This window comes from Pedobacter sp. AJM (assembly GCF_002197755.1).
Lineage (GTDB): Bacteria > Bacteroidota > Bacteroidia > Sphingobacteriales > Sphingobacteriaceae > Pedobacter.
Genome location: NZ_NHOT01000005.1, coordinates 230,686 through 288,356, shown reverse-complemented (window position 1 = coordinate 288,356; position 57,671 = coordinate 230,686). Strand labels below are relative to the sequence as shown.

At 39.8% G+C, this 57,671-nt stretch carries 58 protein-coding genes and 1 riboswitch (1 of these 59 running past the window's edge); of the genes, 36 read left to right on the top strand and 22 right to left on the bottom strand.

Annotated elements, in window-relative coordinates; genetic code table 11:
* The first annotated feature begins 55 nt into the window (after nucleotides 1–55).
* Complete coding sequence (gene prmC / locus CBW18_RS13280; protein ID WP_088301812.1) at nucleotides 56–919, top strand: peptide chain release factor N(5)-glutamine methyltransferase; 864 nt, start codon at nucleotides 56–58, stop codon at nucleotides 917–919.
* Here the strand turns inward: prmC and xerD are convergent.
* Complete coding sequence (xerD, locus tag CBW18_RS13275; RefSeq protein ID WP_088301811.1) at nucleotides 894–1,790, bottom strand: site-specific tyrosine recombinase XerD; 897 nt, start codon at nucleotides 1,788–1,790, stop codon at nucleotides 894–896. The genes prmC and xerD overlap by 26 nt on opposite strands.
* Before the next feature lie 195 nt (nucleotides 1,791–1,985).
* Between xerD and aroQ the strand changes: the two genes are divergently transcribed.
* Nucleotides 1,986–2,405 (top strand): type II 3-dehydroquinate dehydratase, encoded by a 420-nt coding sequence (gene aroQ, locus CBW18_RS13270; protein ID WP_088301810.1) that lies wholly within the window; start codon nucleotides 1,986–1,988, stop codon nucleotides 2,403–2,405.
* Nucleotides 2,406–2,505: 100 nt separating this feature from the next.
* On the opposite strand, the gene CBW18_RS13265 is transcribed toward aroQ, so the two are convergent.
* Nucleotides 2,506–3,519, bottom strand: a complete 1,014-nt coding sequence (locus tag CBW18_RS13265; protein WP_088301842.1) for a glycosyltransferase family 2 protein — start codon at nucleotides 3,517–3,519, stop codon at nucleotides 2,506–2,508.
* A 5-nt stretch (nucleotides 3,520–3,524) separates the two neighbouring features.
* Nucleotides 3,525–4,397, bottom strand: a complete 873-nt coding sequence (locus tag CBW18_RS13260; protein ID WP_088301809.1) for a lysophospholipid acyltransferase family protein — start codon at nucleotides 4,395–4,397, stop codon at nucleotides 3,525–3,527.
* 39 nt (nucleotides 4,398–4,436) lie between these two features.
* Between CBW18_RS13260 and CBW18_RS13255 the strand changes: the two genes are divergently transcribed.
* The 4 genes from CBW18_RS13255 (at nucleotide 4,437) to CBW18_RS13240 (ending at nucleotide 8,066) form a co-directional block, all read left to right on the top strand.
* The gene (locus CBW18_RS13255) at nucleotides 4,437–5,048 is read left to right on the top strand and encodes a WbqC family protein (RefSeq protein WP_088301808.1); all 612 of its coding nucleotides are present in this window, start codon (nucleotides 4,437–4,439) and stop codon (nucleotides 5,046–5,048) included.
* On the top strand, nucleotides 5,048–6,169 hold the full coding sequence (gene corA, locus CBW18_RS13250) for a magnesium/cobalt transporter CorA (protein ID WP_172406524.1): 1,122 nt from the start codon (nucleotides 5,048–5,050) through the stop codon (nucleotides 6,167–6,169). Before CBW18_RS13255 ends, corA begins: the two co-directional genes overlap by 1 nt.
* A gap of 201 nt (nucleotides 6,170–6,370) precedes the next feature.
* A complete protein-coding gene (gene mgtE / locus CBW18_RS13245) occupies nucleotides 6,371–7,720 on the top strand; it encodes a magnesium transporter (RefSeq protein ID WP_088301807.1) in 1,350 nt (449 codons plus the stop codon).
* Between the two features lie 181 nt (nucleotides 7,721–7,901).
* Nucleotides 7,902–8,066: a hypothetical protein gene (locus CBW18_RS13240; RefSeq protein WP_253249031.1), complete on the top strand. Its 165-nt coding sequence runs from the start codon at nucleotides 7,902–7,904 to the stop codon at nucleotides 8,064–8,066.
* A gap of 141 nt (nucleotides 8,067–8,207) precedes the next feature.
* Here CBW18_RS13240 and CBW18_RS13235 read toward each other — a convergent pair whose 3' ends face one another.
* The 10 genes from CBW18_RS13235 to thiS form a co-directional block, all read right to left on the bottom strand.
* The gene (locus CBW18_RS13235) at nucleotides 8,208–8,618 is read right to left on the bottom strand and encodes an organic hydroperoxide resistance protein (RefSeq protein WP_029285029.1); all 411 of its coding nucleotides are present in this window, start codon (nucleotides 8,616–8,618) and stop codon (nucleotides 8,208–8,210) included.
* A gap of 138 nt (nucleotides 8,619–8,756) precedes the next feature.
* Nucleotides 8,757–10,916, bottom strand: a complete 2,160-nt coding sequence (locus tag CBW18_RS13230) for an FUSC family membrane protein (protein ID WP_088301806.1) — start codon at nucleotides 10,914–10,916, stop codon at nucleotides 8,757–8,759.
* 181 nt (nucleotides 10,917–11,097) lie between these two features.
* The gene (gene thiD / locus CBW18_RS13225; RefSeq protein ID WP_088301805.1) at nucleotides 11,098–11,934 is read right to left on the bottom strand and encodes a bifunctional hydroxymethylpyrimidine kinase/phosphomethylpyrimidine kinase; all 837 of its coding nucleotides are present in this window, start codon (nucleotides 11,932–11,934) and stop codon (nucleotides 11,098–11,100) included.
* Nucleotides 11,918–12,982: a HesA/MoeB/ThiF family protein gene (gene moeB, locus CBW18_RS13220; protein WP_088301804.1), complete on the bottom strand. Its 1,065-nt coding sequence runs from the start codon at nucleotides 12,980–12,982 to the stop codon at nucleotides 11,918–11,920. The genes thiD and moeB overlap by 17 nt, the downstream gene beginning before the upstream one ends.
* Nucleotides 12,983–12,991: 9 nt before the next feature.
* A complete protein-coding gene (thiH, locus tag CBW18_RS13215; protein WP_088301803.1) occupies nucleotides 12,992–14,104 on the bottom strand; it encodes a 2-iminoacetate synthase ThiH in 1,113 nt (370 codons plus the stop codon).
* Entirely contained in the window at nucleotides 14,097–14,864 is a 768-nt protein-coding gene (locus CBW18_RS13210; protein WP_088301802.1) for a thiazole synthase, read from the bottom strand. Before CBW18_RS13210 ends, thiH begins: the two co-directional genes overlap by 8 nt.
* A gap of 10 nt (nucleotides 14,865–14,874) precedes the next feature.
* Nucleotides 14,875–15,519 (bottom strand): thiamine phosphate synthase, encoded by a 645-nt coding sequence (locus CBW18_RS13205; protein WP_088301801.1) that lies wholly within the window; start codon nucleotides 15,517–15,519, stop codon nucleotides 14,875–14,877.
* 6 nt (nucleotides 15,520–15,525) lie between these two features.
* Entirely contained in the window at nucleotides 15,526–16,125 is a 600-nt protein-coding gene (locus tag CBW18_RS13200; protein ID WP_088301800.1) for a thiamine phosphate synthase, read from the bottom strand.
* Nucleotides 16,125–18,008 carry a phosphomethylpyrimidine synthase ThiC gene (gene thiC, locus CBW18_RS13195; RefSeq protein ID WP_088301840.1) on the bottom strand — a complete coding sequence of 628 codons (1,884 nt, stop codon included), beginning with the start codon at nucleotides 18,006–18,008 and terminating at the stop codon, nucleotides 16,125–16,127. The genes CBW18_RS13200 and thiC overlap by 1 nt, the downstream gene beginning before the upstream one ends.
* Nucleotides 18,009–18,024: 16 nt before the next feature.
* Nucleotides 18,025–18,309 (bottom strand): sulfur carrier protein ThiS, encoded by a 285-nt coding sequence (thiS, locus tag CBW18_RS13190; protein WP_088301799.1) that lies wholly within the window; start codon nucleotides 18,307–18,309, stop codon nucleotides 18,025–18,027.
* Nucleotides 18,299–18,391, bottom strand: a riboswitch (TPP riboswitch). (Overlaps the previous gene by 11 nt.)
* Nucleotides 18,392–18,638: 247 nt before the next feature.
* On the opposite strand from thiS, the gene CBW18_RS13185 reads away from it, so the two are divergent.
* On the top strand, nucleotides 18,639–19,205 hold the full coding sequence (locus CBW18_RS13185) for a sugar O-acetyltransferase (protein WP_216359238.1): 567 nt from the start codon (nucleotides 18,639–18,641) through the stop codon (nucleotides 19,203–19,205).
* Between the two features lie 88 nt (nucleotides 19,206–19,293).
* On the opposite strand, the gene CBW18_RS13180 is transcribed toward CBW18_RS13185, so the two are convergent.
* Nucleotides 19,294–19,773, bottom strand: coding sequence for a DUF1203 domain-containing protein (locus tag CBW18_RS13180; RefSeq protein WP_088301798.1), 480 nt, complete (start codon nucleotides 19,771–19,773; stop codon nucleotides 19,294–19,296).
* A gap of 224 nt (nucleotides 19,774–19,997) precedes the next feature.
* Between CBW18_RS13180 and CBW18_RS21415 the strand changes: the two genes are divergently transcribed.
* From CBW18_RS21415 to CBW18_RS13160, 4 genes are read left to right on the top strand one after another with little or no spacing between them, the layout of a single operon-like run.
* Nucleotides 19,998–21,356, top strand: coding sequence for a hypothetical protein (locus tag CBW18_RS21415; RefSeq protein ID WP_216359237.1), 1,359 nt, complete (start codon nucleotides 19,998–20,000; stop codon nucleotides 21,354–21,356).
* Nucleotides 21,357–21,375: 19 nt separating this feature from the next.
* Nucleotides 21,376–21,849, top strand: a complete 474-nt coding sequence (locus CBW18_RS13170) for a hypothetical protein (RefSeq protein ID WP_088301797.1) — start codon at nucleotides 21,376–21,378, stop codon at nucleotides 21,847–21,849.
* A gap of 31 nt (nucleotides 21,850–21,880) precedes the next feature.
* Nucleotides 21,881–23,695, top strand: a complete 1,815-nt coding sequence (locus CBW18_RS13165) for a GMC family oxidoreductase (RefSeq protein ID WP_088301796.1) — start codon at nucleotides 21,881–21,883, stop codon at nucleotides 23,693–23,695.
* Nucleotides 23,695–24,711 carry a hypothetical protein gene (locus tag CBW18_RS13160; protein WP_088301795.1) on the top strand — a complete coding sequence of 339 codons (1,017 nt, stop codon included), beginning with the start codon at nucleotides 23,695–23,697 and terminating at the stop codon, nucleotides 24,709–24,711. The genes CBW18_RS13165 and CBW18_RS13160 overlap by 1 nt, the downstream gene beginning before the upstream one ends.
* A gap of 116 nt (nucleotides 24,712–24,827) precedes the next feature.
* Here the strand turns inward: CBW18_RS13160 and CBW18_RS13155 are convergent, their stop codons facing one another.
* The 3 genes from CBW18_RS13155 to CBW18_RS13145 form a co-directional block, all read right to left on the bottom strand.
* Nucleotides 24,828–25,436, bottom strand: coding sequence for a Crp/Fnr family transcriptional regulator (locus CBW18_RS13155; protein ID WP_088301794.1), 609 nt, complete (start codon nucleotides 25,434–25,436; stop codon nucleotides 24,828–24,830).
* A gap of 258 nt (nucleotides 25,437–25,694) precedes the next feature.
* Nucleotides 25,695–26,114 carry a DUF1810 domain-containing protein gene (locus CBW18_RS13150; protein WP_088301793.1) on the bottom strand — a complete coding sequence of 140 codons (420 nt, stop codon included), beginning with the start codon at nucleotides 26,112–26,114 and terminating at the stop codon, nucleotides 25,695–25,697.
* Between the two features lie 135 nt (nucleotides 26,115–26,249).
* Entirely contained in the window at nucleotides 26,250–26,594 is a 345-nt protein-coding gene (locus tag CBW18_RS13145; protein ID WP_088301792.1) for a hypothetical protein, read from the bottom strand.
* A gap of 164 nt (nucleotides 26,595–26,758) precedes the next feature.
* Here CBW18_RS13145 and CBW18_RS13140 point away from each other — a divergent pair, with 164 nt between their 5' ends.
* Both CBW18_RS13140 and CBW18_RS13135 read left to right on the top strand, forming a co-directional pair.
* Entirely contained in the window at nucleotides 26,759–28,294 is a 1,536-nt protein-coding gene (locus tag CBW18_RS13140; RefSeq protein ID WP_172406523.1) for a DEAD/DEAH box helicase, read from the top strand.
* Between the two features lie 9 nt (nucleotides 28,295–28,303).
* Nucleotides 28,304–29,020 carry a DUF3891 family protein gene (locus CBW18_RS13135; protein ID WP_088301791.1) on the top strand — a complete coding sequence of 239 codons (717 nt, stop codon included), beginning with the start codon at nucleotides 28,304–28,306 and terminating at the stop codon, nucleotides 29,018–29,020.
* 75 nt (nucleotides 29,021–29,095) lie between these two features.
* On the opposite strand, the gene CBW18_RS13130 is transcribed toward CBW18_RS13135, so the two are convergent.
* Complete coding sequence (locus CBW18_RS13130; protein WP_088301790.1) at nucleotides 29,096–29,281, bottom strand: hypothetical protein; 186 nt, start codon at nucleotides 29,279–29,281, stop codon at nucleotides 29,096–29,098.
* 168 nt (nucleotides 29,282–29,449) lie between these two features.
* On the opposite strand from CBW18_RS13130, the gene CBW18_RS13125 reads away from it, so the two are divergent.
* The 5 genes from CBW18_RS13125 to CBW18_RS13105 all read left to right on the top strand — a co-directional run bounded on the left by CBW18_RS13125 (nucleotide 29,450) and on the right by CBW18_RS13105 (nucleotide 31,863).
* The gene (locus CBW18_RS13125; protein WP_088301789.1) at nucleotides 29,450–29,755 is read left to right on the top strand and encodes a GNAT family N-acetyltransferase; all 306 of its coding nucleotides are present in this window, start codon (nucleotides 29,450–29,452) and stop codon (nucleotides 29,753–29,755) included.
* A 36-nt stretch (nucleotides 29,756–29,791) separates the two neighbouring features.
* A complete protein-coding gene (locus tag CBW18_RS21410; protein ID WP_172406522.1) occupies nucleotides 29,792–29,959 on the top strand; it encodes a hypothetical protein in 168 nt (55 codons plus the stop codon).
* A gap of 68 nt (nucleotides 29,960–30,027) precedes the next feature.
* A complete protein-coding gene (locus CBW18_RS13115; RefSeq protein ID WP_088301787.1) occupies nucleotides 30,028–30,624 on the top strand; it encodes a hypothetical protein in 597 nt (198 codons plus the stop codon).
* A 34-nt stretch (nucleotides 30,625–30,658) separates the two neighbouring features.
* On the top strand, nucleotides 30,659–31,153 hold the full coding sequence (locus CBW18_RS13110) for a hypothetical protein (RefSeq protein WP_088301786.1): 495 nt from the start codon (nucleotides 30,659–30,661) through the stop codon (nucleotides 31,151–31,153).
* A 554-nt stretch (nucleotides 31,154–31,707) separates the two neighbouring features.
* Entirely contained in the window at nucleotides 31,708–31,863 is a 156-nt protein-coding gene (locus CBW18_RS13105; RefSeq protein ID WP_253249029.1) for a DUF2256 domain-containing protein, read from the top strand.
* A gap of 183 nt (nucleotides 31,864–32,046) precedes the next feature.
* On the opposite strand, the gene CBW18_RS13100 is transcribed toward CBW18_RS13105, so the two are convergent.
* Nucleotides 32,047–32,232 (bottom strand): CsbD family protein, encoded by a 186-nt coding sequence (locus CBW18_RS13100; RefSeq protein ID WP_029286197.1) that lies wholly within the window; start codon nucleotides 32,230–32,232, stop codon nucleotides 32,047–32,049.
* Between the two features lie 279 nt (nucleotides 32,233–32,511).
* Here CBW18_RS13100 and CBW18_RS13090 point away from each other — a divergent pair, with 279 nt between their 5' ends.
* The 7 genes from CBW18_RS13090 to CBW18_RS13060 all read left to right on the top strand — a co-directional run bounded on the left by CBW18_RS13090 (nucleotide 32,512) and on the right by CBW18_RS13060 (nucleotide 43,140).
* On the top strand, nucleotides 32,512–34,071 hold the full coding sequence (locus CBW18_RS13090; protein WP_088301783.1) for an ATP-binding protein: 1,560 nt from the start codon (nucleotides 32,512–32,514) through the stop codon (nucleotides 34,069–34,071).
* Entirely contained in the window at nucleotides 34,064–34,429 is a 366-nt protein-coding gene (locus tag CBW18_RS13085) for a two-component system response regulator (RefSeq protein ID WP_088301836.1), read from the top strand. Before CBW18_RS13090 ends, CBW18_RS13085 begins: the two co-directional genes overlap by 8 nt.
* A gap of 56 nt (nucleotides 34,430–34,485) precedes the next feature.
* The gene (locus CBW18_RS13080; protein WP_088301782.1) at nucleotides 34,486–35,934 is read left to right on the top strand and encodes a PAS domain-containing sensor histidine kinase; all 1,449 of its coding nucleotides are present in this window, start codon (nucleotides 34,486–34,488) and stop codon (nucleotides 35,932–35,934) included.
* Between the two features lie 101 nt (nucleotides 35,935–36,035).
* Complete coding sequence (locus CBW18_RS13075) at nucleotides 36,036–36,929, top strand: bestrophin family protein (protein WP_088301781.1); 894 nt, start codon at nucleotides 36,036–36,038, stop codon at nucleotides 36,927–36,929.
* A 589-nt stretch (nucleotides 36,930–37,518) separates the two neighbouring features.
* The gene (locus tag CBW18_RS13070) at nucleotides 37,519–40,596 is read left to right on the top strand and encodes a TonB-dependent receptor (RefSeq protein ID WP_216359236.1); all 3,078 of its coding nucleotides are present in this window, start codon (nucleotides 37,519–37,521) and stop codon (nucleotides 40,594–40,596) included.
* Between the two features lie 9 nt (nucleotides 40,597–40,605).
* Nucleotides 40,606–42,459: a RagB/SusD family nutrient uptake outer membrane protein gene (locus tag CBW18_RS13065; protein ID WP_088301779.1), complete on the top strand. Its 1,854-nt coding sequence runs from the start codon at nucleotides 40,606–40,608 to the stop codon at nucleotides 42,457–42,459.
* Nucleotides 42,460–42,468: 9 nt separating this feature from the next.
* Complete coding sequence (locus tag CBW18_RS13060) at nucleotides 42,469–43,140, top strand: DUF3823 domain-containing protein (RefSeq protein ID WP_088301778.1); 672 nt, start codon at nucleotides 42,469–42,471, stop codon at nucleotides 43,138–43,140.
* A 234-nt stretch (nucleotides 43,141–43,374) separates the two neighbouring features.
* Here CBW18_RS13060 and CBW18_RS13055 read toward each other — a convergent pair whose 3' ends face one another.
* Together CBW18_RS13055 and CBW18_RS13050 are read right to left on the bottom strand one after the other, a co-directional pair.
* Entirely contained in the window at nucleotides 43,375–44,127 is a 753-nt protein-coding gene (locus CBW18_RS13055; protein ID WP_088301777.1) for a hypothetical protein, read from the bottom strand.
* Nucleotides 44,128–44,223: 96 nt separating this feature from the next.
* Nucleotides 44,224–45,132 carry a helix-turn-helix domain-containing protein gene (locus CBW18_RS13050; protein WP_088301776.1) on the bottom strand — a complete coding sequence of 303 codons (909 nt, stop codon included), beginning with the start codon at nucleotides 45,130–45,132 and terminating at the stop codon, nucleotides 44,224–44,226.
* Between the two features lie 537 nt (nucleotides 45,133–45,669).
* On the opposite strand from CBW18_RS13050, the gene CBW18_RS13045 reads away from it, so the two are divergent.
* The 10 genes from CBW18_RS13045 to CBW18_RS13000 are packed head-to-tail and all read left to right on the top strand — an operon-like array spanning nucleotide 45,670 to nucleotide 56,560.
* The gene (locus tag CBW18_RS13045) at nucleotides 45,670–46,875 is read left to right on the top strand and encodes a pyridoxal phosphate-dependent aminotransferase family protein (RefSeq protein ID WP_088301775.1); all 1,206 of its coding nucleotides are present in this window, start codon (nucleotides 45,670–45,672) and stop codon (nucleotides 46,873–46,875) included.
* Nucleotides 46,872–47,993, top strand: a complete 1,122-nt coding sequence (locus CBW18_RS13040) for a hypothetical protein (protein WP_088301774.1) — start codon at nucleotides 46,872–46,874, stop codon at nucleotides 47,991–47,993. Before CBW18_RS13045 ends, CBW18_RS13040 begins: the two co-directional genes overlap by 4 nt.
* Nucleotides 47,990–48,964 carry an NAD(P)-dependent oxidoreductase gene (locus CBW18_RS13035; RefSeq protein WP_088301773.1) on the top strand — a complete coding sequence of 325 codons (975 nt, stop codon included), beginning with the start codon at nucleotides 47,990–47,992 and terminating at the stop codon, nucleotides 48,962–48,964. Before CBW18_RS13040 ends, CBW18_RS13035 begins: the two co-directional genes overlap by 4 nt.
* Nucleotides 48,965–48,988: 24 nt before the next feature.
* Nucleotides 48,989–50,314, top strand: a complete 1,326-nt coding sequence (locus CBW18_RS13030; RefSeq protein ID WP_088301772.1) for an inositol-3-phosphate synthase — start codon at nucleotides 48,989–48,991, stop codon at nucleotides 50,312–50,314.
* Between the two features lie 14 nt (nucleotides 50,315–50,328).
* Nucleotides 50,329–50,769: a phosphatidylglycerophosphatase A gene (locus CBW18_RS13025; RefSeq protein ID WP_172406521.1), complete on the top strand. Its 441-nt coding sequence runs from the start codon at nucleotides 50,329–50,331 to the stop codon at nucleotides 50,767–50,769.
* 3 nt (nucleotides 50,770–50,772) lie between these two features.
* The gene (locus CBW18_RS13020) at nucleotides 50,773–51,150 is read left to right on the top strand and encodes a GtrA family protein (protein WP_088301770.1); all 378 of its coding nucleotides are present in this window, start codon (nucleotides 50,773–50,775) and stop codon (nucleotides 51,148–51,150) included.
* A complete protein-coding gene (locus CBW18_RS13015) occupies nucleotides 51,147–53,702 on the top strand; it encodes a DUF5686 and carboxypeptidase-like regulatory domain-containing protein (protein WP_088301769.1) in 2,556 nt (851 codons plus the stop codon). Before CBW18_RS13020 ends, CBW18_RS13015 begins: the two co-directional genes overlap by 4 nt.
* 9 nt (nucleotides 53,703–53,711) lie before the next feature.
* Nucleotides 53,712–54,995 (top strand): DUF4833 domain-containing protein, encoded by a 1,284-nt coding sequence (locus CBW18_RS13010; RefSeq protein WP_088301768.1) that lies wholly within the window; start codon nucleotides 53,712–53,714, stop codon nucleotides 54,993–54,995.
* A 1-nt stretch (nucleotide 54,996) separates the two neighbouring features.
* A complete protein-coding gene (locus tag CBW18_RS13005; RefSeq protein ID WP_322974924.1) occupies nucleotides 54,997–55,620 on the top strand; it encodes a sterol desaturase family protein in 624 nt (207 codons plus the stop codon).
* A gap of 1 nt (nucleotide 55,621) precedes the next feature.
* The gene (locus CBW18_RS13000) at nucleotides 55,622–56,560 is read left to right on the top strand and encodes a phosphatase PAP2 family protein (protein ID WP_088301767.1); all 939 of its coding nucleotides are present in this window, start codon (nucleotides 55,622–55,624) and stop codon (nucleotides 56,558–56,560) included.
* A 55-nt stretch (nucleotides 56,561–56,615) separates the two neighbouring features.
* Here CBW18_RS13000 and CBW18_RS12995 read toward each other — a convergent pair whose 3' ends face one another.
* Nucleotides 56,616–57,056: an Hsp20/alpha crystallin family protein gene (locus CBW18_RS12995; RefSeq protein WP_088301766.1), complete on the bottom strand. Its 441-nt coding sequence runs from the start codon at nucleotides 57,054–57,056 to the stop codon at nucleotides 56,616–56,618.
* Nucleotides 57,057–57,614: 558 nt separating this feature from the next.
* Here CBW18_RS12995 and CBW18_RS12990 point away from each other — a divergent pair.
* Nucleotides 57,615–57,671, top strand: partial view of a MarR family winged helix-turn-helix transcriptional regulator gene (locus tag CBW18_RS12990; RefSeq protein WP_088301765.1) — the start only. Its footprint extends 363 nt past the window's final position; 57 of the gene's 420 nt are visible here — the first part of the coding sequence; it begins with the start codon at nucleotides 57,615–57,617; its stop codon lies beyond the right edge, outside the window.

Here is a 57,671-nt window from a genome sequence, read left to right as displayed (position 1 = left end):
ATCGATTAGATGAATGTAGAAATGTTATGGTTGCAATTCTGTAATTTTACGCCCAATGAAAATAGGAGCATTAGCAGCCCACTATAAAACTGAACTGGAATTGATGTATGGCGGGGAGGAGGCGGAAGCTTTATTCAGTTTATCTGCAGAACATGTATTGGGCTTATCGCCGGTAAAGTTACGCATGGCGAAGGATAGTACACTTCGTTTTGTTGAACAACAGAAGTTATTAAGCATCCTGAACGATTTAAAAATCGGCAAACCCATTCAGCATATTATTGGGCTGGCACATTTTTATGGCAGCGTATTAGAGGTGAACAAACATGTTTTGATTCCCAGGCCTGAAACGGAAGAATTGGTAGACTGGATTATCCGGGATCATGCCGGAATAAGTAGGCCAGATATCCATATATTGGATATCGGCACAGGTTCTGGCTGCATCCCTGTTTCCTTAAAAAAATACCTGCCTGATGCCGTGGTGACCTCCATAGACATTTCTCCTGAGGCCATTGCGGTTGCTGCAAGAAATGCCGAATCCATTGGTGTGCAGGTAACGTTTGTAATGGCTGATGCGTGTAACTATCATACAGAACAGAAATTTGATATCATCGTGAGCAATCCACCTTACATCAGGGAACTGGAAAAAAGCGAAATGCATGCAAACGTTTTGATGCATGAGCCACATCTGGCTTTATTTGTGACTGATGAAAGTCCTTTGGTTTTTTATGAAGCCATTGCCGAACTGGGTAAGAATAATCTCCAGCATAATGGCGCATTGTATTTTGAGATCAATGAATACCTGACTAAAGAAATGTTGAATATGTTAAACGACAAAGGGTTTACCAACATTGAGTTAAAAAAAGACATGCAGGGAAAAGACAGGATGATCAAGGCTAAGCTCTCGGATGAAATTGTGTAATTACTTCATGTAAATAATCGCGGTCAATATGCGTATAAATTTCGGTAGTGGTGATGCTGGAATGTCCAAGCATTTCCTGAACTGCCCTTAAATCTGCCCCGCCTTCTATTAAATGTGTAGCGAAAGAATGCCTTAAAGTATGTGGACTAATGGTTTTCTTCAATCCTATGGCTGCAGCCAGGCTTTTAATCAGGTTAAAAATGGAAATCCTGGACAGTTTAGCGCCAAAACGGTTTAAAAAAATAAAGTCCTCGTTTCCTTTTTTAATCTTCATGTGCACCCTGATCTGATGCATATAAATATCGAGCAGTTTCAAGGCCACACCTCCGATAGGAACCAAACGTTCTTTGTTTCCTTTTCCAATCACTTTAATAAATTCAATTTGCGGGTAAAGATTGGAGATTTTCAGTTCTGTCAACTCCGTTACGCGTAAACCACAACCATATAACACTTCTATAATCGCCTTGTTACGCATACCTTCCGGCCGGGAGGCATCTATAGCATCTATCAGTTCATTGATTTCGTGAATATTCAGCGTGTCAGGAAGTTTCCTGCTTAATTTTGGTGCATCAATTAACGTTGCCGGATTATGGGTAATCAGCTCTTCCATCATGAGGTAAGTAAAAAAAGCCTTTAACCCTGAAATCACACGTGCCTGTGTACTGGCTAGCATGCCTAAATCATTTAACCAGGATAAAAAAGCCTTTAAATCGGCCACTGTAACCTCATTTAAACCGGGTGCCTGGTGGATGGAGTCATAATAATGGGTAAGTTTACTGATATCACCCAGATAGGCTTCCACTGAATTGCCTGAAAGCGATCTTTCAAGTTTTAAGTAAGACCTGAAACCTTTAATATATGAATCCCACACAGTGTATAAATTTAATGGATTTGAAAATCAAAATGGTATTCATCCGGAATCAAAGATAGGATGAATTGCTATAGTCTTAAAATTCATTCATCAGAATAACTTATAATTTTTATATCATTTAGTATAATTGTAGTATAATTTAAGCAATAGATTAGCCTAAGTCTAATTTACCTCCTTCAAAATCACAAACAACGCATGAAAGTACAAATTATAAATGGCCCGAATTTAAATCTATTGGGTGTTAGAGAACCTTCTATTTACGGTAATACCAGTATTGAAGATTATGTTCAGGAATTAAAAGCACTTTACCCAAACATAGAAATTGATTATTACCAGAGTAATGTAGAAGGGGAATTAATTAATAAGCTTCATGAGATCGGATTTAGTTTTGATGGAATCATATTAAATGCTGGTGGCTACACACATACATCGGTTGCTCTGGCAGATGCTATTGCCGCTATTAAAACGCCAGTGGTTGAAGTACATATCTCCAACATTTATGCTCGCGAAGAGTACCGGCATATCTCTTTAACCGGAAAAAATTGCCAGGGTGTATTAACAGGTTTTGGAATGGATGGCTATCGTTTGGCTTTGGAAAGTTTGATCATTAAATAATAGTACCTGAGGATAGAAGCCTTGGTTATTAAAGGTGGTTTTATCACGGTTAAAAATTTAATGTATTAGATCAAAAACGCTATTGACATCACCTAAGCTGCTAGCGTAGATTTGCAAAAGACCTTATTTTTTTTATAAAAAAGGCCCATACCACACTATTATTATAAACTCCGGCGTGTTGTATATATGGTTTCTGATGCAATTTTCGCTTGGTATTCGTTTTATTGATTGATTTGATAAAATGCCAGTGTCCTTTACTTACCGCTAGGGTAAATTTAGGTTTTCCACTGATTAAAAAGTGCCACCAAGCAATAAAATCAATACACATCCTGATCGCAATCCTGAAAATGGCATCAGTTGCAGGGAGGTTTTTCTGCATAATAATCAGGTTATTTCTAAAATTAAGATAGGTTTTGAATGGGTTTTCAGTTTGTAAGGTACCGCCACCTACATGGTAAACTTCAGCATCCGGACAATACATGATCTTATAACCCAGGTTTTTCAATCTCCAGCAAAGATCAATTTCTTCCATATGGGCAAAAAGGTCGGCATCCAACCCGCCGGTTTCTTTCCAATATTGACTTTTAATAAAAAAAGCAGCACCACTTGCCCAGAACACTTCTGAATGTTCATTGTATTGTCCGCTGTCAAATTCATAAACATTAAATAAACGGCCGCGACAAAAAGGATAGGCATAGATATCCAGGTAGCCACCAGCCGCACCGGCATATTCAAACTGCTCTTTATTCAGCTGCCATTTGATTTTAGGTTGTGCCGCTGCAATTTTAACATCGCTTTCCATTAAAGAGATAACCGGCTTAATCCAATTGGCAGTGACTTCCACATCCGAGTTTAGGAGAATGTAATAATCAGCTGATACGCGCTCCAGTACCTTATTATAGCCACCTGCAAAACCATAATTAATATCATTCTTTAAAATTTCAACCGTGGGGAAATGCTCCTCTAAGAAAGAAATGGAATCATCTGTAGAAGCATTATCGCCAACAATAACCTGCAGGTTATCATATTCAGAGCGTAATACTCCAGGCAAAAATTTTTCCAGAAATGCTTTTCCATTCCAGTTTAAGATCACAACGGCTACAGCGGGATTCATTGACATTATTCAGGTTTAAATTTCCAGCGTTTGTGGCTCCAAAGCCAGTATTGAGGCTGTTCTTTAATAATATTTTCTAAAAATTTGAAATGCAGGTTTGTAATTTCATAATCTTTCATTGCTGAAGGATTTAAACACATAGGCAGCACTTTGACATGGTAATAACCTTTTTTTACAACGGTTACCTTAAAAAAATAAATCGGTCTGTTTGTCGATTTTGCAATCTTTTCTACGCCCAGTAAAGCCGCGGTGGGCTGATGCAGAAAATCTACGAAATACCTGGTTTCCTCTCTTGTAGGTGCCTGATCACTGGCAAAACATAAAAGGGTAGGTTCATTTTTATACGCAGTCATACCTCTTAAGGTTTGTCGCATCGCGATAAAAATATTGCCGTATTGTGTACGGATTTTGCTAAACCATGATTCAAATATTTTATTGCTCATGGGTTTATAAATCACCAGTGTTTTGGCAGATAGGTTTAGGCCCAGAGCGAGCGTTCCCAGTTCCCAGTTTCCATAATGACCGGTACAGGCCAGCACACTCTCACCAGCTTTGAAATGTTTTTCCAGATGTTCCAAACCTTCAAAAGTGACTCTTTTCAGGGTCTCCTTTTTTGATATGGTAGTCATTTTTACAATTTCGAAAATGAGTTCAGATAAAAATCTAAAGAATTTTTTTTCAATTTCAATAATTTCAGATTCAGATTTTTCTGGAAATGATTGCCTTAAATTCCCGCGAACCACTTTTTTTCGATAGCCGATAAGGTAATAAAGCAGATAATATAGTAATCTTGCAAAAAAAAAGAGCAGGGGCAGAGGCAGCAGCGAAATCAGAAATAAAAAAAATACGCCTATATGCGCAAATCCTCTTTTAATCATTATTTTTAAAACGTTTCAGCTACAAACATAAATCTTCAAATGCAGAATACAGCTATACTTCCATTATTTTATCTTCCGCCGGTAGGCTATTTTAGTTTATTGCAAAAGGTGGGGCAGGATTTTTTAATTGAAAAAAACGAACACCTGGCGAAACAAACCTACCGTAACCGGGCCAGTATCTATTCGCCCAATGGTAAGCTGGATTTAACTGTTCCAATCATTAAAGGTGCTAAAAACCATACAAAAATGAAAGATGTACGCATCAGCTATGATTTTAAATGGCAGCGTTTACATTGGCTCAGTTTAGAAACCTGCTACCGGAGTTCTGCCTACTTTGAATTTTATGAGGATGAGCTGGCACGTTTCTATCATGAAAAATTTGATTTCCTGTTTGATTATAACCTGGAATTACTGGCCTGGTTAAATAAAAAATTGAAACTTCCTTTCGAACTCGAAGTAACATCAGATTATCAGGATGATATTCCTGCTGAACTGGATTACCGGGGCATGATGAATCCGAAGAAAGCTGAACTGCAGGCAAACAATAAGCCTTATTATCAGGTTTTTGAAGACAGGCATGAATTTTTGCCAAATTTAAGTATTGTAGACCTGCTGTTTAATCAGGGGCCGCAGGCCAAATTATATCTGTAATGGGAAAAAGTAAACCACGCAACCGGCATAAACATTATAATGTACCTGTTCCAGGCACCAGTCCGGGGCTGTATGAAATTGATGATAATGCGTTAAAACCTAAAATAACACTGCATACCTATCATGAGGGAACCTATAAAAAGGAAGAATTACCCCATATCAATAACATCGACCAGCTGGTTAAGAATAAAGATTTTTATTATTGGTTTGATATAAAAGGACTGGGAGATCCGAATATTTTTGAAACACTTTTTGAAAAATTCGATATCAGCAGGTTGGTTTTAGAAGACATTACCAATTCTTACCAGCGGCCAAAGCTGGATGAGTATGATAATGATAAATACTTATTTGCAGTAAGCAGGCATTTATATTTAGGAGATGAAGATGTTTTATGCAATGACCAGGTCTCCTTTATTTTGTCAGAACGCACCCTGATCACCTTTCAGGAAACTTATGCAGATTGTTTCGAACCGGTAAGAAAACGATTGGAAGTGGGGAAGGGCAATATCCGGATTGGCGGCAGCAGCTACCTGATGTATGCCATCATGGATGTGATTGTAGATAACTATTTTACCTTGCTTAATTTCTGGGGAGAAGAATTAGATGCCATTGAAGATCGGCTTTATGATCATCCTGATAGAAGAATCATGTACGATACGCAGGCCATCAAGCGATCGCTGATCACCATCAGAAAAGTAGCCTGGCCGGAACGGGATAAACTCAATGATATTATCCGGACCGATAGCGCCTTGATTTCTGATTTAACCAAGACCTATATGAAGGATGCCTACGACCATTGCATCCAGATCATTGATTTTATAGAGTCGCTGAAAGAGATTGCCTCTGCAAATATTGATATGAACTTATCCATCACCAGCAACCGGATGAATGAAATTATGAAGGTGCTCACCATTATCTCTTCCATTTTTATTCCCTTAACCTTTATTGCCGGTATTTATGGCATGAACTTTAGCCGCGAAGATCCGGTAACCGGGAAAATTCTGCCACACAATATGCCCGAACTGTATAGTCCGCATGGTTATTTATGGACCTGGATTGTAATGGGGGTGATTGCTTTGGCGCAAGTCATTTATTTTTGGCGTAAGGGCTGGTTTAAATAAAAACACTGCATCCAACGTTAATTAATGACTTGTGAAATCTAATCAGGTTAAACATTCTGATGCTGTATTTCATTTAAATAACGCTTGTGAATGGACACCAAAAGTTGAAAACCATTCATATGATCTCTGAAATGATGGGCAAAGAATAGGTTTTAAAAACTTTTTATTAGTAGCTTTAGAAAGTTTTAGGTTAGGTTATAAATGCAGTCATTCGAAATTGATAAAAGCGACGTACTAAAGGTTAAAAATGCAATTTTAGCTGGTGATGAAATCTTAAAGGCGGTTTTAGATGATTATCATGCCTCTGAAATTGCCATACTTTTTGAGCGTTTAGATCAATCTGAGCAGCAGCATATTATTAACCTCCTTCCGGCAGAAATTGCATCTGAGATTATCTCAGAAATGGATGAGGAATCTCACCCTGAGAATTTACTTTTTCAGCTTCATCCGGATAAGCGTACAGAAGTAATCGAAGAACTGGATTACGATGATGCCACAGACATTATCTCGCAACTCGAAGATCACGAGCAAAATGAAATTCTGGAAGATCTGCAGGATGAACATGCTTCGGAAATCAGAAACCTCTTAACTTACGACGAAAAAACGGCTGGTGGTTTAATGAACACCGAGCTGATCTGCGTAAACATTAACCTCACTAAAAAGGATGCAATCGATGAAATTATCCGCCAGAGTGAGGAGATGGAAGAATTTTATACCATTTATGTCGTAGATGATGAGGACATTTTCAGGGGGATTGTTTCTTTAAAAGATATTATTAAGGCCAGGCATAATGCTAAAATTACCGAACTGGTTAAAATAGATGCGGTTTATGTGCATCCCGATACTGATCAGGAAGAAGTAGCCAACCTGATTTCTCAATATAACCTTACCAGTATTCCGGTAATTGATGAACATCAGAAATTACTCGGTAGGATCACCTTCGATGATGTGATCGATGTTATGGAGGCTGAAAGTACGGAGGATATCTTAAAGATTTCAGGGGTATCAGAAGATGAGGAATTAAGCGGAAATTGGGTGGAAGCTGTAAAATCGCGCTTGCCCTGGCTGGTAATCAATTTGGGGACAGCATTTCTTGCTTCATCGGTTGTGCGGTATTTTGACCCGACCATTCAGCTCATTCCTTCACTTGCGGCCTATATGACCATCATTGCCGGTATGGGCGGAAACGCTGCTACACAGGCACTTGCCGTTACTGTAAGGCGTATTTCCCTTTATGACCTGACGGATAAACAAGCGTACAGAACGGTATTGAAAGAGTTTACCGTTGGTTTAATCAATGGTGCCGTAAATGGCTTAATTGTATTTGTATTTGCCGTTTTTTTTGACGGCAATCCGATGCTGGGGGTGGTGATCTTCCTTGCCATGACAGGTAACCTCCTTATTGCAGGTATAACAGGTGCCGGCATTCCGTTAATTTTAAAACGGGTGGGAATTGATCCGGCTATTGCATCTTCCATCATCATTACTACCTTTACCGATGTTTTTGGCTTCATGCTGATTTTAGGCCTGGCCAGTAAGCTTTTATTATAGATGATGAATCTAAACTCTGATCCAATGAAAACGACAAGACACAACCGGAGCAAATAAGAAATTCTCGAAATTTATAACCGGCCATTTCTGGATCTGGTTTATGAAGCAGCCACCATCCACCGGGAAAATTTATCTGCTGGTAGAAATGACATGAGCACTTTAGAACAAGCCTTTTTGCTTTATGACCGGTGCCAGTTCCATTTTTGCAGGAGACAAATTGCTAACCACAACTAATCCTGCTTTTATTGATGATATGGCGATGTTTGAACTCTTAGGGTTAAAAACACGTGATGCGTTTAAAAATGGCAGGCCTGCTCACACAATTGTAAAAGTAGAAGAGATATAACGAATATTTTTTATGGCGCTATATAAGCCCGACAGTCAGGAAACTGCTGAATGTTATTTATTTTCATCACCAGCAAAAAAGTCTCGACAAATCAATACCGATTTGTCGAGACTCACATCAACTATAATAAGAGTGAATTGCTTATACGGCTGTTACCCTTACCTCAATATTGCCTTTTACAGCTTTAGAGTATGGACAAGCACGGTGAGCCTTATCTGCAATAGACTGAGATTCTTCCAGCGTAATGCCCGGGATATGAACATCCAAATCAGCAGATAATGCAAAAGCATTCCCGTCCTTATTAAACGAAACCAACACCTTAACATTTGCTTCACTTACATCTACGCCCTCACGTTCCGCAACAGAACCCAATGCACCCAGGTAACATGGTCCCCATGCAGCTGCAAATAGTTCTTCCGGATTTGTAGCACCACCCTGGCCACCCATTTCCTTTGGCTTTCTTAATTCAAAATCTAAAATTCCATCACTTGATTTAACGTGACCGTCTCTGCCGCCTGTAGCTGTAACTTCAGCTGTATATAATTTTTCCATGATAAAATATGTCTTTGTTTTTAAATCTAACAAAGCATTGCGACCATTGTTTGAGCCGCTCAGAATGGGTATGTCGTTGAAAAGATACAAGGCCTTCTTATTCAGAAGGTTTACCGCTGGAAGTGCGCAGCAAGGAAATTATATTTTAATCTTAAAGGTCAGCTTATAAATATCATAGGCCACTTTCTGTATCAGATCAAATTGTTCCGGAATCAGGTCTTGTCCCTGATGAATTTTAAAACCGGTATCTGCCATTCTGATCAGTGGTACATTATCTAAGGTACCCTTATTTTGCTCCAGGTTTTCAATCGCCATATCAAATAAGTATTCCGTATTATTTGACATTGGCTTCAGGGCATCGAAACTCTCAAAAGTAAAGGCATGTTCTTTATTGTATAAGGATAATGTAGCCACGTAGGAAGACAACAAATGGTTCAGCGTGGTAAACTGGTGCACCTCTTTAATAAAAAGCTGTTTACTTTTAGGTTCAGAAAACATGCGCTGAAAGAGTGAGGCCAGGTTTGCTGTACTCACATAAACCTCTTTTCGGGCTAATTTATAATCTGTTCTGCTGTAGTTTTTTTCAAAATACAAGCCAGCCACCTGTTCATAATAAGCCTTGTTTGCCTTGATGATATTCAACATGGCTTCTTTTAACTTTTCACGCTCCCAGGTAGGGAATAGGGAATAACTTGCCAAAAGGGCTATGCCCGAACCAATAAAGGTATCGTAAATGCGCTCCCTTGCGAGCGCAATAGAACCCATCCCAAGAAAATCAAATAAGATCAGGATATAGGGCGTCATAAACAACACACTTACTACATAGTTTTTCCTTTGGAAACTATAACTGCCGATCATACAGATCAGCAGGATAAAAAACAGGGTATGACGGTCATCAATATAAGTCAGTACACCCATCCCCACAAAAGCGCCTACGGTAGTGCCAATTAAGCGCTGATAATTGCGCTCTTTTGTTAAACTAAAGCCAGGTTTGGAAATCACCAGAATCGTTAACAGAATCCAGTAACTATGCGAAAAATTCAGGATTTCAGCCACCACAAAGCCCAGGAGCATCACTACTGTAACCCTCAGCGAATGCCTGAAAGTAGAGGAACTGTAAGTTAAGTTTTCTGTAAAAAGTTTAAAATCGAATTTCTGCCGGGTGATAAACTTTTCAGTATCTACCTCCGCTTTGCGGATATCCTGACTCGTTCTTACCTTAAAGTAACTGAAGATCGTTTTTACCCGGGCCAGGATATTTTCGATGTTTACCTCAATATTTTTAAGTGCAATGATGCCTAGCGTATTATATTCCTGGTTGACGTTATTCTTTTCCAGTTCATTGATCTTAATTTTAAGCCTTTCAATCTCAATTAACAACCTTTTAGAAAGCACTGGTTTCCCACCACTTTTCAGGGCAAAAGCAATATCATCCAGCGCATAGGAGATCCGTTTGATGGCCATCTCATAATCTTTTAAAATCCCGGCTTTATCAAATTGTTCATGCAAATGCTCGTAATTGTAATAAGTTGACATGACCTGTTCAAAAAGGTCAACCATATCTACAAAAACCAACAACAAAAACCGGCCTTCCGGACTTGAATCACGAACAATTTCCCTTGTCCTGAACAATAATTCACGAACGGCATCCTGTTTCTCATGAACAGAAACCTGCAATTGAAGCAGTTCTGCGTAGGTTTTATCGTAATTGGCATGCTGATGATAAAATTTTGCCTTTTCTCTTAAAAATTCGGCCACCTCAAAAATAGAATCACTTAAAGATTGCTGCACCAGGCGGAAAGGGCGAAGTCTGTAAAAAAAATAGCTTAGTCCGGTATACCAAAGGCTTCCCGCCAGCACCATGAAGGCATATTTGAGCACTTCCTGCCAGGGGCGAAGATCATCGATACTTAAGACAATAATCAACAGAACAGCTGTACCCACAGATGCCGCACGAATGCCATAAATGTAAAACATTGAAAATACAAAACTCGAGACAGCAAGCAGGAAAGCGACAAAATACTCACTCTTATTGGTGAGGCCGGTTAAAATAGAAAATACGAAAATTAAAACGGTTGTAACCAGCATGGCATTGCGCCGGTGTACCATTGGCCCCGGACTATCCACAATGCTCACACACAAGGCACCTAAAGATAAAGTCATGCCATATTTCAGCATGGAGAATTGCGCCAGGATAAGTGAGGGCAGGAGGACGCCCATGGTAATGCGCAAACCATCGGCAAAATATGTACTCAATAAAAAATCCTGAATATTCCGGATGGGTTGCCTGATCTGCATGTTACAAAAATAACATTATCAACAGCTTTTTGTTGGCGGAAAATGAAGTTTTTTGAGGTTTTCGATACTGCATTCAGGCACTTTCAGAACCGACAACATTTTCCATATCTATAATGTAAAAATGGTCAGAATATGGTTTTTGAAATGCACAGTCATAATGATATATTCATGTCGATCGCAATTATTCCAGCGCTTTCTTAATCAGATCCTGCGCCTTATGAAAATGATTTAAAGGTCCCTTACCATTTCCCGTTTTAACATCAGCACCTGCGCTGATGGCTTCCTGCACAAAACTTTTCGCTCTTTGAATAGATTCAGTCAGATCATGGCCTAGCGCAATAAAGGCAGCAATGGCGGCAGAGAGCGTGCAGCCTGTTCCATGGGTATTTGGTGTTTGGATTGCCATTGAGCGGAAGGTTTTTTCTGTACCATTCTGATCAAGATAAACATCATAAAGGTCTGGTCCTTTCATATGGCCTCCTTTAATTAAAACGGCTTTACATCCCGTTTGAAGGATACTTCTGGCAGCCTGTATCATATCATCAATGGTGTGGATTTTTATGGCTGCTAAGATTTCAGCTTCATCGATATTTGGTGTAACCAAATGACTTAAAGGAAATAATTCCCTTTGGAGGACTTTAATGGCGTCATTTTCGATCAGCTGAAATCCACTGGTAGATACCATGACCGGATCCAGGATGACCGGAATTTTTGGGTAAATGCTTAAAATTTCTGAAATGGCATGTACCTGAGCTGCTTCAGGAATAATCCCGATTTTAATTGCTGAAGGCTGAATATCTTCCAGTACAGCGATGACTTGTCCCTGAACAATTTCTGACGGAATGGAATGGACTGCCGAGACACCTACAGTATTCTGAACGGTAACCGTGGTAATCGCAGAAGTACCATAGCACCCAAGCGCACTGAATGTTTTGATATCTGCCTGTATTCCAGCACCGCCACCACTATCTGATCCGGCAATGGTAAGTATAGAAACATACTTATAGCGCATATCCATCAATCCCATTTTTTACAGTAAAAATTTCTCCTTTAAAGAATGGCTTAACCATGTTTACCGCCATCTTGCTCCGCTGCCCTGTCTGGCAGATGAATACCAGTTTCTGATCAGCCGGAAATGTTGAAAGATGTTCGTGAAGATGGTATAAGGAAATATTTATGCCCCCAATGTTAAATTCTTCGAATTCGTAATCTTCACGCACATCAACCAAAAAAACTTCTGCTGGTGTTGCAGCTTGCCAGTTTTTAAGGCGGTTTATTGAAATTTCATGTTTCTCTCTATCATCCGGATTATTTTCAGCCGTTAGCGGCATGGAGCTGTTTTGCTTTTGCGTAGCAATGTTAAAGATATTCACGCTGCAATCGAGTGTGTTCATGGTGAGCAACCTGCCAGACAATGTTTCACCAAAGCCACAAATCACTTTAATTGCCTCATTGGCCATTAGGGTACCGATGATACCGGGCAGCATACCGATTACGCCCACTTCATTACAGTTTGGTACTTCCCCTTCAGCTGCAGGCTCTTCAAAAAGATCCCGGTAATTTGGTCCCTGCTGATGATTGAATACAGAGACCTGTCCTTCAAACTTATAAATAGAACCAAAAACCAGGGGTTTATTTGCATATACGCAGGTATCGTTCACCAGGTATCGTGTAGGGAAATTATCTGAACCATCAATAATCAGATCATGGGAACTGATTAGCTTTTGCGCATTAGCCGCTGTTAACCTTTCCTGGTAGGCGGTAATTTTTACCAAGGGATTAAGCTGCGTTAATTTTTCCCTGGCGGTTAGTGCTTTGGGTTTACCTACATCTGCAGCAGCATATAAAATTTGACGGTGCAAATTGGTTAATTCAACCACATCATGGTCTACAATGCCAATATTGCCCACCCCGGCAGCTACCAGATATTGTAAAACCGGGCATCCCAAACCGCCTGCACCAATCATCAGTATGCTGGCGGCCTTTAATTTTTCCTGTCCATCCAGACCTAATTCAGGTAAAATCAGCTGCCGCTGATATTGTTTCAGTTCCTCTTTCGTAAGCATATTTGTCAATTAAGCTAAGCAATTATCCCAATCTTTCCATACGGCTTCATACCCTTGTGCAGCAATGAGGCGGGAAATTTCGGCTGGACTTCGTTCATCACTGATTTCAAACTGCTCCAGTGATTCTGGTGCAACGGTATAGCCGCCAGGATTGGTTTTTGAGCCGGCACTGATGGAAGTAATGCCAAGTTTAATAATGTTGTTCCTGAACGCTGGCGATTCACGGGTAGAGATAGAAAGTTCTACTTCTTCATTAAACAAACGGTAAGCACAGATCAGTTGTACCAGTTCACGGTCGTTCATTTCTACCTTAGGCTCCAGTCCGCCGCTATAAGGGCGGAGTCTTGGAAAAGAAAGGCTGTACTTACTTTGCCAGTATTTTTTTTCGAGATAGTTGAGGTGGAGTGCTGTAAAAAAACAATCTGTACGCCAATCTTCAAGACCGATCAATACACCAAGTCCCATTTTATGAATGTTTGCTTTACCCAGGCGGTCTGGTGTTTCCACTCGGTATTTAAAATTTGATTTTTTCCCTTTAGGATGGTGCTTTTTATAATCTTCCTGGTGATAGGTTTCCTGGTAAACCAAAATCGTATTTAAACCAAAGGGGATAAGTTGCGCATAGTCTTCCTCATCCATGGGTTGTATTTCCATAGAAATGTGCGCAAAATGCGGGCGAATGAGTTGCAGTACTTTTTTAAAATAATCTACATGAACATTCACATTATCTTCACCGGTAACGAGCAGCACATGTTCATAACCCATTTCTTTAATGGCTGCCACCTCCTGCATTACTTCCATCATGGAAAGTGTTTTACGTTTAACCTTATTGTCATAACTGAAACCACAATACGTACAGATATTGTTACATTCATTCGATAAATATAGCGGCACATACATTTGCAATACTTTACCAAAACGTTTCTGAGTTAATTGCTGACTTATCTGTGCCATTTGCTCCAGGTATGGTGCAGCAGCGGGTGAAACCAATGCTTTAAAATCTTCCAGCGTTCTTTTGGACGAGGATAAAGCTTGTTCTACATCGGCCGGAGTTTTGGCATAAATACTGGCTTTGGTTTCATTCCAATTATACGTATCGAAAAGATCAGTAAAACTATTCATCTAAAAAAGCGGTTAAGGGACTGCTGGCAACAGCATGTGAAACAGGTAAGGCTAATTTGGCTTCGAAGGCCATACGTCCGGCCGCTACAGCCATTTTAAATGCAGCAGCCATTGATGTAGGGTTAGCAGAGACGGCAATGGCTGTATTAACCAATACTGCATCGGCGCCGATTTCCATTGCCCGGGCAGCGTCAGATGGTGAACCAATGCCGGCATCAACAATCACCGGGACATTGCTTTGGCTGATGATAATTTCTAAAAAGTCAATGGTTTTTAAACCTTTGTTACTTCCTATGGGCGATCCCAGCGGCATTACTGCAGCAGTACCGGCATCCTCAAGGCGCTTACACAAAACCGGGTCGGCATGAATATAGGGCAACACGATAAATCCTAACCTGGCCAGCTCTTCAGTTGCTTTTAAGGTCTCAATAGGGTCGGGCATCAGGTATTTAGGATCGGGATGAATTTCCAGTTTGATCCAGTTGGTTTCCAGTGCTTCACGTGCCAGTTGAGCGGCAAAAACAGCTTCTTTAGCATTTCGGACACCAGAAGTATTGGGCAATAAATTGATATGGGGATACTTTAAACGAATTAATAAATCGTCATTTTCGTTGTTTCTGACATCCACCCGTTTGAGGGCTACGGTAACCAGTTCTGAGCCAGATGCGAGTAAGGCTTCTTCCATTAATGCAGCAGAACTGAATTTTCCGGTGCCGGTAAACAATCGTGAACTGAAGGTTTTATCTGCAATTTTTAGCATTGTTTTATCATTAAGCTTCTTTTAAAAATGCATTGTTGATTTGTGCATACATTTCCAGCACCATAGTTGCAGGATCAATGGCATGGGTAATGGCTCCTGAAACGGCTACACCATACAGGCCTGTTTGAATAATGGCATTGATATCATCCAATTGAATACCACCAATGGCAATAACCGGTATTTGAATGTTGGCGTGTTTGATCTGTTTAATGATTTCGGTATAACCTTCCAAACCCAATATCGGACTAAGTTTTTGTTTGGTTGCCGTGAAACGGAAAGGCCCCAGACCAATATAATCTGCCTGTTCAGCAACACGCTGGATAACGTGTTCAAAAGTGTTTGCGGTACCGCCGATGATCATGTTTTCACCCACTATTTTTCTGGCTGTCCTTATCGGCATATCCTCTAAACCCAGGTGCAAACCGTATGCACCTGACTCTAGGGCAATTTCAGGATGATCGTTTACAATCAGTTTAGCACCATAATCATCGCATAACGCAACAGCATCTAAAGCATAAGGTAAGATCTCTGCCTTGGGTTGGTTCTTTACCCTTAATTGAACCCACTTTATACCCGCTTCAAGTGCTGTTCTTATTGCCGTAAGGTGTGTGCCTTTTTCAGGCTGCTGTGAAATGTAGTGCAATCGGTCAATCATTTCTGTTTAATTATTTAAGATTTTATTTAATTTTTTAAAATTGATGACTGCCTTTTCTGGCTTATTCCAAATGGCTCCAAGTGCGGCGGCACCGTCAAAATTCATTTTTCTTATTTTGGTCAGGTTGCTTTCGTTTATTCCGCCAAGTGCAATCACTTTAGGCGGAATGTTAGCTTTGGCTAACATAAAATCGTCTTGTAGCTGACCCTGATAACCTGGCTTAGAAAGACTATTAAAAACCGGACTGAAAAAGACATATTCAAATGTTTTCATTAAAGGTATTTCAGCAAGTTGATGCACTGATGTACTTCTGATATGATCATTTTGCTGTAGATCATTCCAATTCCCAGCAGCTGCACAGGCCCGAAGCTTTTCGGGATAATGCAAACGTTTAATATTGAAATGATCTCTAAGCATATGGTGTTGATGAATAGCAATATTAGGATGGTATTCCTGATCAATATCTTGAAGCAGTTGGATGCATTGGCTGATATTCCACTTCGGCTTTCTCAAATGAAAACGGGTTAATCCGGTTTTAAAAAGCTGGTTAATGGTCACGGCTTCATTAGCGATAACATCAGGGGCAGAGATCACCATCAAATCCATTACAAATAAATTTCACTGCCTTTTTGTGTAAATTCTTTTGATTTTTCGGCCATGCCTTTGGTTAAAGCATCTGCTTCTTCCATGCCATTTTCCTTGGCATATTCTCTAACATCCTGGGTGATTTTCATCGAACAGAAATTAGGTCCGCACATGGAGCAGAAGTGTGCTATCTTAGCGCCATCAGCCGGCAGGGTTTCATCATGAAATTCTTTCGCCGTATCCGGATCGAGCGACAGGTTGAACTGGTCTTCCCATCTGAATTCAAAACGGGCTTTGCTCAGTGCATTATCCCGGTATTGGGCACCAGGATGACCTTTGGCCAAATCAGCAGCATGGGCTGCAATTTTATAAGTAATTACCCCATCTTTCACATCTTTTTTATTCGGTAAACCGAGGTGTTCTTTTGGCGTTACATAACATAACATGGCCGTACCGAACCAACCAATCATGGCAGCACCAATGGCAGAAGTAATGTGGTCATAGCCAGGTGCAATATCAGTGGTTAAAGGGCCCAATGTATAAAATGGTGCTTCAGCACAATGCTGAAGTTGTTTTTCCATGTTCTCTTTAATCAGGTGCATGGGCACGTGTCCAGGACCTTCGATAATGGTTTGCACATCATGCTTCCAGGCAATTTTAGTCAGTTCACCTAAGGTTTCCAATTCGCCGAATTGTGCCGCATCATTTGCATCGGCAATACAGCCCGGCCGTAAACCATCGCCTAAAGAAAACGAAACATCATAGGCTTTCATGATTTCACAAATCTCTTCGAAATGGGTATACAAGAAATTTTCCTTATGATGCGCCAGGCACCATTTTGCCATGATGGATCCACCACGAGATACGATACCTGTAATTCTTTTGGCGGTTAGGGGTACGTAACGTAATAAAACACCGGCATGTATGGTAAAGTAATCCACACCTTGTTCGGCCTGTTCAATCAAGGTATCTTTGAACAATTCCCAGGTTAAGTCTTCTGCCTTCCCGTTCACTTTTTCAAGGGCCTGATAGATCGGTACAGTTCCGATCGGAACAGGGGAGTTGCGGATAATCCATTCGCGGGTTTCGTGGATATTTTTTCCGGTAGAAAGATCCATAATGGTATCTGCACCCCATCTGCAGGCCCAAACTGCTTTTTCTACTTCTTCTTCAATGCTGGAGGTCACCGCTGAATTACCAATATTGGCGTTAATCTTTACCAGGAAATTCCTGCCGATAATCATGGGTTCTATTTCCGGGTGATTGATGTTACTGGGAATTACTGCCCGTCCGGCAGCCACTTCCTGGCGCACAAATTCTGGTGTAATTAAATCTTTTGGTGTATTGGCACCAAAACTATGGCCCTGATGCTGATGATTCATCACATCATGCTGCGCCTTAAGTTGTTCTTTTAGAAGATCAATCCGCTGATTTTCACGAATGGCAATATACTCCATTTCAGGCGTAATGATTCCCTGTTTGGCGTAATGCATTTGCGTAACATTCCGGCCTGCCTTTGCCCGGAAAGGTTTGGAAGTATGGTTAAACCTGAGGTGATCAAGGCTTTGGTCATTTAGCCTTTGTTGTCCGTACTGAGAAGAGATATGATCCAATTGTGCTACATCTCCACGGTTGGTGATCCACTTCTCACGTAATCTTGGCAAACCTTTTTTTACATCAATGGTTGCATTTACATCAGTATAAGGGCCACTGGTATCGTAAATGGTTACCGGTGCATTGGGCTCAGTTTCTCCGAAACGGCCATGCAGTTTGGTCTCGCTTAAAGTGATTTCCCTCATCGCCACCTGGATGTCGTGCAATTCGCCCTGTACAAAAACTTTTTTTGAGGCTGCAAAGGGTGTGGTTGTTAAAACCTGATCTTTTGGAATTTTTTCGTGTTTCATTTTTTGAGGTTTATGTTTAGCCACCTGGTGTAGCTTTGATAATGATGACATGATCGCCGGGACAGAGAAGATGGTTTTCCCAGTTGGTTTTAGGAATAATGGTCTGATTCACCGCCACAGCAATGCCAGTAGCCGGTTTATTTAAGACAATGGTTATTAAATCCTGCATGCTGCAAGCTTCGGCAACCTGATAATGTTGTTGATTTACGGTGATTTCCATTCTATATCTAAAAAAATCAACTTTTAGGAATGGCCCCGTATGGAGGAAAGAAAAAACAACATCATATGCATGAGTTGTCATCACTTTTCCCTTCGGCAGTACTAACTGCATCAGGTTCAAAGGGTATTATCTCAGTCCGCAAAGGACACCCCTAAAGTTGCGGTAAACTTATAGAAAAGTTTCTAGAATAGCCAAATTATTCCCTAAAGAAAAATAAACAGGCCATTTAAATTAACCCTAAACTACATTGGTATTCGTACTTAAAATAGCTTTTTCACCTTCCTGGGTGTAACTTTTCAGACCAATAAAAGTATTTGTATAGGATATTGATTTTTAAGAAATTTTTATTAATATCGTAGCTTGCGGTGATGATATTGTGAAAGAATCTCAGCCTTTAAAGAAAAATACATATGAAATCTGAAAGAGAAAAGATGCTTGCAGGTGAGCATTACAACATCAATGATCCTGAATTGGTTGAAATCAGATATCAAGTAAGGGAGCTTGTAGATTTATTTAACAATACCAGTCCGAGAGATACCAAAACGAAAGAAAACCTGCAGCGAAAAATATTTGCACATGTTGGAGATAATGTTCATATTGAAAAAGCAGTCAGAATTGATTACGGATGCCATACCAAAATTGGGAGCAATGTGTTCATCAATTTCAATTTTGTGCTATTGGACTGTTGCCCTGTAACCATCGGGAATAATGTTTTCATTGCCCCAAATGTTCAGATTTATACGGCAAGCCACCCCATTAATCCGGCAGACCGAAATCAACACATTGGTTTTGCAAAACCGGTTACCATAGGCAATGATGTTTGGATAGGAGGAGATTGCATATTGCTTCCTGGTGTAACCATTGGTGATGGTTGTTCCATTGGTGCAGGAAGTGTGGTAACTAAGAGTATCCCACCAAATTCTTTGGCAGTTGGTTCACCTTGCAAAGTGGTGAAGGAGTTGAGTTTTGATCATTAAGTGAGCGGTTAATGAGGATGAATTTAGTTTCCATTCATTCAATGTCATTACTGAGTAGCGTCTGATTATCATGATATTCGAATTGAAATTAAACACGTTCAATTTTGCAGATGTAACAACATGCGGCTGCATTTCTCGCATGTAGGTAGTCGATTTCCGGATGTTGATCGAAGATTTCACCAATTAAATGATCAACATCTGCATCACCCACTAATTTTGTAAAAATCATTTGTTGATCTTTTGAATAGCCAATTAACGATAATGGAAAATTTTCTTTATCGGCCTTAATTTCTGGTGGAAATTGATGAATATTATCATAGGGCTCAACATTTGTTTTGTGTATAAATACAGGTCCGGGTTGATTAAACACATTATCAATGGTAAATGGGCTATGGGTAAATAATAACCGGATGTCTGTGCCAACAGAGAAAGGTTTTAAGGAAACGCGGCAAGGCCCGAAACCAGTAGCGAGCTGCTCAATCACTTCGTGACCAAAATTATCATTTAAGGTTTGTTTAATTTTATTTGCATAGGCCACAGAGAGGGGAACAATTTTAAATTTCATCATATTTATCATTTTAAATGCAAATAAATCAAGTTTTGAGTAGCCAAACAATCCGAAACTTGCTGACTTATTAAAATCATACCTTTATCATTTCCATTAATTTTAGGCGTATTTGGTCCAATTTTAATATTGATTTTCCTGATCTGATCAACTCAAAAAACTTCACTATTATTTGTAAATAATAATTTAATTTCTGTAAATTCACCTTCAATTAACACTCTCAAAACATGAAAAAAGTAAGATTACTTTCTCTGCTGCTTGCAGTAGGGATTGGATTGACCTATATCAGTATAGGTTCATTGGGTTGCAAAGGTCGGCCTTCCTCCTCCGGTAAAGACAGTACGAACACTTCAGTAACTGATTCCGGTCAAACAACATTAAGTCCTAATTTGCCTTACGATGTCACGATCGCACCAACAGACACGGTTCTGCAAACTCAGATCAGAGCAGATTTTGACCTTTTCTCCTGGGAATCATTTATCGCACTGAACTGGTCGCCGGATAGCACTGAGATAATTGGAGCAAATGGAGACAATGCCACGGTGTGGGAAACCTGGAAAGAAAATGCAGAGGTTTTTCTTCCCGATGGCAGCAAGCCCGCACCTTGGAATGCTGCCTTGCAGCAGAAAAATAAAGTACTGGTACAAGTGGGCAAAACGCCAACGGTATTGCTTACAGATGTCACTCAGCCCTTCTTAACCGGTCCGCTGATCGATCAGAACGGAGAATATACCCGCTTTGAAATCGTGATGAATGAGAAGATGTTTGATTACATCGATAATAACGTGTTGTACAACTATCAGGGACAGCAAAAGTTTACTGATACCATTGCCTTTCCATCCGGTAATAATGAAAAGAAAGCACATGGTGCGATTATGGTTAAAGCCTCATGGAAAATTATGGGTAAAGGAGATGATACCACCCGTTTCCATAAAACAAGGGCTACTATCCATGTCAATGCGATTCCAAAACAAGGTGTAAAGGATACCACTTATACAGCATTGGTCGGTTTGGTCGGACTTCACATTGGTACCAAAAGCCAGAATAACCCACAATGGATTTGGTCTACCTTTGAGCAGGTAGATAATGCACCAACTTTTAATGCAGTGAAAGATGTACATTATAACTTCTACAAGGCAGCAGCAGGCAATAACAATATGAACAATGCGCCAGCACATCCCTGGAATCCAAGTATCCCGGGGCAAACCCCAAGCCAGATTGTACGATTAACGCCCATATTCGAAGGTACTCAGGCATTAAACGATGCTTTTCACAAAAAACTCATTGCTGTTAATCCGAAAACCGTTTGGCAGTATTATGAGCTGGTGGGTACCCAATGGCCTGTTCATGCCAAGCAATCTGCTACAGGAGATCCTTTTCCGGTATATATGGCCAATTCAACACTTGAATCTTATATCCAGGGTGTAGTAAGAGAAGGGAAAATATCATATGTTCCGGGTGTAACTTCAAGTTGTATCGGTTGCCATAACGGCGCTACTTCGTGGTCTGGCCGTACATCAGATTTTACTTATTTGCTCAGAACGGCCTCTGCCTATAAACAGGCTGCCGGAAACAAAAAGAAATAACGCTCAAATTATAACGCTCATGAATTTAGAACAATTTGCGGCACTTTCTCAGGTGCTGACAGGCTATGGACAAGAAGCCATATTGCCAAAATTAGATACACAACATCAGGCTGCTGAATACCTTGCAACTTTATACACCCCCGGATTGGTGCCCGTAGCTACTTTACAGTTGCTTACCGATACCTGGAATACGATTTCAGCTATGCCGCAACCTACTTATGAAATGCAGGTAAAAGAGCAGATCATGGGAAATACAGAACTCGCACCTGTTGCCAAAAACATCATTTACATGTGGTTTTTGGGGATATGGTATGATTTAACTGTTCCACCCGGAACTTCACCAAATAAGGATTTCGTTGTTTCTGCACAGGCCTATCAGAATAGTTTAGTATGGGACACCATGGGCGCACATCCAATGGGTTACAGTGAGGGTGTTTTTGGCTATTGGAATACGCCACCCGTAATTCCGCCACTCCATCCCCCAATTCAATAAATCCATCTACTTACTTTAAACGAAATTTGAAATGAGCAATACAGCTAAACAATATGATGTCATCATTGTAGGCGGTGGCTGGGCAGGAAGTGCCATGGCATACCGATTGGGCGAAGCCGGAAAAAAAGTACTGATCCTGGAAGGGGGAATACCTTTGCAGAGCAATAACCGGGAAGATTTTATGGAAACCTTTTTCCTGGCCATGGCTAAAACACCCGAAGCACCTTATGTACAAAATTATAACTCACCGAGGCCATCCGTACTGGATATCAAACAAATTACTCATCCACCAGCACCATCTGTTGATTGTGCTCATGTAGCAGAATCAATAGATACGGATGGATATTTTATTCAGAAAGGTCCAATGCCTTTTGGAAGTACCTATGAACGTTTGGCTGGCGGAACTTCCTGGCATTGGCTCGGTACCTGCCTGCGCCTGGTACCGAACGATTTTAAAATGTACACCGAATATGGAGTAGGGGTAGACTGGCCCATCACCTATGACGATCTTTCGGATTATTATGACCAGGCAGAATTGGAAATTGGTGTTTCGGCGGATGTGGAGGAGCAGACGGTACATGGCATAACTTTTAGCGAAGATTATGTGTATCCCATGAAACGAATCCCACCATCTGTTCTTGATCAGATACTGACAACAGAATTAAAAGATGTGGTTATAGATGGAAATGTATTAACCGTTACGGGTACACCAGCCGGTAGAAATGGCGAATCCAATATCATGAAGGATGGCACCATCTATAACAATGGTCGCCGTCTTTGCCAGGGCAATACCAATTGTACGCCAATATGCCCGATACAGGCCAAATACGATGCAACAATCACTTTGAGTAAAGCGTTGGAAACAGGCAATGTGGATATTATGTATCAAACCGTAGCCAGCAATATTCAGATTGATGCCACAACCAAGGAAGTTACCGGCATTGATTATATTCAATATGAAACCCGAACAGGTCCGGCAACCGGAAAAGGTACCGTAACCGGAACAAAATATGTGATTGCAGCGCATGCCATTGAGGCTGCAAAGTTATTGCTCATGTCTAACAAACAAATTAGTACAGGTATCGCTAATTCTAGTGGTCAGGTGGGTAAAAATTTAATGGATCATCCGGTAAAGCTAAGCTGGGGCAGTATGCCAAAGCCTGTTTATCCTTTTAGAGGACCATTGTCTACCTCAGGTATTGAAACTACACGTGATGGTTCATTTCGTTCTGAGCGGGCGGCCTACCGGATTGAGATCGGGAATGAAGGCTGGAACTGGCCAACCGGGGCGCCATATACCCAGGTACAGAATTATGTAGGTAAGATGGGACTGATGGGAACTGCGCTGCGGCAACAGATCATTACTGATTTTACCAAACAGTTTAGACTTGGTTTTTTGGTGGAGCAGATGCCTTCTGAAGAAAATTATATCATTCCTTCTCCAACCTGTTCAGATAATTTAGGATTGCCACGTCCGGAGATACACTATAACCTGGATGAATATACCCGTGCAGGTTTCAAAGCTGCGGCAGAGGCAACTGGTATTATTTTCGAGGCTCTTGACGCTACTGAAGACAATTCTACGCCTTTAGGGACGGGGGGATTTTTTCAGTATGATGGTGAAAATTACTATTCAGAAGGTGCAGGACACGTCATGGGTACACATCGCATGGGGAACGATCCGGCAACTTCCGTTACTGACGCTGACCTGAAATGTTGGGATCATGATAACCTTTATTTAGTAGGCTGTGGTTCTTTTCCAACAACGGCCACAGCGAATCCAACTTTAACCATGATGGCGCTGGCTTTTAAATCTGCAGATGCTTTACTTAAAAGTTTAGCTTAATGGATAACTTGTCTATTGTTGAGTATAGCTTAAACTGGCCTGGTGGAATGATGGGGTCTACACATGAATTGGTGATTAGTGAAGAATTTATTTTTGTGAGTGGACAAAACATGCACCGGATAGCCAAGTTTAATCATCAGGGTGAACTGCTTCAGTATTATATGATGCCGGAAGGGAGCGGACCGCATGGTCTGCTCATTGATAAAAAAGGAAAGTTATGGGTTTCGCTTGAATTTACTGGCTTTGTGGTGCAATTGGATGAAAATGGTCAAATCATTCAAGAAGTAGATGTTAAGTTGCATGCTTCAGGCGCAACACCCATTAATACCGCTCCCCACGGTATTGGGCTTGATGCCGATGGATCTACCATTTGGTTTACAGGAAAACGGACCAGTACAATTGGTAAGATCGATGTTAACAAACAGGTTACCCATTTTCAATTGGATACACTTGCTGCATTGCCAATTTTCTTATCTGCCGGACCTGATGGAGGAATATGGGGAACAGAATTATTTGGGAATGGTATCTTAAATATATCCGCCGCCGGACTTGTTCGTGAATTTAAAATTCCAACTTCAAACAGCAGGCCAATAGCCATTATTCCTGATCCTTTAGCACCTTACATGTGGTTTACAGAAGAAGCAGGACAAAAAATAGGAAAAATTGATATGGATGGAAACATTACTGAATATCCTGTTCCGGTATTACAAAAGAACGATATTCTTGCTTCATTAACTTTTGATCTGGAGGGAAATCTATGGGTGCAGGTTTATGTTGATCTGAACAATCCTTTTCCAGCCGGAAACGATTACTTGATTCGTTTTGATAAATCCATCAGGACATTACCTGATGCGGATCTCTCCGGGATTTCTTTTAATACCTTTAAAATTCCAGGCAAAATGACGATGATGCATCGAATCAGAACTGATGCAGCAGGTAATATCTGGTTTACAGAAATGATGACCGACAAATTGGGTAAGTTATCTTTCAGTGCACCGTTGTTTCACATTAATTAAAATAAAACTTATTATTGATTAATCAGGGCTTCTGTTCTGATTAATCTGTTTGTTATTGTATACAGTTAAGATTAGATTTGTATAATAAATAATTGCCATTTACTCATTTTTGTGTGTTAAGTGGTATGACTATGCAACATCTGACTTCGTAAGCGGCTTAGCGTTTCAATTCGCATTCCTAGATAAGAAGCCAAATACTTGGAAGGAATTCTATAGTATAAATCCGGACAGGTATCAATCATGCGATTTAGCCGCTTAATGGCACTATTCAGCCGGATTAAATAATTTCTTTCCTCTGCTTCATGGTAGTGTAACCATAATAATTTTCTGCAAATGGTAGTCATTTCCGGAAATTCAGATAGCAAGGTTTTAACCAGCGCATTCGTAATGACGATGACTTTACAATCTTCCAGGGTCTCTACAAACTGTGATTTGTTATTGATAATCTGTTTTGGGAAATGGGTAAGGCCAACAATCTGACCTTCTGTTACAATCCACATGGTCACATCTTTACCATTGTCACGGGCAAAACCACGTACAGCTCCGGATAAGATGTAATACATATTCGGGTACAAATCCAGCGGACTAATTAAATGCTTTCGTTTCTTAAAAGCCATTATCTTCGTTCCTGAAGTTATCTGAGCGGCCATGCTTTTGGGCACCTTACCATGTTGCTCTAAATATTTGATAAGTTGTTCTACTTCTTCTACAGGATTTGCGTTCATATATGACGTTACAACATTGACTATTGCAGAAATGATGCCGTTTTAATGCCTGATATTTTTAGCACCAACTTTCTGGCTGAAGGCAAAGGTAATATTACGCAGCAGAATTAAAAACAATACAGTGTAATGACTTATTTATTTTATACAATTACCATTTTAGCACATTTTTTCAGATCTGTTAGGATCGTTAATAACTGATCATAAGTTATAAAAGATGAAAACTAATTCTCTGTTTCATTTTTTAAATGGCTTTCTCATTTATTTCAATAATTTAATTGTAGCCAAATCAGGGTGATTCCGATAAAAATACTGTAATATTTCTATAAAAACCGGATGTGCTTCTTCAATTCTTGAAAATAAAGTCATTGATGATTGCAATTTCAAGTCATCAGGTGAACCCAGGATGGCGTAGGCACGCTTATTGGTGTGTTTTAAAAGGGCTTTAGAAATTTCTATTAAACGCTGACCTAAAATGGGATGTTTCAAATAGGCTTCAGCTTCCTTTATATCTTTTATACCGTAATACCGAGCCATCTCGCTTCTCCCTAAACCTGAAAGCTGAGGAAAGATATACCACATCCAATGTGTGGTTTTTCTTCCGTTTGAAATTTCATTTAGTGCCAGGGCATAGTTGCTTTTCTGGGCTTCGAGAAATCGGTCTAAGTGAGCTTCTTCCATATCAAATATAGTAACCTTCCCTAGCTGCTTTTGGTTTTCAGAAACAATTAAACATATTTACTGATTTATAAAGCAAAAAAAATGGGCAATTCATCGCCCATTCTATTTAAATCTTAGCAATCCGGATTTTTAAAATTATCCTTCATTGATGTGCCTGTGAAGATATTCTTCCACATTAATTAAATCATTATCTACCTGTTCCTTAGCAGTCATAGAGTTATAGTGAAGAGAATCCTCATCAAACTGGCTAAGTAAAGTGATCTTCAATTCTTCTTCTCCCGTATTGGATTCAACAGTCTGGCTCTGGCCAACAATCGTACAAATACCTTCAATGCCATCATGTACAAAACTATATTTTATTTCGAATGTGTTTTCATCGGTCATGGGTATCTCGGCGATTTCGGTATACTCACGTTCTTCTACCGTTTCTAACCCTTGCTTTAATAATTTGATGGCCTGTTGTCTTTTATCTTCTGTCATGATTCGTATTTCTTAATTTAAAAGGATTAACATAAAACAGCATACTTAGTTTTAAAAATATGATGGTAAAGGACGTTCAGGTATTTCATTTTACTGATGAAAGCAATTCTTTTCTGATGCATTTATTTTTTAAACTTTATTAATGTGTACAAGGTTATCATGGTATGAATCTGACCGAAAATACCACCATGCTCCCGGTAACTAAAAGGAAGCTTTATTATTATCAGCAACAAGATATTGATCATCTTTTCAGTAAACTCAGTGAAAATAATAACAGCAAAGCGCGGTTATTGTATCAGCTTTCAACCGGTGGTGGAAAAACAGTTATTTTCTCAGAAATTGCGAAACGCTTTATCCAGAACTATGGCAAAAAAGTTATTGTACTGACCCATAGAACTGAACTTTGCCGGCAAACTACTGCTGCTTTAAAAGCCAGCGGCGTGATGAATAAGGTGGTAAACAGCAGTGTAAAAAAGATATCGAGAAAAGATACATTCGAATGTTATGTAGCGATGGTTGAAACGTTAAAACACCGGATAGATGATGGATTAATCAATACGGGCGACGTAGGATTGGTCATTGTAGATGAAGCACATCACAATTCCTTTCATAAACTGCTGGGCAGGTTTGAAAATGCTGCTGTTATCGGGGTAACGGCAACACCTTTTTCTGCAAACGCTGACCTGCCAATGAATAAGTTTTATAATGAATTAATAATAGGGGAGCCCATTTCATCACTGATTGATCAGGGTTTTCTGGCCAAACCTAAAATTTTTGGATACGATGTAGAGTTGAATACACTCCGAACCGGTATTTCAGGTGATTTTACGGTGAGCACTTCTGATGAACTTTACGGTTCACAGGTGATGCTTGATCTGTTGCTCCATGCCTATGAATCTCATTCGTTAAAGAAAAAAACATTGATTTTTAATAATGGGATATTCACTTCTAAAAGGGTGTTGGAAACCTTTACCAAAGCTGGTTATCCTATCCGGCACCTGGATAATAAAACTTCTCCTGCAGAGCGTGTAGAAATATTAAAATGGTATAAGAAAACAAAAAGTGCCATTTTAACTTCAGTTTCCATTTTGACTACTGGTTTTGACGAGCCAAGTATTCAATCTGTGATTTTGTACAGGGCTACTACCTCCATCACACTTTATCACCAGATGATCGGCAGGGGTGCCAGAAGGCTGAACGGCAAAAAAACATTTAACATTATCGACCTGGGTAACAATAACGAACGTTTCGGAGAATGGAATGCACCGATAGACTGGAAGCATGTGTTTGAAAATCCGGATATTTACCATGAAAGCCTGCATAAATCGGCCAGCGTCATTCATCAGATTTCGCCTGATCTGCGTGCTAAATTTCCCAATTCGCTAGAGGTAGCCTTTGATGTATTGGCCGCCTATCAAACGGCAATGGAATCAGACCAGAAAGCAAAAATTGTGATCCGCGATTCCATTCGTCAGCATGCCCTAATGTGTGTAGATAATAGTAATACGATAGCGGAAGCACATCTGTTATGCAGTGAGCTGGATAAGGAAATAGATTTCAGGGTAAAACAATATGGCAAGTGTTTAGGAAAAGTAACCAAAGATTATATGAAGTGGCTGGGCGAGGATTACCGTAGCCGGTTAAATAAAATGGTGTCGAAACTGATGGGCAAACGCCAGTTGTTGCGAACTGCAGTTTAAGTTTTTCAGATGATTGTTTGCTATGATAGTAAAGGCTGGCAGGTAATTACCCAACGGGCCCACGGCCTTCTTGCCGGACAGATTTGTGCCAGGTGGAAACTCGCCAATCAGCCTGCGCGGTGGGTAGATACGTTGATTGCGACTACAGAACATGATGATGTGTTTAATGAATTTGAGCAAAACCCGCTTATTGATGCAAACGGGGCACCCATTAATTTTAAAATGGCCAGCTTTGATGAGGAAGATTCAGCGAGATTGATAGATATGTCACTCACCAAAAGCAGGTTTATCGCCTTACTGATTTCCCATCATATAGCCTTTACCCATGGTCATGATGTTCATGCCAAAGATTTTTTGAATGAGCTGAAGAAAAATGAAACGAAGTGGATTAAAGAAGCTGGAACGACAAAGGCTGAAATAAACCAGGCATATGAGTTGCTGGAGTTTTGCGATGCCTTTTCTCTATTGATTTGCCAGGCGCAAATTCCGCCTGAAAATCGGAAAATTGAAATTAGTAATGGTCCGGATGGCACAGTGTATACTTTCTATCAGCTAAAAGAAACACTCATAGTAGAACCCTGGCCTTTCGATGTGGATCAGTTCCAGATTAATTATGAAATCAGAAATATCGCTGAACTGAAGTTCAGGAATGATGAAGCTTTCCGTAAGGCATTAAAAACTGCAAAAGTAGATACCAGAAACCTGATGCTCTCAAAAGCAAAATAACATATTGGTTTCGGACAGTTATAATAAATAGTCAATCAGCTTTAAAGGTTCTTGATTGAATCTGAAAATAGCTGGTTATTCTGATCGTTCGATATATTTATGATCCCCTTCAGCAGGTATTTCATCATCCTGGCGGTGATTGCTTTGATCTCTGCCATCAATAATTTGCTTTCTTATATTTTCAAATTTTGAATCATTCCCCAAGAGGGTAATTAAATCATTAATTTCCTCACTGCTGGCATATATTTCTAGTCTGTTCATCGTTATTAAAATTGATTATTACTCATTATTAAGTATAATACATCATATTTTTGTTCATTATTTAAACATCAGGGCTACGTCTTTGTTCGGTATACAAAATAAAAAATCTAATGATTAGAGCTAAACGCTGTATAAATTATTTTAATTCAATATGCAAGCATAAATGAGATGATTGGAAATGAGATCCGTGTGGTTAAAACTTCGGAACATGCTGAAGTGCTAAAACTATGGGAAAATTCTGTAAGGGCAAGTCATGATTTTATAACGGAAACCGATATTGAGGATTACCGGCTGCTAATATCAAATAGTTTATGGGGTATGGAAGTTTTTTGTGTGGAAAATGCCAACCAGATGCAGGGCTTTATTGCATTGGCTGATCGTAAAGTTCAATTGTTGTTTGTCCGTCCTGATGTTTTCGGGCAGGGAATAGGAAAAAAATTGATGCATTTTGCCATTCAGCACTGGCAGGCCTGAATGGTGGATGTTAATGCTCAGAATAAACGGGCTGTTATGTTCTATTTAAGCTTAGGTTTTGAAATTCATGAAAAGTTTCCGGTTGATGGTGCAGGAAAACCTTATCCGGTATGGAGTTTAAAATTACCTGAACATATGGCAAATCACAATACCTGGAAAAGCTGGAAGAAGTGGCTTTATTTTAATTTTAAATCAACTGTATAGCTGAAATGTTTCCTTAAATTGCCATCTGAAAACATTTGTTATTGATCATCAGTCAATTTAATTTATTTATGAAGATTACATTATTCGTTGCTACATTCTTTCAGTTATTAACGACAAATTCAATCCACCACATTCAGCAGCAGGATGAAGTACAGGTACCTGTCATTTTAAGAAAAAATATCCCGAAAGGTTATGAAGTGCTGGCTTTCGAAAAAGGCGATTTAAACCGCGATGCCTATGCTGACGTCATTCTGGTGCTAAAAAAGAAAGGTGAAGAGAAAACTTCTGATGTTAATGACCATCCTGAGAAAAGACCGCTGCTGATTTTACTGGGGCAGGCCGATAAATCTTATACACTCGCAGCCAGAAGTGATAACAGTGTGTATTGTGTGGATTGTGGTGGGATGATGGGCGATCCATTTACAGGAATCAGTATTAAAAATGGCTATTTTTCTGTGGAACATTATGGCGGGAGTGGTCAACGCTGGACCAGAATTGTCACTTTCAAGTATTCACCTGCTGAGAAAAATTGGTTTCTATTTAAGGATGGGGGCGACCGTTTCCATGCCACGGCTCCGGAAGAAGTAAAAACAGAAGTTAGAACAGTTAAGAATTTCGGTAAAATTCCTTTTCAAAAGTTCGATATTTATAAACATGAGGATTAACCTAACCTTTAATAAAAATTCAACCAGCTAAAGTATGATCGGAAAAATAATGGGCTGCGCTGTATTGGTATTAGCCACACATATCACTTTTGCCCAGGATGAATTCAATGTGGAAGTGCCGAAAGATATTATAATTCTAAATAGTACGAGGGATTATAAACTGGCCCTGTCAACCGCTAAAAAGGCTTCTGCTGCTTTACATAAGAAATTAGATTTAAGAGGTTTAATGCCCAATCATAAAATAGGATTATCTATGAGCAAAGGTGATTGTATGGAAGATGCTGGTGGCGACGAAAATGGTTATCCATGTTATCCTGCACGTGGCGATGGTGCTGCCATTAACGATGATTATATCTCTGTGGAGTATTCCAATGCATACAAAGGATTTGCAAATGGCTTTTATATTGTTGTTGCAGCCATTACAGATGTAAAGTCAATGGATATGAAAAATAAACTGGCAGTTATAAGGAAAAAATACCCTGATGCCTATGCAAAACGTACCTATATTTGGAGGGGATGTATGCATTAGCTGCATCGCGGATTGAAAATTAACCCCTCCAATTAAATATTTGCTTTTAAAAGGTTACTTACAATGTCGATTTTAATGTGCTATTGAATTATCATAGGGGCTGAATACAGCAATATGTATGCTGGTCAATGAATATTAATTTAGCAGATTCAATAATGAAAAGCTTTTTTTTATCCATTCAATAAGTATTTCTAATGATACATAGTTAAGCAGAATTGATTTACGAATCTCAAAGGTAAATATACCCTTTCTGGAATAAATCAGATGTTGGGCATCAAAATTGTACATTATGATGCTGTTAGAATTAAATCAACGGGACGATTTATGTGAATAACGTGATGAATGGATTAGAGCCATTCATCAAATAAAACAGCTATCTGGATGGATAGCGCTATGATAGAACAAACCTTGCAAAGATGCAGGGTTTGTTCGTTTTAATGATAAGCGGTCAAATTACTGACTTATACAAATACCTTATCCATTAATTTTTTATGGTCGCATAAGGCTTAAATACAAGAATTGATCTGTATCTCATCCATTAACTATACCTAATTTTGAAATTGAAAGGTGTTAAAAAAGAAAATCTACCTGAAAAAGTTTGTCCGGTTTGCCAGCGGCCTTTTGCCTGGCGGAAAAAATGGGAAAGAAACTGGAATACGGTGATTTATTGCAGTAAAAAATGCGGGCAGGCGAAACGCCATTTAAAGTAAACCGAATTTTGGTTACGGCGAAGCATGGTCCGAAATAAGAAAGAAGATAAAAAGAAGTAGTTTCAGAAATCAGCGATGTCATTCGGATCCTGTGGAAGGACCTGTGACAACATATCCCTTTTGACAAGTAGCGCATTGACCAATAAAAAAGCGCTGCATCATTTGCAGCGCTTTCTATATATGTTATAGTGATTTTAACCAGGTTACCACCTCATCACGGGTTTTACCTGTTTTTTGTTGTAATCTTCCATAAAGTTCTTCATCTTTACCCTCCTCATGTTTCAAATCATCATCTGTAAGATCACCATATGCCTGTTTGACTTTTCCTTTGAGCTCATTCCAGGCTCCTTTTAATTCTAACTTGTCCATATCAATTGAGTTTATTTTATCTTTTAAACAAGCTAATCCGGCTAATGTTTTCGATAGCATTTCAATTCATATTCCTGTTTTCTCTATTTCCTGATTTTACTTTTCAAGCTGTTTTTTTTGCGCTATTTAAAAAACTAAATATTAATTTTTTAGTTAATGTATCTAATTGTCTGCGGTTTTCCGATTTGAAAATACATACAATTAATGTGGCAATGGGGATAAGTTGGTATCCATAATACAACCATCTATCCTTAATTGATAGCATAGACGAAGATAATCATGAACATATATAAAAATGGAGAATATTCCTTCTCCAATAACGACATTCGACAGGATTTTGAGTTGCTGATACGGGCAATGGATGCCTCCATATCCGGGATTATCATTACCAATAATTTAGAACCAGACAACCCGATTATCTATTGCAACCTTGCCTTTGAAAAAATAAGCGGTTACACACGCGCTGAAATTATTGGACATAACTGCAGGTTTTTACAACGGGAAGATCGTTCACAACAAGAAAGGGCATTAATTCGTGAAGCCGTTTCCAAAGGTAAAAGCTGTACAGTAGAAATTCGCAATTACAGAAAAAACGGAGATCTTTTTTGGAATGAGCTTTTTATCTCGCCGGTGGTGGATCATGATGGAAATGTCACCCATTATATTGGTGTTCAGAACGACGTTTCCTTACGGAAAAAGGCTGAACAGGATTTAAGGCAGCAACAGGAATCGATGGAGAAACAGATCGCTGAACGTACGCGCAGCCTGCGTGAAAGTGAACTTTTCCTCTCCAGCATTATCCAAACGGTTCGCGAAAGCCTGCTGGTTTTAGATCCTGAATTTAATGTGGTAAGCGCCAACGATTACTTTATTAAAACCTTCAAAGTAACCAAAGAAGAAACTGTAGGTACCAATTTATATAAACTGGGTAATCACCAATGGGATATTCCTAAATTGAAGGAATTGCTTATTGATATCCTTCCGACTAATAATCCAGTAGAGGATTTTGAAGTTGAGCATGATTTTCCACACATTGGCCGCAAGCTGATGTTGCTCAATGCTTACCGGATTGAACTGGAAGGGCAATTTAAGGATCAGATTTTATTGGCGATAGAGGACATCACAGAGAAAAGAGAAATTGAACGACGTAAAGATGATTTCCTGTCAATTGCAAGTCATGAACTGAAAACCCCGTTAACAACCATTAAAGGATATGTTCAGGCCATGGAAAGGTTAATGCCGGAAGGTGCCGGAGAAAGGTTCCGGAATATGCTGGCCAAAACCTCACAATACCTGGATCGCCTGAATAATCTTATTGCGGAATTGCTGGACGTTTCCAGGATCCAGACGGGGAATATCGAATTGCATAAGCAGCCTTTCCAATTTGATAAGATGGTGAAAGAAGCGGTAGAAGCGATACAGTCAGCATCCAGTAACCACGAAATTCAAATTACAGGAACTTCCGGCATTACAGTTTCTGCAGACGAATCCCATATTGTACAAGTACTGAATAATCTTTTATCAAATGCCATCAAGTATGCACCTGATGCTGAAAAAGTGCATGTCCACATTTCAAAAGTGAGTGAATTTGTTAAAGTATCCGTAACCGATAAGGGGATGGGCATCAGTCCGGAAGACCAGAAGAGAATTTTTGAGCGCTTTTTCAGGGCTGGCGATATTCAGCAACGTTTTCCGGGTATGGGTATCGGACTTTATATCTGCGAGCAGATTATCAAAAACCATAATGGTACACTTTGGGTTGAAAGTGAGAAGGGTAAGGGATCTACCTTCAGCTTTACTTTACCGATTAATACAACAAATGAGCATGGAAATGAGTGAGAATAAAACAATTTTAATTTGTGACGATGATGAAGGAATCCTGGATATGCTGGAAATGGTATTTGAAGATTCACCATACACGATAATTGCCGAACAAAATAGCTTAAATATAAAAGGAATTATTGAAAAACAATCGCCGGATCTGGTCGTGCTGGATTTATGGATGCCGGTTTTGTCTGGTGATCAGGTACTTAAGATGCTGCGCAAAAATCCGAAAACTGAAGAGATTCCGGTTATTATTATATCAGCCAGCAGAGAAGGAAAGCAGATTGCTGCCAATGCTGGTGCAACAGGTTATATTTCCAAACCCTTTGATTTTGAAGAATTGATGACGATGGTAAACCGTCTGATTAATTAATAATGAGGTAAATATCTACCTGAAAAATCTATTCAGAAGTATAAATAGGAAAAGAAATGGAAGGGGCTACGCCAGAAGAAAATGACCAGGCTAAATATTTGGAGAACGAGGAAAGGTTCAGGAATATCTTTTTGCTAACTTCAGCGGCTACAAAAATTATTGATGAAAATCTGGTGATTGTAGAAGTAAATGATGCCCTGACCGAACTGATGGGCTACACCAGGGAAGAGATTTGTGGTAAAAAAATTCTTGAATTTGCGTGTAAGCCTTATATCCAGTCATGGGAAAACCTGCAGCATGAAATGTGGTCGCACGGTAAGCCCTTTTTTAAACTGGACGCCTGCCTGAAAAAAAAGAACGGCGATCTGGTTTGGGTGCATGTCACCACCATCCAATATCATCAGGGAAATAAAAAATATGCCTATTCAATTCTGGATGATTATACTTTCATGAAAAGTTATCAGCAAAGTGAAAAGCGCCTGAATATGTCCCTGCAGTACTCCCGGATGGCTGTTTTTGAATTAAATATGGAAGATGGTCAGCTGGTGCATTCTGAAGGTTTTAATGAAATTTTTGGTATTCACCCAAGTGTACCTATTCTGGATATGGTCATGCTGATCAACTGTTTTATGGAAGAATCAGCACTTGAGTTGAGCAATTTATTTAAACAAATGCGTGATGAAAATGCCATTGATTTTGTTGGCCAGGTGAATACGGCATCATCACGGATGAAGTGGATTCGGTTGCAGGGACGGATAGAGCCTGATGAAAATCATACTAAAAGACTTTTAGGAACCGTTCAGGATATCAGCAGGGAAAAACAGGCAGATCAGTATAAAGATGATTTTATCAGCATTGCCAGTCATGAACTTCGCACACCCATTACCATTCTGAGTGGAACACTGCAATTACTTGATCGCAACAAGCCTGACGGTGATTCAAAATTATCGGCCCTGATTGAGCAAGCCAATAAAAGCCTCAGGAAAGTAACGATTCTGATTGAAGATCTGCTAAATGCCAGCAAAATGAACGAAGGTCAGCTACACTTAAATAAGCAGACTTTTAATATTGTGGAGGCGGTTAACGAATGTTGTGCGCACATCAATCGTGAAGGCATTTATCAGATTATAGTTGAAGGAGATCTTGAAACAGCTATTTACGGAGACTCCGACAGGATTCAGCAGGTAATTATTAATTTCGTTAACAACGCGATCAAATATGCACCCAACGAGAAAATTATCCGGATCAGGGCTATAGATCAAGAAGATGCGGTAAGAATTTCAGTTATTGATTCCGGACCGGGTATTGATCAGGAAAAAGCAGCACATCTTTTTGACCGGTATTATCGGGTAGACGCAAAAGGAAGCCAATATTCAGGTCTGGGTTTAGGACTTTATATTTCAGCACAAATTATTAAAAAACACGGCGGTGAAATAGGCGTTGCAAGCAATAACGGTGCTGGAAGTGAGTTTTGGTTTGTTCTCCCCAAAACCATTATACCATAAAAAGGGATCATGCGTATTACAGAAAGTCCTGAAAACATTCATATGGCTTTATACGTTGTTTAGCTTAGTTTTAAATTTTAAAATAATATTGATAGAAAAATATGCTTCTGAATAAAACGATTCCTGCTGCCTATATTTTAAGAAAAATAAAACTCGAAGTGCTTTATGTCCTGATTATTGGCCTGCTGGTGAACTATCTCACTGCTGAATTTAAATACCTGATTCCCCAGATGCCCATCGCTATACCAACATTTATAGGTACGGCGATTTCGGTAATCCTTTCTTTCAAAATTAACCAGTCATACGACAGGTGGTGGGAAGCCAGAAAAGTATGGGGCAGCATCGTGAACGATAGCCGTAGCTTTGTATTGCAGCTCCAGTCATTTATATCCAAATCAAAAAGTAACGAAATAAAAGAACTGGCATACAGGCATATTGCCTGGTGTTTTAGTTTAGGGCAAAGTTTAAGAGGCAACGATGCGCTTGAAAATCTGGATCGCTATATCAGCCAGAAAGACATTGATTCCATTAAGCAGCATAATAATAAACCGCTTGCTTTATTGCAGTTAAACACACTACAAATAGCAGCTTTGAGAGAAAGCGGTAATCTTGAATTGTTTAGTCATATACAGATTAACAATACATTGGTTAATTTTTCTAATTCGATGGGAATGGCTGAGCGGATAAAAACAACCGTTTTCCCAAAAACATATCGCTTATTTCTACATTTTTTCATCTATATCTTCGTGGTTACGCTTTCTATAGCCTTAAATAATATAGACAGTTTTTTCGAAATTCCTTTATTATTGGTGATATCGTCGGCGTTTTTTCTGCTGGAAAAGTCTGCAACCCATCTTCAGGAACCATTTAACAATAAACCCACAGATACCGCTGTTACCACAATTGCCACCACCATAGAGATCAATATCAAGCAATTGCTGGAAGAAGATCATGTTCCTGAGCCGTTAGCACCACATGGTTATTACGCCATGTAGTGAAAATTGCCGATGATCGGGATATGGCCTGCATATCCTATAATATACTAAGGATTCATTACCATAAAATCAGCCTGTTTCCATGAAGAAAATCGAGTACCGTTATTTTACAAACGTTATGACTACGTTTGTAAAATAAATAAGTATATTTGGTCTGTCTGAATAATTGCATCACCATCAGGTTAACTACCTGTTGCGCAATTTCAATTTAGGTTAACCAAATATATTGATATGAAATTAGCATTCTTACAGATTGTTATGCAATCACCGGCTTCAAATGATGGCCAATTCCAATCCGAATACAATCCGGAAAAAATAATTCTTTTTTCTTTCCAGCCATACCGGATAAATCCCTCCATATCGTAATGCTTAATTACCATTAAGCCAGCATCAGCCGGAACAGAAAAGGATTGCCTAATTCAACTTAAACTTTGTTGAGGATGCAATATCTTGAATTTCAGGCCGAAATCGCCATTAAAATCCCTTCAGAATAGAAATTCTAATCATTAATTTATATAAACCAAACAACTACTTTATGAAAGTCTTTATTTACAAAAGGACGTTTTTTAAATTGATTTTAACCGTTGTAATGACGTTTATTTCATTTGTTGCGTTCGCACAGATTGCTGTAAAAGGAAAAGTTTTAGATGAAAAGGGCTTGGGAATGCCTGATGTGAATGTGCTTTTGAAAGGTACAACTATTGTTGTCAAAACAGATGCAACAGGTAATTATAAAATTACGGTACCAAATGCTCAATCAACACTTGTTTTTTCTTATTTAAGTTATGTTACACAACAAATTGTGGTGAACCAGCGTACTACTATTAATGTTTCTTTAGCCGCCCAGGATAATACATTGGATCAGGTGGTTGTAGTGGGCTACGGTGCTCAAAAAAGAGCAACAATTACCGGTGCAGTAAGTGATATTAAATCTGATGCCCTGATGCGCACACCTGCAATAACTACCTCTGGTGCATTGGTTGGTAAAATTCAAGGGGTAAATACCCGTCAAACTGATGCCAGGCCTGGTGGTACCACTAATTTACAGATCAGGAACCTGGGTTCACCGCTTTACGTAATTGACGGCGTACCGTCAGATGCCGGACAGTTTAATAATCTCGGGCAGAATGATATTGAAAGTATTTCAATCCTAAAAGATGCATCAGCAGCTATTTACGGCCTTCGTGCTGCGAACGGCGTGGTATTGGTTACCACTAAAAAAGGAAGATCAAATCAACCCACTACCATTAGCGTATCTTCATATTACGGACTTCAGAATTTCACCCGAATGCCAAAGCCAGCCAATGCAGGCGATTACGTACGGGCCCTGGCAGAGTCTGATCAAAACCTGAACAGGACGTCTATCTGGACGCGCGAATTGCTTAATAAATGGCAGGCAGGAAATGAACCCGGCTTTCAAAGTTTTGACTATTATGACTTTATTATCCGGCCGAATGTTCCACAGCGATACCTTTCTGCCAATGCATCAGGCGGATCAAACAATACTAACTTTTTTATATCTGCCACGCACCTTAATCAGGAGGCTGTTATCAAAGATTTTAGTTTTAACCGTACCAATGTCCAGGCCAATTTAGACGCCGGTTTAGCCAAGGGATTGAAGATAGGAACGCAATTGGCTGCGAGACTGGAACGCCGCCACCAAACCGGTGTACCGGGTTATGATGATTATTTTAATCCATTACTCAGTCTGTATACCAATTGGCCTACGGAGCGGCCTTATGCAAATGATAACCCGAATTACATTAATGCCACACACAATATCAATGTGAACCCGGCAACTTATGCAGAAGATGTTTCTGGCTATGCTGATAGCGACTGGAGGGCTTTGAAATCCAACTTTTATGCGCAGTATAGTTTTCCGTTTGGTTTGATAGCCAAAGCCACATATTCTTACAACTATACTACTAATGTTGGAGAGAACTTTGAGTATACTTATAATGCCTACACTTATGATCCGGCTACAAACACCTATAATATTAATGGTGGCAATCAAAATCCATTCAGGAGAAAAGAGCGTAGAGAAATCGAAGAAAATTTCGGTCAGTTTCAGTTAAACTACGCAAAATCGTTCGGTGAACATTCATTTGATGTGGTGGCCGCCTATGAGCGCTACGATTCTACCGATGATTACATAGAACTGATCAGTAATCCACCTAATAATACGGTGCCTTTGATGTATTTTGCAGATCAGACTGCTTTAGGAAATACTTATGGCGTTTCGGCCAGGGCAGGTTATATCGCCCGTATCAATTATAACTATAAACAAAAGTATTTATTGGAGGCGCTGGGCCGGTATGACGGATCATTTCTATTCAGAAAAGACAGCAGATTTGGATTTTTCCCCGGCGTATCTGCAGGCTGGATCATTTCAAAGGAAAAATTTTTCAACCGAATCAAATTCGTAGATAACCTTAAACTTCGGGTTTCTTATGGTCAGACCGGTACAGACCGTCAACCTTACGGCAATACTGATGATCCGTTGATTGCACCATTCAGCTATTTGCAGGGTTATGATTATGCCAATGGTGGAGCCGTGTTTAACGGTTCACTGGTAACCGGTGTTTCACCAAGGGGATTGCCCATTACAAATTTATCCTGGATCACCAGTATATCTAAAAATATCGGGATCGATTTTGCTTTATTCAATAATAAATTAACAGGTTCCTTTGATTTTTTTGAACGTAAGCGAACCGGACTTCCGGCTCCGCGATATGATATTTTACTGCCTAGCGAGGTAGGTTATGCTTTGCCAAACGATAACCTGAATTCAGACGCTAACCGTGGGATGGAAGGTATCCTGACGTACCGCAGTAAAATCAGGGAAGTAGAATATTCTATCGGTGCAAATGCCACACTTTCACGCTTGCGCACCCTCGATTATTATAAACCACGGTTCGGAAATTCCTGGGATGAATACCGGAACAGTGGTGTTGACCGATGGGCTGACGTTAATTTTGGTTATCATGTACTTGGTCGTTTCCAGTCGCAGGATGAGATCGATAATTATGCGATCAATAACGACGGACAGGGAAACCGCACTTTATTGCCTGGTGACCTTAAATTTGAAGATACCAACGGCGATGGCATTATCAATTATATGGATCAACGCCCGATTGGCTATGCACAAGGTGGTTTGCCCTATTTAAATATAGGTATTAACGGAAGTGTAACCTGGAAAGGGATTACCCTGCAGTTTGATTTTGCAGGTGCCAGCATGCAGACTTTTCAGCGCGAATATGAATTGCAGATTCCGTTTCAGAACAATGGAAATTCACCAGCCTATCTGTTGAATGACCGCTGGCACCGTGCCGATCCATTTAATCCTAACAGTGAATGGATTTCAGGTACTTATCCCGCCTTAAGAAAAGATAACCCAGGCTTATCAAACTTTGCCTACCGCAATGATTTCTGGATCACCAATGTTCGGTATCTCCGTTTAAAAAACTTATTAGTAGGCTATTCGCTACCCAAAAAATGGATAGAAAGCATTGGGTTTAAAAATGTATTTGTTTATGCGAATGGAACCAACATCTTCTCTTTAGACAATTTGAAGGAATTTGAAATTGACCCGGAGATTTCTTCAACTAACGGAGTCATATATCCTCAGCAACGCTTGTTTAATTTCGGTTTTAACCTAACACTTTAAAATTTTGCAATGAAAAATATTAACATTTATATCGGCTTCATCATTTGTACCATCATATTTAACGCCTGCAAGAAAGATTTCCTGGAACGTGAACCACAGAGTATAGTGGTTGAAGATCAGGTTTATGGTGACCCAAAATTGATTGAAGGCGTGTTAGCCAATTTGTATAATCGCATTCCAACCGATGCTTCCTTAACCAATCGCTGGACCGAACACACGGCATATGATGATGCAGTATGGTCTGGAAGCGGAAATGCCGGGGATGAATACCGGAATAATATCATTTCATATCCGGTAGACAGATGGAGACTTTGGGATTATGGCTTTATCAGGGATGTAAACCTCGGCATTGAAGGCGTACAAAAAAGCACCAAATTAACAGCCCAGCAGAAAGCCCAGTTTAATGCCGAATTTCGCTTCCTTCGTGCGTATGATTATTTTGAAATGGTAAAAAGAATGGGCGGTGTACCCTTGGTCACTACCCCTCTGGTTTATGATTATAGTGGAGATGCCACCAATTTGCAGTTGCCACGAAGTAAAGAAGTAGATGTATATGATTTTATCGGTACTGAACTTGATGCCATTGTAAATCATATTGAAAATAACGGCAGCACCTCTCGCGCAAATAAATATGCCGTATTGGCCTTGAAATGCAGAGCCATGTTGTATGCAGGTTCGCTGGCCAAATACAATAATCTGATGGCCAGTCCGATTACGCTGCCAGGCGGTGAAGTGGGGATTCCGGCACAACGCGCTGCTGATTTTTACAATAAAGCACTCGATGCTGCAAAGCAGGTAATAGCAGGGCCGTATTCCTTGTACAAATCGAATGCGGCAAATTTAGGTGAGAATTTTTATGAAGCACTTACCAAGAAAACCGGTAATCCGGAGCTGATTTTAATCCAGGATTTTTTACAGTCTAAAGGATTTAAACATGGTTTCAGTTATGATAACATTGCCCGCTCATTAAGGGAAGATAACCTGGCTTCATCTGCAATTGCACCAACTTTAAATCTGGTAGAGAAGTACGAGTACCTGGATGGTACTGCCGGAAACCTGAAAACCCGGAACGCAGATAATAGCGATTATGTTTATTATACCAATACCCAGGATATTTTCGCGAATAAAGATGCCCGTTTATACGGAACCATCATTTATCCCGGAACAAGTTTCCGCAATACGCCGGTGAACATCCAGGCCGGAGTGGCATTGTGGAATGGAACTAGCTATCAGATTATTGAAGGAGATTTAGGTGCCAGGTATACGGATGGGAAACTCCTTACCGGCCTGGATGGACCTCAACGTTCTGCGCTTGACTTATCGAATACAGGTTTTTACCTGCGTAAATTTATAGACAATACGCCATTAGCCAGTACCCGTACGAGGGGTACGGATATTGCCTGGATCAGGTTCAGGTTAGGAGAGGTATACCTGAATGCCGCTGAAGCTGCTTTTGAACTTGGCCAAACGGCAAGCGCTTTAAGCTATATGAATACCTTGCGTGAAAGAGCTGGATTTGGCGCTAACAGTTTAAGCACGCTAACCATCGATCGCATTCGCAATGAGCGCAGGGTAGAATTGGCCTTTGAAGACCACCGTGTTTGGGATCTTGCCCGCTGGCGAATTGCAGATCAGGTATGGAATGGCAGTACAAATAGTCCTGATGCCATGCTTTATGCTTTGTACCCGTACCGGGTAGTACGTCCGGGTGATGCTGCCCGTCATGATAAATACATTTTTATTAAGCAGGTTGCACCACGCTTTAAAGCACCACGCTTTTATCAAATTGGGAATTACTATTCATCCATTGAACAGGCTGTACTTAATAATAACCCTAAAATTATTCGTAATCCATTTCATTAATCAACTACCATGAAAAAGATAAGTTATATCGTATTATTCTGCCTGATGGCATTTTTCTCCTGCAAAAAGGATAACTATGATGCGCCAACATCCAGACTAACAGGTCGTATCCTTTACCAGAATCAAACGGTTGGCGTTCGTTCTGATGGTGTTCAGCTTGAGCTCTGGCAGCATGGCTATTCACTTTTTACTAAAATTCCGGTTTTTGTAGCGCAGGATGGAACGTTTTCTGCGACATTGTTTGATGGTGATTATAAGCTGGTACGCCTGCGCGGAAATGGGCCGTGGCTGGATAATCCTGATTCAATTGCGGTTAAAGTAAGTGGAAATACCCAGGTTGATGTTCCGGTTGTGCCTCATTTTACTTTTGGTAATGTGTCTTTTAACAAATCAGGCAATACCGTTAGCGCAACATTTACAGTGCAGCAAGTTACATCCACAAGCGTACTGGAACGTGTTAACCTGTATCTGGGTACCACCATGATTGTTGATAATACGCGGCAGGATGCCAGCGCAGAAAAACTGGCCGCAGATATAGTCATCGGACAGTCAGGTACAATTACAGTGAACATCCCGGCGGCACTTGCATCCAGAAACTTTATGTATGCAAGACTGGCGGTGAAAACAAATGGGGTAGGTGAAGCTTTATTTTCTGCTCCGCAACGAATTGAGTTCAAATAAAGCTAACATATAACCTGCTAGCAAAAAGAAGCTGCAACAGGATTAGTTCAGTTAAAATTTGTCATCCTGAGTCTGTCGGATATTCTTAAGAATATTTTTCACAAGTCCTTCGACAGACTTAGGATCACATTTTAAATGACATAAATTTTGTCATCAATACCGGAGAATCTTTTATGAGGTAGATTACAGCCAGGAAAAATAATTGAAATCAATAATCCTTAATCCAGGGGATAACTAAGATCCAGGCTGAACAATTTTAAATGTGCTGGCATCAGCGTTGGAAGCCACTTTAATCGCATTTTTTGACCGTACATCCAGTCGTTTAATCAGAAAGATGAGTTCGATGCTCGCTATAAAAATCAGTAAATAACCATATGTTTCCAATGATTCTTCAGATATGTTTTTTACATCCCGCATGTAGCCGTTTTCCATGGCTGCCATCCAGAATATTCTTCTACCATACAATCTTGAAAAGATATAGGTAGTCAAAATGCCTGATATCATGATGCCGAAAGCAAATAATGAGGTGTATACTTTCAGGTTATCTATTAGTTTTTTACGCCTGATGATGGCAAAATAAATGGGAAAAGGCAGAGACAGGATGACAATGGTTTGCCATGCGCCATCAAAATAATGCAGATCCAGGTAAGCATCCTGTTCGCGCACCAGCGAAATAAAGAGGAATTCAGCTATTAATAAGAGCAACGGCCTCCAGTTTTTATAAATCACAATACCATAGGTTAGGATGATACCGGAAAAGAGGAGCAATATACTTTGTAATACTTCCACAGCAGATGCTTCAGAAAATTTCATTCCCTGTTGTTCCCTCGTCACCTGCCACATCAGAAACTGTGCGACACCAACTATGGCGATTCCATAAATGATGAACTTTATGAACATCGTGATCAAACCAGAAGAACTTAATGTTTCAGATTTGAATTGATTTTTAGAATTATACGGGACGTGAATATCGGGCTGACTGATCATGATAAAAATTTGAATCAAAATTCTTTAAAAACTGATCCGCCATCAAGGTCAATATGTAGTGGAAACTGGCCTTTTTGTATGAAAATGCTTTAGCTTTTAAAATATATTTTGATGTGGAAGACGGTTTTCCATTCGGTAAACCGAGGGTGATATTCCGGTATTTTTCTTAAAATACTTTCCAAAAAAGGAAGCATTAGCAAAATTCAATGCCTCTGCAACACTGGATATGTTGTGTGAATAATTGTTCAGCAAGATTTTCGCTTCACCAATTACGATCTCATCAATCAGTTCTCCCGCAGTTTTTCCGGTTACAGATTTGACCACCTGCGACAAATGTCTTGGGGTGATGAATAATTTACCCGCATAAAAGATTACCAGCCTCTCTTTTTTAAAATGTAGGGAAAGCAGATTGAGAAACTTAGTCGTCATTTCAGACTTGCTATCTCTTTTTGGCAGCTCGAAATGCTCCCGGTTATTAAAGTTTAGCAATAAATCGTAAAGAATTTCAATAAAACTATTTCTGATAATGTCATTTCTATAGGGCATATCAGCAGCAATTTTTAACTTCTTTTCCAGCGCGATTACATCATGATACAGGTCTTGGTATTCTTCGCGCTTTAAGGAAAATTTATGAATAGCCTTACTTTGAAATATGGTATAATGCTGCGCTGCAGTAAGGAAAATGCCTGATTTAGACAGGTAATCTTTATTAAATGTGATCTTGATAAAGGAGAAGTCTGTATGATCTGTCACTTCATATACAGTGTCAGGAAAAACAAAAAATACATCCTTCTCTTTTAATGTTTCATTTATAAAGTTGGTTTTAATATGAATACGTCCTTTTACGACCAGTATAAACGCAAAGGACAAGGCTCTGAAAGGTTGGTTATTACAAATGCCTTTAGAAAGCTGATCAATTCTGGAAACTTCCAATCCCTCACCATCATCTGGCTTGTAAATTAACCCTGTTTTTTGAGGGATATTATGATTTGAAGTTCTTTGCATGAAGGGGTTGGTTGTTAATATAGCCTTAACCTGTTATTCAAAAAGCACATATCTTATCTTGATAATTTAGCCTGAACTATTTTCTTAAAAGTTGCCTGGAATATCTGATTTTTTTGACCTCAGCAAATGTAATATTCTACCTCATTTTTTGATTTATTTATTTAAAAAATGACTATCCGCTGATTAGATTTCAATCTTTTGATTAATAGTATTTTTAATCAATTCACTGATAAACAGTGAATTGATTGTTTGTGATCAGCAATAAACTCATTTTTAACTGTTTTACTTTTTTGCATTAAAAGTCAGTAAGTCGAAAAGTCAATTCATCTGAATGTCACATTTTGCGCATCCCACATTTTGACCAATAATTCCCACATTTCAACCTTTTTTCAGGTGTTAATCTGGATTAAAATTGCGTTATCAAATTGTTTCGAAATGATGTCTTCTGTTGAACATTAAATTCAGCAGTCAGTTCGTACAATCTATTAGAATACGGTTTTCCAGAATACGTGAACAAAGCAATCATTACCACATAGCATGCGCAAAAAATTAAGAGATAGGATCGACGCATTTAAAGATGCTACCCTGATTAAAGAACAAGGGTTATATCCATATTTTAGGTCTATAGAATCCGCACAGGATACAGAGGTCATTATCAACGGGAAAAAGGTATTGATGTTTGGTTCAAACTCGTATTTAGGTTTAACCAATCATCCTAAAATTAAAGAAGCGGCCAAACGTGCCATTGATAAATATGGAACCGGATGCGCTGGTTCGAGATTTCTTAACGGTTCGCTTGATATTCATATCCAGCTGGAGAACAAACTGGCCGAATACGTATCTAAAGAAGCCGCCGTATTGTTCAGCACTGGTTTTCAGGTGAATTTAGGTGTGATTTCCTGCCTGCTGGAGCGGAATGATTACCTTATCCTGGATGAATATGACCATGCTTCTATTATTGACGGCAGCAGACTCTCTTTTTCAAGAACGATCAAATATGCCCATAATGATATGGATGATTTGCGGAGGAAACTCAGCAGGCTGCCGGAAGATGCGGCCAAACTAATCGTTTCTGATGGTATTTTCAGTATGGAGGGCGATCTGGTTAACCTGCCCGAACTCGTGAAAATTGCTGATGAGTTTGGTGCCAATGTGATGATGGATGATGCCCATAGTTTAGGCGTGATCGGTTTTAACGGGTCTGGTACAGCCTCCCACTTTAATCTGAGTGATGGTGTTGATCTGATTATGGGGACTTTCAGTAAATCACTGGCCTCATTGGGCGGTTTTATCGCAGGTGATGCACAAACCATTGAATACATTAAGCACCGTGCGCGCTCGCTGATGTTCAGCGCCAGCATGCCACCAGCTGCAGTAGCCAGTGTGATTGCTGCCCTGGATATCATAGAATCTGAACCGGAACGCATTGATAAGCTATGGGACAATACCAATTATGCAAAAAAATTACTGATGGAATCTGGCTTTGATATCGGCCACAGCAATAGTCCAATCCTTCCGATTTATATCAGGGACAATACCAAAACTTTTATGATCACCAATATCCTGCAGGAAAACGGTGTATTCGTAAACCCGGTGGTTTCTCCTGCAGTACCTTCTGATTCTTCTCTTATCAGGTTTTCACTGATGGCAACACACAGTTTTGAACAGATCGAAACCGCAGTTGAAAAAATCGAAGCTGCATTTAAGGCCGTAAACATTGAATTAGATGGTGTAAAATTATGAAAAAGGTCATCGAAGTTTCCACTAAAAAGCAACTGGCATCATTTATAGATTTCCCACATGATCTGTATGTGAATGATGTAAATTATGTTCCGGAACTGTTTATTGCACAACGTGATCTGCTTACACCAGGTAAACATCCTTTTTACGAGCATTCTCAAATTCAGCTGTTCCTGGCTTATGAAGATGACAGGATAGTGGGTAGGATAGCCGCCATCAATAATACCAGTCACAATAAAGTTTATGGTGGCAAGGATGGTTTTTTTGGGTTTTTTGATTGTATTAATGATCAGGAAGTAGCGGCTTTATTATTCAGTGCCGCTGAAAAATGGTTAACGGAAAAGGGATTAACCAAAGTTTTAGGACCAACGAATTTCTCTACCAATGAAACCTGTGGCTTACTGATAGAAGGTTTTGATGGGCCGCCGGTGGCCATGATGCCCTATAATGCCGCATATTACCTGACGCTCTTAGCGGAGGTTGGCTTTATCAAACATGTGGATTTACGGGCATACCGCTATACCACAGGAAATTACAATGACCGTTCAGTTGGTTTAATCGATAAGATTGAGGAGCGCCTGAAACGTAATGACATTATCATCCGTAAAATCAATATGAAAAACTTCAACAGCGAGCGTGAGACCTTGCGTGAAGTATACAATAAAGCCTGGGATAAAAATTTAGGTTTTGTACCCATGACCGATAAGGAATTTGATTATACCGCTAACGACCTGAAATTAATTCTTGATCCCGATTTCTGTGTAATGGCCGAGCAAAATGGCCAGATTGTAGGATTTGCATTAGCCATTCCTGACATCAACCAGATCCTGAGAAAAATTAAACGTGGACGCTTGTTTCCAACGGGTTTAATTAAACTCCTCAGCGGGAAAAAGAAGATTGATGGCATCAGGATTTTATTATTGGGTGTAGTAGATGGCTATCGCAAAATGGGCATTGAGGCCTGTTTGTATGGGCACATTATTAAAAGTTTTTCAGCAAAAAACATGAAATATGCGGAGGCCAGCTGGACACTTGATCATAATGAATTGATTAATAAGCCTATTGAAGCGATTGGCGGAAAGCTGTATCGCAAATACAGGATTCTGGAAAAAACAATATGAAAAAGCGGGTATTGATTACGGGTGCAACAGGCTTTGTAGGTTATCACTTAATCGAAGCGGCCCTGGCAGATCATCTGGAAGTTTACATTAACGTTCGGAAATCAAGTGTAGTGTCACATCTTAAAAAATTTGATATCAATTACGTAGAACTGGATTTTGAATCAATATACCAGTTAAGACAGAACATCGATGAATATAAATATGATTATATCATTCATGCAGCCGCCACAACCAAAGCAAAAAACCGGGAATACTATTTTCATATCAACGCCACATATACCAGGAACCTGGCTGTAGCTTCCTCCTTATCTACACATAAAATTGAAAAATTTGTGTTTTTAAGTAGCCTGGCTGCCCGCGGCCCCATCACAAATGATCAGCAAAACCGCGCCAATCCGGTAACCAATTACGGCAGGAGTAAAGCACTTGCCGAAACGTACCTGAATCAGATCCTGGGGTTGCCCTTAATTGTTTTCAGGCCTACTGCGGTATATGGCCCACGTGAAAAAGATATTTTCATCCTCATCAAAGGAATTAATTCAGGTTTTGAACTGCATGCAGGTGCACAGGAGCAGCAACTGAGTTTTATTTACGTCACTGATTTAGCAAAGGTGATGATTAAATCACTGTTTTCTGAGTTAACAGATAAAACATACCACATCTCTGACGGGCAGGTCTACAGCAAATTTTCGCTTGCCGCTTATGTACGCAAGGCTTTAAATAAAAGGCCATTTGTACTTAAAGTGCCTATGCCGGTTATTAAAGGGCTTGCCTGGACACTGGAAAAGACCCTGGGCTTTTTTGACCAGGTGCCTGCACTCAACATGGATAAAATTAATGAAATCACCGCCCTGAACTGGACCTGTAATATAGATCAGATACAAAAAGACCTTGGCTTCGTACCCCATTACCAGCTCGAAAGCGGGCTGAATGAAACCATTGCCTGGTACAAGGAAAATAAATGGTTATAAATTAAAAGCTTAAATAAAAATAGAATGAAAGAAGATGTAAAATCAGCTGATGGCAAGCTTGGCATATTAATGCCAGGGCTCGGTGCAGTTGCAACCACCATGATTGCGGGGGTAGCGGCCATTAAGAAGGGCTTGTCTAAACCAATTGGTTCTTTAACCCAAATGGGAACCATCAGAATTGGTAAAAGAACGGAAAAAAAAGAACCAAAAATTAAAGATTTTGTGCCTTTGGCCAATCTCGAAAACCTGGTTTTCGGTGGCTGGGACGTATATGAGGATAATGTTTATGAAGCGGCACTAAATGCAAGGGTTTTAGATGCAAACCTGTTGCGTGATGTTCGTGAAGAATTACAGGCCATCAAGCCTATGCGTGCCGCATTCGATCATAACTATGTGAAAAATTTAACAGGTACTTATGTTAAAGACGCTGCAACCAGATATGAGCTGGCCCAGGAAGTGATGCAAGACATCAAAAACTTTAAGGCCACCAACAACTGTGACCGTATTGTTCTGGTATGGTGCGGATCTACTGAAATTTATTTTGAACCATCTGCTGTTCATGAATCGCTTGCTGCATTTGAGCAAGGATTGATCGATAATGATCCGTTAATTGCGCCTAGTATGATTTATGCTTATGCAGCACTGAAATTGGGTATCCCTTTCGCAAATGGAGCACCTAACTTAACCGTAGATATCCCGGCATTAATTGAACTGGCTAAAGAAACCCATACACCGATTGCGGGTAAGGATTTTAAAACCGGTCAGACTTTAATGAAAACCATTCTGGCACCGGGTTTAGCCGCACGTTCATTAGGGGTAAACGGTTGGTTCTCTGATAACATTTTAGGTAACCGCGATGGTTTGGTACTGGATGATCCGGATAACTTTAAAACCAAAGAAGTTTCTAAACTGGGTGTACTGGAAGATATTTTCAAACCAGAGGTTAATCCGGATTTATATGGTGATATGTACCACAAAATCAGAATCAATTACTATCCGCCCCATGGCGATAACAAAGAGAGTTGGGACAATATTGACATTTTCGGCTGGTTAGGTTACAAAATGCAGATCAAGATTAACTTTTTATGTCGTGATTCTATCCTGGCTGCACCAATTGTACTGGATTTGGCTTTATTTATCGATCTGGCGAAGAGGGCAAATATGTCTGGCGTTCAGGAATGGCTATCATTCTACCTGAAATCACCTCAAACCATTCCAGGTGTACCGGCAGAAAATGACATTTTCAAACAGTTAATGAAACTGCAGAATACCTTGCGCTACATCATGGGTGAAGACTTAATTACGCACCTGGGGCAGGATTATGAAGAAGAAGTTATAGAAACGGTATAGTGCTTATTCATAAAATGATATCAACCAGCCTGGGAATCGGGTACATTGGGAAGGGCGCCGGCACCTATGCGGCCATAGCCACTTGTCTTTGCTGGTACTTTTTCCAGGCTGGTTACCAATACCCCGGGCTCAATGCCATCCTGATTACGATATTAATAACACTTCAGGGTGTTCGAAGTGCGGATGTGGTAGAAGATGTTTGGGGCAAAGACCATCAGCGCGTGGTGATAGATGAAGTGGCGGGAATGTGTATTACTTTACTCTGTGTGCCGGTAAGATGGGAATATATGCTTTTAGGATTAGTCCTCTTTCGCTTTTTTGATATCCTGAAGCCCTTGTATATTAAAAGGATGGAAGAACTGCCTGGTGGTTTGGGCGTAATGGCTGATGATGTGCTTGCCGGTGTTTATTCCAATGTGATCCTGCAGCTGGTGATCATCTTTAAAATACTATAAGTGATGCTCCGGTTTTTTAAAGCCCAGGCTTCATCGCTAATGGCCTCTGCAGCAGATTTTTTAGTTACCCTGGCTGCAGTAAAGCTTTTTGGTTTATGGTACCTGGCCGGAAGTATTACCGGAACCATTACTGGTGGTGTGATCAATTTCTACATCAATAGAAACTGGGTATTTCAGGCACATGCCAAAGCATTAAGGTGGCAGGTAGTAAAATATATCATCGTATGGACTGGGAATTTAGCATTGCTTACCTCAGGCGTTTATCTGCTTACACATTTTTATCACCTCAATTACATGCTCTCTAAATTGCTCGTATCAGTTACGGTTGGTATCAGCTACAATTATATCATGCAAAAACAGTTTATTTTTTCTGTTAAATGAAACGTCAGTTTAGTATTCCATTCTTTATCTGCTTATTTTCAATATTAAATATATTGGGTATAGGAAATGTTCTTGCGCAATCTACTACGGTTTCGGGCACTGTTCGTGATGCCGGTACCAAAGAAACTTTACCTTATGTATCAGTTTTTTTTAAAGATACCAAAATCGGCACACAAACCGATCTCAATGGAAATTTCACCATCAGTTCCAATCTGCCACAATCAGCCTTGAGTTTCAATTATGTAGGTTACAGTATATTAACTAAAAATATAACACCTTCCCTCAACCAGACCATTAATGTAGTTTTATCACCCAGTGCCAATTCGCTGGATGAGGTAATGGTTGTGGGCGGAAAAAAAGTAAGGTATCGTAATAAAGATAATCCAGCGGTTGAATTGATCCGCCAGGTGATTGCACATAAGGATGAAAACAGAATTAAAAGTTATCAAACTGTAGCTTACCAGCAATATGAGAAAATGCTGTTCTCGGTCAGTAATGTTTCAGAGAAGTTTAAGAACAAGAAAATGTTCCGCAATTACCAGTTCTTATTTCAGGAACAGGATTCCACTTTGATAGGCGGTAAAAACCTGTTACCGATCTACATCCAGGAAAGCTTATCTGACCAATACCTGAGTAAAGATCCGCAGAAATCAAAAACAGTGGTGAAAGCACAGAAACAGGTGGAGTTTGATAACCGCTATATTGACAATAAAGGGATGAAAACCTACTTTGACCGGATGTATCAGGACATTGATATCTATCAGAATAATATCTCTGTGATGAGCAACGATTTTTTGAGTCCGATTGCAAATGGTTCCCCCAATTTTTACAAGTTCTTTATTACCGATACATTAAAGAACCAGAAGCCGCAAATGATTGAGCTATCCTTTACACCAAGAAATACAGGTGACATGCTGTTTGAGGGCAAGCTTTATGTAACCAATGATGGTCATTATGCCGTTACAGGTGCAACGTTAGGGGTAAATAAAAACATCAACCTGAATTTTGTCAGGGCAATGAAAATCGACTTAAACTTCGAACCAAATGCCTTAGGAAAATATAACCTCTCTAAAAGTAATTTGCTGTCTGATTTTGGACTGGGAAAAGGCAAGGGCATAGGTTTTACCGGTGAGCGCACGGTTACCTATAAAAATTATCAGTTTGACACCACCTTACCAGATACGATCTTTCAGGGAAAAAATAAAGTCGTTCTGGCTGATGCGGCGAAAAAGAATGATTTATACTGGCAGCAAAACAGGCTGGATACCATATCTGCCAGCCAGTTAAAAATTTATAAGAATATTGACACGCTTCAAAACCTGCCATCGTTTAAGCGTACCATGAAAATTGTCACGCTGCTTTTTGCAGGATACCAGAACCTGGGGCCTTATGAAATCGGACCGGTAAATACCTTTTACAGTTTTAATAATGTTGAAGGGCTTCGCTTGCGTTTAGGCGGAAGAACCACTCCTGAATTAAGTAAACGATACTATTTCGAAAATTATGCGGCTTATGGGTTTAGGGATGAAAAATGGAAATTCTTTCTTTCCGGTACCTATTCCATCAATAATAAATCCATTTATGAGTTTCCACAACATTACATCAGGGCCAGTTTTCAGAGAGACACCAAAATTCCCGGCCAGGAACTTCAGTTTGTACAGGAAGATAACTTTTTGCTATCCTTTAAACGCGGTGTAAATGACATGTTGCTCTACAACGATTTTTATCGGGTAGATTATGTGAAAGAGTTTGAAAATCATTTTTCTTACACTTTAGGCCTGAAGAAATGGAGTCAGACACCTGCAGGCGGATTGTTTTATCAAAATGACGCAAACCAACTCGTTAATCGCTTAACCACCAGTGAAGTATCGGTACAACTGCGTTATGCACCCAATGAGAAATTTTACCAGGGAAAGATCTACCGAATCCCCATCGCAGACCGTTATCCGGTTTTCAATTTAAGGTATACTGCAGGTTTAAAAGGTGTGCTGGGCGGCGAATATAATTACCATAATATGATGGGCAGTATTGATAAAAGATTTTACCTTTCTCAGCTGGGCTATAGTGATGTTACTTTTGAAGGCGGCTACATTGCCGGAAAAGTTCCTTTTCCACTATTGGATATTCACCGGGCCAATCAAACCTATGCTTACCAGCTCAATTCATATAACCTGATGAACTTCCTGGAGTTTGTCAGCGATCATTACGTGAGCATAAATATCGATCACAATTTCAATGGCTTTTTCTTTAATAAGATCCCTTTACTTAAAAAATTAAAATTAAGGGAGGTGTTTTCATTTAAAGCTTTGTATGGTGGTTTACGTGATGAAAATAATCCGGCTTTAACTCCGGGATTATATCGTTTGCCCGATTATGAAGATGGCTCTAAACGTACCTATGCCCTTGGCCATGATCCTTATATGGAAGGCAGCGTAGGGGTAGGGAATATCTTTAAATTACTTCGGGTTGATCTGGTTAAGCGATTCAATTACCTTAATCATCCGGAGGTATCAGAATGGGGCATCAGGGCAAGGGTAAAATTCGATTTCTAAAAATTGATTATGAAAGCAAACTTAAGAGACAGTTTACAACTGGGCATTTATAAAGTCATTAATCCTTTTGTGAGGGGATTAATTAAAATAGGATTAACGCCCAATGCGGTAACCACTATCGGTTTAATTTTAAATATCGGGGTTGCGGTTATTTTCGTGATGGGTGCCGAAAAATCCAATCGCGGCGACATGTCGTATGTGGGCTGGGGCGGCGCCCTGGTGCTTTTTGCGGGCTTGTTTGATATGCTTGATGGCCAGGTAGCCCGACTGGGAAACATGAGTTCAAAATTCGGTGCATTATATGATTCAGTATTGGACCGTTACAGTGAAATGATTATGTTTCTCGGCATCTGTTATTACCTGGTATCACATCACTATTTTTTGAGCTCTCTTTTTGCCTTTATTGCCTTAATTGGCTCTATGATGGTGAGTTATACCAGGGCCAGGGCAGAAGGATTAGGGATAGCATGCCAAGGTGGTTTAATGCAGCGGCCGGAGCGGGTGGTTACCATTGGTGTTTTTGCCATCGCCTGCGGTATCACCGGCCATTTTATTGGTGGAGCTTATAAGATCTATGTTCCGGGCATATCTTTTCATGTTTTCGAAACCATGTCCGTTTTCACCATTCCCATTACCATGATGGCCCTTCTGACTAATATCACGGCGATTAAGCGGTTGCAGGAGGCCAAAAAAGGATTGGAAGCACAGGAACTGGCTGAAAAGAAAAGCAGCCACAAAGCTGCAATGATTATTGGCCTTACCTTTTCACTGGTTCTAATTGGTGCGGGTGTTTTACCTGCAACAGCACAAAACCCTTCGCCTCTTAACTTTCCTGTACCGAAGAATATCAGCAATCAGTTGTTTTACCTGCAACGCGATCCCAATACCAACACCATTATCTGCCAGTTAAATGTAGATAAAAACGGAGAAGTGGTGGATCAAAATCCGGTAAATGTGTTCTGGATGCGCTATGGAGACCAGGGTGAAAAAAAGGAACTGGGATATATCCAGCGGAAATTTGCATACGGCATACAGACCAAGAGCCTCGGAAAAGGGCAGTTTGAACTTCGCTTTGTCTCACATAAAAACCTGCCGATGTACCTGAATAAATCAGCCGCCGATAAAAAATACCATGTTTTTGTAACCGTAAATAATAAGAAAGTTCAAATCGAAAGAATTTTCCTCAGAATAGAAGGCGGATCTTTCTGGTTGCCTAATGTAAAATATGTGGAAATTAAAGGTTTGGATGCAAATGACCCTTCAAAAGCATTAACAGAGCGAATTAAAATTTAGCATGATGAAAAAGAATTTTGTTTCAAATTCGCCGGCATCCATCCGGATGTTTAAAAGCGATTTTATGGAAAGCCTTTCGAAGGTAAAGTATTATGTGCCGCTAATTGTATATGTTCCGGTAATTGCTTACCTGTTTTACAAATCCTTCCGGGAAGTAAATATGCCGGTAATCATTTTCGCCGGCTGGTTTTTAGCTGGTTTGGCCATCTGGACCATTACTGAATATGTTTTGCACCGTTTCGTATTTCACTTTGAACCTGAAGCCGAATGGGGTAAAAAAATTCACTTTATTTTCCATGGTGTGCACCATGATTACCCCAACGATGCCAACAGGCTGGTGATGCCACCTTCGGCAAGTATACCCATGGCACTTGGATTCTATTTTCTTTTCGATTGGGTATTACCGGATACCAGGGTGTATCCGTTTTTTTCGGGTTTCATATTGGGTTACCTGTTCTATGACATGGTGCATTATGCTTTACACCACGCCAACTTTAAAAGTGGCTTTTGGAAAAGGCTTAAACAGCATCACATGCTTCACCATTATTCAGATGCAACCAAAGGTTATGGTGTAAGCTGGACATTCTGGGATAATATTTTCCAATCTAATTTCGACAAAAAATAAGATGCAGGATGATATCGCCCGTACAAATTCGTTTTTCACGGTTAAAACAATTTATACCACCACGCTGATTTCTCTGGCTTACCTGTTACTATCGGTTGTGCTGGTGGGTTTTAAAGCAGATCAGCTCATCCTGATATTGATTTTTAATTCACTGTTTTACATCTCGGCAGGAACAAGGAAGTTTATTCTCGGCTTTTCCATCTTCGTGGTCTATTGGATTATTTTCGATTATATGAAAGCCTTTCCGAATTATATTTTCAATACGGTTCATATCGCAGATTTATACCACCTGGAAAAAAAACTTTTCGGCATTCATTTTCATCGACAAGAGCTCACGCCGAATGAGTACTGGAAACTAAATACCAGTTCCTTTCTGGATGTGCTTACCGGCCTTTTTTATCTGATGTGGGTTCCGGTCCCGCTGGCCTTTGCCACCTATTTGTTTTTTAAAAACCGGAAGCAGTTTGTGTATTTCTCCCTTACCTTTTTATGGGTAAATCTATTGGGTTTCGTGGTTTATTACGCTTTCCCGGCTGCACCGCCATGGTATGTACAGGAACATGGCTTTCAGTTTATTTACCATACTGCCGGAAACACTGCCGGTCTTTCCCGTTTTGATCATTTTTTTAATATCCACCTGTTTCAGGGGATATACAGCAAAGGTTCAAATGTTTTTGCGGCCATGCCCTCCCTACATTCGTCTTATCCTTTGATAGTACTTTATTATGCCCTGAAAAACAAGATGGGCGCCATCAATATTTTCTTTTTCATTTTGGTTGTGGGCATCTGGTTTGCAGCAGTTTACAACAGCCATCATTATGTATTGGATGTTTTTGGGGGAATGATTTGTGCCGTTGTAGCCATCTTCAGTTTCAATTATTTAGTAAAATACACCCGTTTTAAAGACTATACCAGGCAGTTCATTAACAAAATCAGCTAATCTGGCTGTTCAGTAATCTGTAATAACAAAAATGCCGCTTTCGCGGCATCTCTAATTACTGAATTTCTATTTGCCTTGAAACGGCTTTAGCTTCTTCTTTTTTCGGAAGGGTGAGTTTCAGAATCCCGTCCGCATAATTGGCCTGAATCCTTTCAATATCGGCACTATCAGGCAAGGTAAATGCCCTGGTGAATGCTGAATAATTGAATTCCTTTCTGGTGTAGGATTTTTCTTGATGTTCAGTTTCTGCACTTTTTTCAGTAGAAATGGTTAACATGTCTCTTTCCACGCTTACCTTAAAATCTTCCTTTTTAAGTCCTGGTGCGGCCAGTTCAATCTGGTAGGCATCAGGAGCATCTGCAATATTTACAGATGGCAGGTTGTTGGTGCGGCGTCCTGAAAAAAATGTGTCTTCCAAAACTGATTCGAACATGTCATTAAAGCCTGGCATTAATACATTGTTCTTTTTCTCTGGATTAAATTTAACCAATGTCATCGTTTTTTCCTCCTTTTAATGTTTAAATGGACTATAAATCAATTAATGGTAGTGCTGCTATACCTGCAAGCACATCAGGGGTTAATCAAGTGCTGTGCCAATGGACTTTTTGAGTAATTAAAGCCCGAATGACTGAAAAAATTTCATTTTTGCTGCAATTTTTTCAGAAAGTAACTGTAAAATTTTCAGCTTCTGAAAGTTGTCAATAAGTCCTACAGGCATCTGCTATGATCACGACGAACCTCATCTCAAAAAAATCCTTTCTGGTGAATTATTCAGAAAGGATTTTTTTTTACTCATTATTACTTTCATCCGAAAGGGAAAGATTGTCATCATTTATCTTTCAGGCTGAACTGCCTGACACAATATACTGATATTTAAATACAAAATCGCCATGTAACGATTAAGATAGAATAGGATAGACCTTTTACCGGAATCGATTCATATGCCAACAGCGAGGTCAAAGCAAGCCCCGATGTAAAACATTAAAATCAAATTTACATAAATAATACACAATTGTATTGTGTGCAATATATATTTGCATCGTAACGATCAATAATGAAAGACCTCTTAAAATTAGAAAATCAAATTTGCTTTCCGCTATATGCCTTTTCC

Coding starts and splice junctions, on each gene's coding strand:
- prmC (WP_088301812.1), top strand. CDS start 56: ATGAAAATAGGAGCATTAGCAGCCCACTATAAAACTGAACTGGAATTG.
- aroQ (WP_088301810.1), top strand. CDS start 1,986: ATGAAAGTACAAATTATAAATGGCCCGAATTTAAATCTATTGGGTGTT.
- CBW18_RS13265 (WP_088301842.1), bottom strand. CDS start 3,519: ATGAATCCCGCTGTAGCCGTTGTGATCTTAAACTGGAATGGAAAAGCA.
- CBW18_RS13260 (WP_088301809.1), bottom strand. CDS start 4,397: ATGATTAAAAGAGGATTTGCGCATATAGGCGTATTTTTTTTATTTCTG.
- CBW18_RS13255 (WP_088301808.1), top strand. CDS start 4,437: ATGCAGAATACAGCTATACTTCCATTATTTTATCTTCCGCCGGTAGGC.
- corA (WP_172406524.1), top strand. CDS start 5,048: ATGGGAAAAAGTAAACCACGCAACCGGCATAAACATTATAATGTACCT.
- mgtE (WP_088301807.1), top strand. CDS start 6,371: ATGCAGTCATTCGAAATTGATAAAAGCGACGTACTAAAGGTTAAAAAT.
- CBW18_RS13240 (WP_253249031.1), top strand. CDS start 7,902: ATGACCGGTGCCAGTTCCATTTTTGCAGGAGACAAATTGCTAACCACA.
- CBW18_RS13235 (WP_029285029.1), bottom strand. CDS start 8,618: ATGGAAAAATTATATACAGCTGAAGTTACAGCTACAGGCGGCAGAGAC.
- CBW18_RS13230 (WP_088301806.1), bottom strand. CDS start 10,916: ATGCAGATCAGGCAACCCATCCGGAATATTCAGGATTTTTTATTGAGT.
- thiD (WP_088301805.1), bottom strand. CDS start 11,934: ATGGATATGCGCTATAAGTATGTTTCTATACTTACCATTGCCGGATCA.
- moeB (WP_088301804.1), bottom strand. CDS start 12,982: ATGCTTACGAAAGAGGAACTGAAACAATATCAGCGGCAGCTGATTTTA.
- thiH (WP_088301803.1), bottom strand. CDS start 14,104: ATGAATAGTTTTACTGATCTTTTCGATACGTATAATTGGAATGAAACC.
- CBW18_RS13210 (WP_088301802.1), bottom strand. CDS start 14,864: ATGCTAAAAATTGCAGATAAAACCTTCAGTTCACGATTGTTTACCGGC.
- CBW18_RS13205 (WP_088301801.1), bottom strand. CDS start 15,519: ATGATTGACCGATTGCACTACATTTCACAGCAGCCTGAAAAAGGCACA.
- CBW18_RS13200 (WP_088301800.1), bottom strand. CDS start 16,125: ATGGATTTGATGGTGATCTCTGCCCCTGATGTTATCGCTAATGAAGCC.
- thiC (WP_088301840.1), bottom strand. CDS start 18,008: ATGAAACACGAAAAAATTCCAAAAGATCAGGTTTTAACAACCACACCC.
- thiS (WP_088301799.1), bottom strand. CDS start 18,309: ATGACAACTCATGCATATGATGTTGTTTTTTCTTTCCTCCATACGGGG.
- CBW18_RS13185 (WP_216359238.1), top strand. CDS start 18,639: ATGAAATCTGAAAGAGAAAAGATGCTTGCAGGTGAGCATTACAACATC.
- CBW18_RS13180 (WP_088301798.1), bottom strand. CDS start 19,773: ATGATGAAATTTAAAATTGTTCCCCTCTCTGTGGCCTATGCAAATAAA.
- CBW18_RS21415 (WP_216359237.1), top strand. CDS start 19,998: ATGAAAAAAGTAAGATTACTTTCTCTGCTGCTTGCAGTAGGGATTGGA.
- CBW18_RS13170 (WP_088301797.1), top strand. CDS start 21,376: ATGAATTTAGAACAATTTGCGGCACTTTCTCAGGTGCTGACAGGCTAT.
- CBW18_RS13165 (WP_088301796.1), top strand. CDS start 21,881: ATGAGCAATACAGCTAAACAATATGATGTCATCATTGTAGGCGGTGGC.
- CBW18_RS13160 (WP_088301795.1), top strand. CDS start 23,695: ATGGATAACTTGTCTATTGTTGAGTATAGCTTAAACTGGCCTGGTGGA.
- CBW18_RS13155 (WP_088301794.1), bottom strand. CDS start 25,436: ATGAACGCAAATCCTGTAGAAGAAGTAGAACAACTTATCAAATATTTA.
- CBW18_RS13150 (WP_088301793.1), bottom strand. CDS start 26,114: ATGGAAGAAGCTCACTTAGACCGATTTCTCGAAGCCCAGAAAAGCAAC.
- CBW18_RS13145 (WP_088301792.1), bottom strand. CDS start 26,594: ATGACAGAAGATAAAAGACAACAGGCCATCAAATTATTAAAGCAAGGG.
- CBW18_RS13140 (WP_172406523.1), top strand. CDS start 26,759: ATGAATCTGACCGAAAATACCACCATGCTCCCGGTAACTAAAAGGAAG.
- CBW18_RS13135 (WP_088301791.1), top strand. CDS start 28,304: ATGATTGTTTGCTATGATAGTAAAGGCTGGCAGGTAATTACCCAACGG.
- CBW18_RS13130 (WP_088301790.1), bottom strand. CDS start 29,281: ATGAACAGACTAGAAATATATGCCAGCAGTGAGGAAATTAATGATTTA.
- CBW18_RS13125 (WP_088301789.1), top strand. CDS start 29,450: ATGATTGGAAATGAGATCCGTGTGGTTAAAACTTCGGAACATGCTGAA.
- CBW18_RS21410 (WP_172406522.1), top strand. CDS start 29,792: ATGTTCTATTTAAGCTTAGGTTTTGAAATTCATGAAAAGTTTCCGGTT.
- CBW18_RS13115 (WP_088301787.1), top strand. CDS start 30,028: ATGAAGATTACATTATTCGTTGCTACATTCTTTCAGTTATTAACGACA.
- CBW18_RS13110 (WP_088301786.1), top strand. CDS start 30,659: ATGATCGGAAAAATAATGGGCTGCGCTGTATTGGTATTAGCCACACAT.
- CBW18_RS13100 (WP_029286197.1), bottom strand. CDS start 32,232: ATGGACAAGTTAGAATTAAAAGGAGCCTGGAATGAGCTCAAAGGAAAA.
- CBW18_RS13090 (WP_088301783.1), top strand. CDS start 32,512: ATGAACATATATAAAAATGGAGAATATTCCTTCTCCAATAACGACATT.
- CBW18_RS13085 (WP_088301836.1), top strand. CDS start 34,064: ATGAGTGAGAATAAAACAATTTTAATTTGTGACGATGATGAAGGAATC.
- CBW18_RS13080 (WP_088301782.1), top strand. CDS start 34,486: ATGGAAGGGGCTACGCCAGAAGAAAATGACCAGGCTAAATATTTGGAG.
- CBW18_RS13075 (WP_088301781.1), top strand. CDS start 36,036: ATGCTTCTGAATAAAACGATTCCTGCTGCCTATATTTTAAGAAAAATA.
- CBW18_RS13070 (WP_216359236.1), top strand. CDS start 37,519: ATGACGTTTATTTCATTTGTTGCGTTCGCACAGATTGCTGTAAAAGGA.
- CBW18_RS13065 (WP_088301779.1), top strand. CDS start 40,606: ATGAAAAATATTAACATTTATATCGGCTTCATCATTTGTACCATCATA.
- CBW18_RS13060 (WP_088301778.1), top strand. CDS start 42,469: ATGAAAAAGATAAGTTATATCGTATTATTCTGCCTGATGGCATTTTTC.
- CBW18_RS13055 (WP_088301777.1), bottom strand. CDS start 44,127: ATGATCAGTCAGCCCGATATTCACGTCCCGTATAATTCTAAAAATCAA.
- CBW18_RS13050 (WP_088301776.1), bottom strand. CDS start 45,132: ATGCAAAGAACTTCAAATCATAATATCCCTCAAAAAACAGGGTTAATT.
- CBW18_RS13045 (WP_088301775.1), top strand. CDS start 45,670: ATGCGCAAAAAATTAAGAGATAGGATCGACGCATTTAAAGATGCTACC.
- CBW18_RS13040 (WP_088301774.1), top strand. CDS start 46,872: ATGAAAAAGGTCATCGAAGTTTCCACTAAAAAGCAACTGGCATCATTT.
- CBW18_RS13035 (WP_088301773.1), top strand. CDS start 47,990: ATGAAAAAGCGGGTATTGATTACGGGTGCAACAGGCTTTGTAGGTTAT.
- CBW18_RS13030 (WP_088301772.1), top strand. CDS start 48,989: ATGAAAGAAGATGTAAAATCAGCTGATGGCAAGCTTGGCATATTAATG.
- CBW18_RS13025 (WP_172406521.1), top strand. CDS start 50,329: ATGATATCAACCAGCCTGGGAATCGGGTACATTGGGAAGGGCGCCGGC.
- CBW18_RS13020 (WP_088301770.1), top strand. CDS start 50,773: ATGCTCCGGTTTTTTAAAGCCCAGGCTTCATCGCTAATGGCCTCTGCA.
- CBW18_RS13015 (WP_088301769.1), top strand. CDS start 51,147: ATGAAACGTCAGTTTAGTATTCCATTCTTTATCTGCTTATTTTCAATA.
- CBW18_RS13010 (WP_088301768.1), top strand. CDS start 53,712: ATGAAAGCAAACTTAAGAGACAGTTTACAACTGGGCATTTATAAAGTC.
- CBW18_RS13005 (WP_322974924.1), top strand. CDS start 54,997: ATGATGAAAAAGAATTTTGTTTCAAATTCGCCGGCATCCATCCGGATG.
- CBW18_RS13000 (WP_088301767.1), top strand. CDS start 55,622: ATGCAGGATGATATCGCCCGTACAAATTCGTTTTTCACGGTTAAAACA.
- CBW18_RS12995 (WP_088301766.1), bottom strand. CDS start 57,056: ATGACATTGGTTAAATTTAATCCAGAGAAAAAGAACAATGTATTAATG.